This window comes from Oceanospirillum beijerinckii DSM 7166, assembly GCF_000422425.1.
GTDB lineage: Bacteria > Pseudomonadota > Gammaproteobacteria > Pseudomonadales > Halomonadaceae > Oceanospirillum > Oceanospirillum beijerinckii.
The window spans coordinates 115343-173013 of sequence record NZ_AULT01000008.1; the positions used below are offsets into that span (position 1 = coordinate 115343).

Annotated in this window: 50 protein-coding genes and 1 tRNA gene (2 of these 51 running past the window's edge); 31 read left to right on the forward strand and 20 right to left on the reverse strand. The window is 48.3% G+C overall.

Features of this window, described 5'->3' with window-relative positions:
• Positions 1 to 579, reverse strand: the 5' portion of a protein-coding gene (xseA, locus tag H579_RS0102980) for an exodeoxyribonuclease VII large subunit (RefSeq protein WP_051227258.1). The gene continues 906 nt to the left of window position 1, outside the view; the window shows 579 of its 1485 coding nt (coding positions 1-579); it begins with the start codon at positions 577 to 579; the stop codon falls past the left edge of the window.
• Positions 580 to 904: 325 nt separating this feature from the next.
• On the opposite strand from xseA, the gene guaB reads away from it, so the two are divergent.
• Together guaB and guaA are read left to right on the forward strand one after the other, a co-directional pair.
• The gene (guaB, locus tag H579_RS0102985) at positions 905 to 2374 is read left to right on the forward strand and encodes an IMP dehydrogenase (RefSeq protein WP_028299443.1); all 1470 of its coding nucleotides are present in this window, start codon (positions 905 to 907) and stop codon (positions 2372 to 2374) included.
• Positions 2375 to 2590: 216 nt separating this feature from the next.
• Entirely contained in the window at positions 2591 to 4168 is a 1578-nt protein-coding gene (gene guaA / locus H579_RS0102990; RefSeq protein ID WP_028299444.1) for a glutamine-hydrolyzing GMP synthase, read from the forward strand.
• 135 nt (positions 4169 to 4303) lie between these two features.
• Here the strand turns inward: guaA and H579_RS0102995 are convergent, their stop codons facing one another.
• The 3 genes from H579_RS0102995 to H579_RS29815 all read right to left on the reverse strand — a co-directional run bounded on the left by H579_RS0102995 (position 4304) and on the right by H579_RS29815 (position 7000).
• A complete protein-coding gene (locus H579_RS0102995; RefSeq protein ID WP_028299445.1) occupies positions 4304 to 5518 on the reverse strand; it encodes an MFS transporter in 1215 nt (404 codons plus the stop codon).
• 324 nt (positions 5519 to 5842) lie between these two features.
• Entirely contained in the window at positions 5843 to 6814 is a 972-nt protein-coding gene (locus tag H579_RS0103000; protein ID WP_028299446.1) for a LysR family transcriptional regulator, read from the reverse strand.
• Between the two features lie 57 nt (positions 6815 to 6871).
• A complete protein-coding gene (locus tag H579_RS29815; protein WP_281166999.1) occupies positions 6872 to 7000 on the reverse strand; it encodes a hypothetical protein in 129 nt (42 codons plus the stop codon).
• A 136-nt stretch (positions 7001 to 7136) separates the two neighbouring features.
• Between H579_RS29815 and H579_RS0103005 the strand changes: the two genes are divergently transcribed.
• Complete coding sequence (locus H579_RS0103005; RefSeq protein ID WP_028299447.1) at positions 7137 to 8387, forward strand: PepSY-associated TM helix domain-containing protein; 1251 nt, start codon at positions 7137 to 7139, stop codon at positions 8385 to 8387.
• Between the two features lie 49 nt (positions 8388 to 8436).
• On the opposite strand, the gene H579_RS0103010 is transcribed toward H579_RS0103005, so the two are convergent.
• Positions 8437 to 10350, reverse strand: a complete 1914-nt coding sequence (locus H579_RS0103010) for an alpha/beta fold hydrolase (protein WP_157834544.1) — start codon at positions 10348 to 10350, stop codon at positions 8437 to 8439.
• Positions 10351 to 10409: 59 nt separating this feature from the next.
• On the reverse strand, positions 10410 to 10655 hold the full coding sequence (locus H579_RS0103015) for a hypothetical protein (RefSeq protein WP_028299449.1): 246 nt from the start codon (positions 10653 to 10655) through the stop codon (positions 10410 to 10412).
• A gap of 272 nt (positions 10656 to 10927) precedes the next feature.
• Here H579_RS0103015 and H579_RS0103020 point away from each other — a divergent pair, with 272 nt between their 5' ends.
• The 9 genes from H579_RS0103020 (at position 10928) to H579_RS0103060 (ending at position 22254) form a co-directional block, all read left to right on the forward strand.
• Positions 10928 to 13000, forward strand: a complete 2073-nt coding sequence (locus H579_RS0103020) for a methyl-accepting chemotaxis protein (RefSeq protein ID WP_028299450.1) — start codon at positions 10928 to 10930, stop codon at positions 12998 to 13000.
• A 300-nt stretch (positions 13001 to 13300) separates the two neighbouring features.
• The gene (locus H579_RS24010; protein WP_084623868.1) at positions 13301 to 13801 is read left to right on the forward strand and encodes an SUF system Fe-S cluster assembly regulator; all 501 of its coding nucleotides are present in this window, start codon (positions 13301 to 13303) and stop codon (positions 13799 to 13801) included.
• Positions 13802 to 13909: 108 nt separating this feature from the next.
• Positions 13910 to 15352, forward strand: coding sequence for a Fe-S cluster assembly protein SufB (gene sufB, locus H579_RS0103030; RefSeq protein ID WP_028299451.1), 1443 nt, complete (start codon positions 13910 to 13912; stop codon positions 15350 to 15352).
• Between the two features lie 254 nt (positions 15353 to 15606).
• Positions 15607 to 16359 carry a Fe-S cluster assembly ATPase SufC gene (gene sufC, locus H579_RS0103035; RefSeq protein WP_028299452.1) on the forward strand — a complete coding sequence of 251 codons (753 nt, stop codon included), beginning with the start codon at positions 15607 to 15609 and terminating at the stop codon, positions 16357 to 16359.
• Complete coding sequence (gene sufD / locus H579_RS0103040) at positions 16356 to 17660, forward strand: Fe-S cluster assembly protein SufD (protein ID WP_028299453.1); 1305 nt, start codon at positions 16356 to 16358, stop codon at positions 17658 to 17660. The genes sufC and sufD overlap by 4 nt, the downstream gene beginning before the upstream one ends.
• Positions 17660 to 18919 (forward strand): cysteine desulfurase, encoded by a 1260-nt coding sequence (locus H579_RS0103045; protein ID WP_028299454.1) that lies wholly within the window; start codon positions 17660 to 17662, stop codon positions 18917 to 18919. The genes sufD and H579_RS0103045 overlap by 1 nt, the downstream gene beginning before the upstream one ends.
• A gap of 11 nt (positions 18920 to 18930) precedes the next feature.
• The gene (gene sufT / locus H579_RS0103050) at positions 18931 to 19476 is read left to right on the forward strand and encodes a putative Fe-S cluster assembly protein SufT (protein ID WP_028299455.1); all 546 of its coding nucleotides are present in this window, start codon (positions 18931 to 18933) and stop codon (positions 19474 to 19476) included.
• Positions 19477 to 19777: 301 nt separating this feature from the next.
• Positions 19778 to 20098, forward strand: a complete 321-nt coding sequence (locus H579_RS0103055; protein ID WP_028299456.1) for a Rieske (2Fe-2S) protein — start codon at positions 19778 to 19780, stop codon at positions 20096 to 20098.
• A gap of 200 nt (positions 20099 to 20298) precedes the next feature.
• Positions 20299 to 22254 (forward strand): methyl-accepting chemotaxis protein, encoded by a 1956-nt coding sequence (locus tag H579_RS0103060; RefSeq protein WP_157834545.1) that lies wholly within the window; start codon positions 20299 to 20301, stop codon positions 22252 to 22254.
• Between the two features lie 98 nt (positions 22255 to 22352).
• Here H579_RS0103060 and H579_RS0103065 read toward each other — a convergent pair whose 3' ends face one another.
• The 3 genes from H579_RS0103065 to H579_RS0103075 all read right to left on the reverse strand — a co-directional run bounded on the left by H579_RS0103065 (position 22353) and on the right by H579_RS0103075 (position 24556).
• Complete coding sequence (locus tag H579_RS0103065) at positions 22353 to 23585, reverse strand: EAL and HDOD domain-containing protein (protein WP_028299458.1); 1233 nt, start codon at positions 23583 to 23585, stop codon at positions 22353 to 22355.
• A gap of 134 nt (positions 23586 to 23719) precedes the next feature.
• Positions 23720 to 24067 carry a hypothetical protein gene (locus H579_RS24015; RefSeq protein WP_051227259.1) on the reverse strand — a complete coding sequence of 116 codons (348 nt, stop codon included), beginning with the start codon at positions 24065 to 24067 and terminating at the stop codon, positions 23720 to 23722.
• A 48-nt stretch (positions 24068 to 24115) separates the two neighbouring features.
• A complete protein-coding gene (locus H579_RS0103075; protein ID WP_028299459.1) occupies positions 24116 to 24556 on the reverse strand; it encodes a ferritin family protein in 441 nt (146 codons plus the stop codon).
• Positions 24557 to 24823: 267 nt separating this feature from the next.
• On the opposite strand from H579_RS0103075, the gene H579_RS0103080 reads away from it, so the two are divergent.
• Entirely contained in the window at positions 24824 to 25225 is a 402-nt protein-coding gene (locus tag H579_RS0103080; protein ID WP_028299460.1) for a hypothetical protein, read from the forward strand.
• A gap of 259 nt (positions 25226 to 25484) precedes the next feature.
• On the opposite strand, the gene H579_RS0103085 is transcribed toward H579_RS0103080, so the two are convergent.
• Entirely contained in the window at positions 25485 to 26561 is a 1077-nt protein-coding gene (locus tag H579_RS0103085; protein WP_028299461.1) for a DUF3549 family protein, read from the reverse strand.
• A gap of 515 nt (positions 26562 to 27076) precedes the next feature.
• Between H579_RS0103085 and yegS the strand changes: the two genes are divergently transcribed.
• Entirely contained in the window at positions 27077 to 28036 is a 960-nt protein-coding gene (yegS, locus tag H579_RS0103090; RefSeq protein WP_211224657.1) for a lipid kinase YegS, read from the forward strand.
• Positions 28037 to 28062: 26 nt separating this feature from the next.
• Here the strand turns inward: yegS and H579_RS0103095 are convergent, their stop codons facing one another.
• Complete coding sequence (locus H579_RS0103095; protein ID WP_028299463.1) at positions 28063 to 28341, reverse strand: late competence development ComFB family protein; 279 nt, start codon at positions 28339 to 28341, stop codon at positions 28063 to 28065.
• Between the two features lie 225 nt (positions 28342 to 28566).
• Entirely contained in the window at positions 28567 to 30555 is a 1989-nt protein-coding gene (locus H579_RS0103100) for a monovalent cation:proton antiporter family protein (RefSeq protein ID WP_028299464.1), read from the reverse strand.
• A 158-nt stretch (positions 30556 to 30713) separates the two neighbouring features.
• Here H579_RS0103100 and H579_RS0103105 point away from each other — a divergent pair, with 158 nt between their 5' ends.
• The 7 genes from H579_RS0103105 to H579_RS0103135 all read left to right on the forward strand — a co-directional run bounded on the left by H579_RS0103105 (position 30714) and on the right by H579_RS0103135 (position 37135).
• Positions 30714 to 31037, forward strand: coding sequence for a YqcC family protein (locus H579_RS0103105; RefSeq protein WP_028299465.1), 324 nt, complete (start codon positions 30714 to 30716; stop codon positions 31035 to 31037).
• Between the two features lie 80 nt (positions 31038 to 31117).
• Positions 31118 to 31546, forward strand: coding sequence for a secondary thiamine-phosphate synthase enzyme YjbQ (locus H579_RS0103110; protein WP_028299466.1), 429 nt, complete (start codon positions 31118 to 31120; stop codon positions 31544 to 31546).
• Between the two features lie 216 nt (positions 31547 to 31762).
• Positions 31763 to 32395 carry a TetR/AcrR family transcriptional regulator gene (locus H579_RS24020; RefSeq protein WP_051227261.1) on the forward strand — a complete coding sequence of 211 codons (633 nt, stop codon included), beginning with the start codon at positions 31763 to 31765 and terminating at the stop codon, positions 32393 to 32395.
• A 79-nt stretch (positions 32396 to 32474) separates the two neighbouring features.
• Positions 32475 to 33500 (forward strand): hypothetical protein, encoded by a 1026-nt coding sequence (locus tag H579_RS0103120; RefSeq protein WP_028299467.1) that lies wholly within the window; start codon positions 32475 to 32477, stop codon positions 33498 to 33500.
• A gap of 384 nt (positions 33501 to 33884) precedes the next feature.
• Positions 33885 to 35420 (forward strand): DUF3369 domain-containing protein, encoded by a 1536-nt coding sequence (locus H579_RS0103125; RefSeq protein ID WP_028299468.1) that lies wholly within the window; start codon positions 33885 to 33887, stop codon positions 35418 to 35420.
• A gap of 85 nt (positions 35421 to 35505) precedes the next feature.
• On the forward strand, positions 35506 to 36351 hold the full coding sequence (locus H579_RS24025; RefSeq protein ID WP_051227262.1) for a sensor histidine kinase: 846 nt from the start codon (positions 35506 to 35508) through the stop codon (positions 36349 to 36351).
• A 130-nt stretch (positions 36352 to 36481) separates the two neighbouring features.
• Complete coding sequence (locus tag H579_RS0103135) at positions 36482 to 37135, forward strand: hypothetical protein (RefSeq protein ID WP_028299469.1); 654 nt, start codon at positions 36482 to 36484, stop codon at positions 37133 to 37135.
• Positions 37136 to 37268: 133 nt separating this feature from the next.
• On the opposite strand, the gene H579_RS0103140 is transcribed toward H579_RS0103135, so the two are convergent.
• The 4 genes from H579_RS0103140 to H579_RS0103155 form a co-directional block, all read right to left on the reverse strand.
• The gene (locus tag H579_RS0103140) at positions 37269 to 39017 is read right to left on the reverse strand and encodes an HDOD domain-containing protein (protein WP_028299470.1); all 1749 of its coding nucleotides are present in this window, start codon (positions 39015 to 39017) and stop codon (positions 37269 to 37271) included.
• A gap of 287 nt (positions 39018 to 39304) precedes the next feature.
• Complete coding sequence (gene putP, locus H579_RS0103145; RefSeq protein ID WP_028299471.1) at positions 39305 to 40780, reverse strand: sodium/proline symporter PutP; 1476 nt, start codon at positions 40778 to 40780, stop codon at positions 39305 to 39307.
• A gap of 420 nt (positions 40781 to 41200) precedes the next feature.
• Positions 41201 to 41989 (reverse strand): AraC family transcriptional regulator, encoded by a 789-nt coding sequence (locus H579_RS0103150; protein WP_036565179.1) that lies wholly within the window; start codon positions 41987 to 41989, stop codon positions 41201 to 41203.
• Positions 41990 to 42152: 163 nt separating this feature from the next.
• Complete coding sequence (locus tag H579_RS0103155; protein WP_028299473.1) at positions 42153 to 42521, reverse strand: hypothetical protein; 369 nt, start codon at positions 42519 to 42521, stop codon at positions 42153 to 42155.
• 350 nt (positions 42522 to 42871) lie between these two features.
• Between H579_RS0103155 and H579_RS0103160 the strand changes: the two genes are divergently transcribed.
• The 3 genes from H579_RS0103160 to H579_RS0103170 all read left to right on the forward strand — a co-directional run bounded on the left by H579_RS0103160 (position 42872) and on the right by H579_RS0103170 (position 47735).
• A complete protein-coding gene (locus H579_RS0103160; RefSeq protein ID WP_028299474.1) occupies positions 42872 to 44794 on the forward strand; it encodes a PrkA family serine protein kinase in 1923 nt (640 codons plus the stop codon).
• Positions 44795 to 44898: 104 nt separating this feature from the next.
• Positions 44899 to 46179 (forward strand): YeaH/YhbH family protein, encoded by a 1281-nt coding sequence (locus H579_RS0103165; RefSeq protein WP_028299475.1) that lies wholly within the window; start codon positions 44899 to 44901, stop codon positions 46177 to 46179.
• Entirely contained in the window at positions 46176 to 47735 is a 1560-nt protein-coding gene (locus tag H579_RS0103170; protein ID WP_028299476.1) for a SpoVR family protein, read from the forward strand. The genes H579_RS0103165 and H579_RS0103170 overlap by 4 nt, the downstream gene beginning before the upstream one ends.
• A gap of 81 nt (positions 47736 to 47816) precedes the next feature.
• Here the strand turns inward: H579_RS0103170 and H579_RS28405 are convergent, their stop codons facing one another.
• The 3 genes from H579_RS28405 to H579_RS0103180 form a co-directional block, all read right to left on the reverse strand.
• A complete protein-coding gene (locus tag H579_RS28405; protein ID WP_084623874.1) occupies positions 47817 to 48107 on the reverse strand; it encodes a high-potential iron-sulfur protein in 291 nt (96 codons plus the stop codon).
• A 164-nt stretch (positions 48108 to 48271) separates the two neighbouring features.
• Positions 48272 to 48580 carry a c-type cytochrome gene (locus H579_RS0103175; protein ID WP_028299477.1) on the reverse strand — a complete coding sequence of 103 codons (309 nt, stop codon included), beginning with the start codon at positions 48578 to 48580 and terminating at the stop codon, positions 48272 to 48274.
• 205 nt (positions 48581 to 48785) lie between these two features.
• On the reverse strand, positions 48786 to 49688 hold the full coding sequence (locus H579_RS0103180; RefSeq protein ID WP_157834546.1) for a hypothetical protein: 903 nt from the start codon (positions 49686 to 49688) through the stop codon (positions 48786 to 48788).
• A 174-nt stretch (positions 49689 to 49862) separates the two neighbouring features.
• On the opposite strand from H579_RS0103180, the gene H579_RS0103190 reads away from it, so the two are divergent.
• A complete protein-coding gene (locus tag H579_RS0103190) occupies positions 49863 to 51260 on the forward strand; it encodes an MBL fold metallo-hydrolase RNA specificity domain-containing protein (RefSeq protein WP_028299479.1) in 1398 nt (465 codons plus the stop codon).
• Positions 51261 to 51328: 68 nt separating this feature from the next.
• On the forward strand, positions 51329 to 52153 hold the full coding sequence (locus H579_RS24030) for a DNA/RNA non-specific endonuclease (RefSeq protein WP_084623876.1): 825 nt from the start codon (positions 51329 to 51331) through the stop codon (positions 52151 to 52153).
• 181 nt (positions 52154 to 52334) lie between these two features.
• Here the strand turns inward: H579_RS24030 and H579_RS0103200 are convergent.
• Positions 52335 to 52421: transfer RNA gene (locus tag H579_RS0103200), tRNA-Leu, on the reverse strand.
• 180 nt (positions 52422 to 52601) lie between these two features.
• On the opposite strand from H579_RS0103200, the gene rnr reads away from it, so the two are divergent.
• The 5 genes from rnr to H579_RS0103225 all read left to right on the forward strand — a co-directional run.
• Positions 52602 to 55124, forward strand: a complete 2523-nt coding sequence (rnr, locus tag H579_RS24035) for a ribonuclease R (RefSeq protein ID WP_051227263.1) — start codon at positions 52602 to 52604, stop codon at positions 55122 to 55124.
• Positions 55125 to 55334: 210 nt separating this feature from the next.
• Complete coding sequence (rlmB, locus tag H579_RS0103210) at positions 55335 to 56066, forward strand: 23S rRNA (guanosine(2251)-2'-O)-methyltransferase RlmB (protein WP_028299480.1); 732 nt, start codon at positions 55335 to 55337, stop codon at positions 56064 to 56066.
• A 144-nt stretch (positions 56067 to 56210) separates the two neighbouring features.
• On the forward strand, positions 56211 to 56633 hold the full coding sequence (gene rpsF / locus H579_RS0103215) for a 30S ribosomal protein S6 (RefSeq protein ID WP_028299481.1): 423 nt from the start codon (positions 56211 to 56213) through the stop codon (positions 56631 to 56633).
• A gap of 28 nt (positions 56634 to 56661) precedes the next feature.
• On the forward strand, positions 56662 to 56889 hold the full coding sequence (gene rpsR, locus H579_RS0103220; RefSeq protein ID WP_028299482.1) for a 30S ribosomal protein S18: 228 nt from the start codon (positions 56662 to 56664) through the stop codon (positions 56887 to 56889).
• Between the two features lie 103 nt (positions 56890 to 56992).
• Positions 56993 to 57671, forward strand: partial view of a hypothetical protein gene (locus H579_RS0103225; RefSeq protein WP_028299483.1) — the 5' portion only. 98 nt of this gene lie beyond the right edge of the window; 679 of the gene's 777 nt are visible here — the first part of the coding sequence; the start codon lies at positions 56993 to 56995; its stop codon lies beyond the right edge, outside the window.

Here is a 57671-nt window from a genome sequence, read left to right on the forward strand (position 1 = left end):
GCGGGCGATAGAAGCTGGCGCTTCGGTGCCTTGCACCACTGCCGGGTAGATCACTACCTCGGCCAGTGGGAAACGGCGTTTTAGTACCGTGATCATATCTTTGACCGCAGCCCCTGTGGGCGAAGTGACCAGTCCGATCACATCCGGTATGGGTGGCAGTGCTTTTTTATAGCTGCGATCAAATAGGCCTTCTTCTTTTAAGCGATGCTTTAACGCTTCAAAGGCACGGATCAATGCCCCACGGCCCTGTTCCTCCATGGTCTCGGCAATCAGTTGATAATCACCTCGACCCTCGTACAGGCTGACTCGGGCATGCAGTTGCACTTTGTCGCCATTTTTCGGCTTAAAGGCCAGCATCTGGGCTCGGTTACGGAACATGGCACAACGCACCTGGCTTTGCTCATCCTTCAGGCTGAAATAGAGATGGCCGGAGCCCGGCGCACTTAAGTTGGATATTTCGCCTTGCACCACGATCAGCGGAAATTCACCTTCCAGTATCTGGCGTACCCGACGGTTCAGTTCCGTCACGGTAAACACCGGTTGGCCAATGTTGCTGACAGGGGAAGGTGAGGTGTGCATAAAGGTTCCGTTTAACTGTTTGATCACCGAAGATTTATCGCGCAGCTTATTGCCAGTCCATGATTCACAAGAAGGCGAAAAACACTGACTGCAAAAATGCTTAGTTTAACTCGGTTTAATAAGAGAAGTTTAACACTCTGGGGGGACTGATTCTGACGTTACTCCGCAGTTATTCCACAAGACAATAGCAAAAAGCAGAAAATACCGTTCATGAAATTGAAAACAGTAAAAGTTATGGTGCTTCAGGTTTACGGAAATTGAATCTTACGATAAAATAGCAGGTTAATCTTCTTTTTATCCTCACTGTTCAGCAGGCTCGCGGAATATGTTACGTATTGCTCAAGAAGCGCTTACTTTTGATGATGTTTTGCTGGTTCCAGGCTACTCCGAAGTTTTACCAAACGACGTTAGTCTGAAGACCCGAATTACCCGTGATATCACCCTGAATATCCCGCTGGTTTCCGCCGCGATGGATACCGTTACTGAAGCCCGTCTGGCGATTGCCATGGCTCAGGAAGGTGGTATTGGTATCATCCACAAAAACATGACCATCGCGCAGCAAGCTCAGCAGGTGCGTCAGGTTAAGAAACACGAAAGTGTTATCGTAAAAGATCCTGTTACCGTTACTCCAAACACCACCGTTCAGGAGTTGCTGGAACTGACCAATGAAACCCGTTTCTCTGGTATGCCTGTAGTCGAAGGCGACGAGCTGGTGGGTATCGTAACCAGCCGTGACTTCCGCTTTAAGCCAAATCTGGATGACGTTGTTGCTAACATCATGACACCAAAAGATAAACTGGTGACTGTGAAGCAAGGTGCGTCTCTGGATGAGATCAAAGCAAAGCTGCACCAGTACCGCATTGAAAAGATTCTGGTCGTGGACGATGAGTTCCACCTGCAAGGTCTGGTCACCGTTAAAGATATCGAAAAAGCCCGTACTTACCCGAACGCTTGTAAAGATGAAGACGGTCGTCTGCGTGTGGGTGCTGCGGTAGGTACTGGTCCAGAAACTCCTGATCGTGTGAATGCACTGGTTGAAGCCGGTGTTGACGTGATCGTTGTGGATACGGCTCACGGTCACTCTAAAGGTGTTATCGACCGTGTTCGTTGGGTGAAAGAAAACCACCCTCAGGTTCAGGTGATCGGCGGTAATATCGCCACAGCTGAAGCGGCGATAGCGCTGGCTGAAGCGGGTGCAGATGCCGTTAAAGTGGGTATTGGCCCAGGCTCTATCTGTACGACTCGTATCGTTGCGGGTGTGGGTGTACCTCAGATCTCTGCGGTGGCTAACGTATCTGATGCTCTGAAAAAATATGATATCCCTCTGATCGCAGACGGTGGTGTACGTTTCTCCGGTGACCTGGCTAAAGCGATTGTGGCGGGTGCCAGCGTGATCATGGTTGGTGGCCTGTTAGCCGGTACTGAAGAGGCTCCGGGTGAGATTGAGTTGTACCAGGGTCGTTCTTACAAGTCCTACCGTGGCATGGGTTCTCTGGGTGCGATGTCTCAGGCTCAGGGTTCCAGTGACCGTTACTTCCAGGACAAGAATGCGGGTGTAGAGAAACTGGTACCTGAAGGTATCGAAGGCCGCGTACCTTACAAAGGTCATATGAGTGCGATTGTTCACCAGCTGATGGGTGGCCTGCGTTCTTCCATGGGTTATACCGGTAGCGCGACAATCGAAGAGATGCGTACTGTACCTCAGTTTGTACAGATTACCGGTGCCGGTATGCGTGAATCTCACGTACACGACGTTCAGATCACTAAAGAAGCACCGAACTATCGGGTCGGCTGATTCGACTGAGCGCGTAAAAAAGTGGGGCATTTGTGCCCCACTTTTTGTTTAGCTCCAGTATTAAGTCACCGCTTTACTGCTTAGCTTAAAACTGTTGAGCAACACCGTTTCCTTTCGACAGTTGCTCGACTATGGTTTGAGCAATTGTTTGATAATTATTTTTGCAGGCTGTCCATTCCGGGCAGGCCGTCATTATTCTGATGGGTTGGTAAAACAATGAGCCAAGATATTCATGCTCAGAAAGTCCTGATTCTGGACTTTGGATCTCAGTACACTCAGCTGATTGCACGCCGTGTACGTGAGATTGGTGTTTACAGTGAGATTCGTGCCTTTGATATGAGCGAAGAAGAGATTCGCGAATATAACCCTAAAGGCATCATCCTGGCGGGTGGTCCTGAGTCGGTGACAGAAGAAGGTTCACCGCGCGCACCTGAGTGTGTCTTCAACATGGGGCTGCCAGTGCTGGGTATCTGCTACGGCATGCAGACCATGGCTGAGCAGATGGGCGGCAAGGTTGAAGGCTCCGATGTCCGTGAGTTTGGTTACGCTCAGGTGAAGATCGAAGCGGACAACACCCTGACCAAAGATATCAAAGATCATGTAGACACTGACGGCAAAGCACTGCTGGACGTCTGGATGAGCCACGGTGATAAAGTAGTGGCAATGCCGGAAGGCTTTGAGCTGATGGCATCTACCCCAAGCTGTGCTATCGCTGGTATGTTCAACGCCGAGAAGAACTTCTTCGGTGTACAGTTCCACCCAGAAGTGACCCATACCCTGCAAGGTGGTCGTCTGCTGGAGCACTTCCTGCTGGAAATCTGTGGTTGTGAAGCCCTGTGGACTGCAGCTAACATTATCGAAGACCAGATTGAGCGTGTTCGCGCTCAGGTGGGCGATCAGAAAGTCCTGCTGGGTCTGTCCGGTGGTGTGGATTCTTCCGTAGTAGCGGCACTGCTGCACAAGGCAATTGGCGATCAGCTGACCTGTGTATTTGTTGATAACGGCCTGCTGCGTAAGAACGAAGGCGATATGGTGATGGACATGTTCGCCAAGAACATGGGCGTTAAAGTGATCCGTGCCGACGTAGAAGAGCTGTTCCTGGGCAAACTGGCGGGTGTATCCGATCCAGAAGCCAAGCGTAAGGTGATCGGTAATACCTTTATCGAAGTGTTCGACGAAGAAGCGGCTAAGCTGAAAGACGTTAACTTCCTGGCTCAGGGCACCATCTACCCAGACGTGATTGAGTCTGCTGCGGCGAAAACCGGTAAAGCACACGTGATCAAGTCGCACCACAATGTGGGCGGTCTGCCAGAAGACATGAAGATGGAACTGGTTGAGCCGCTGCGTGAGCTGTTCAAAGATGAAGTCCGTAAGATTGGTCTGGAACTGGGTCTGCCATACGATATGGTTTACCGTCACCCATTCCCGGGACCGGGTCTGGGCGTACGTATTCTGGGCGAAGTGAAGAAAGAATACGCTGATATCCTGCGTGAAGCGGATGCGATCTTTATCGAAGAGCTGCACAACTTCGACTGGTACCATAAAACCAGCCAGGCATTTGTTGTCTTCCTGCCGGTTAAATCCGTAGGTGTAGTAGGCGACGGTCGTCGTTACGAGTGGGTTGTGTCTCTGCGTGCGGTAGAAACCATCGACTTTATGACCGCTCGCTGGGCTCACCTGCCATACGAGCTGCTGGAGAAGGTTTCCAACCGTATCATTAACGAGATCAGCGGTATCTCCCGTGTGGCTTACGATGTATCCAGCAAGCCACCAGCGACCATTGAGTGGGAGTGAGGCTGGCTATCAATAGCTCAAAAAGCCTTTAGCAAACGAATGAAATGCCAGCCAGTATTACTGCCTGGCATTTTTTATCTTTATTTTTAACTAGCCGTTTTGTCTGCGTTTACTATGTTTAGGGACGTTCCATTATTACGCGGTTGCCGCACTCAAACGTGGCACAGGTTCGTCATTGATTGGCAGATGAATCAATGCTGAGATAAAGGCGAGCACAACGGCTGACCACCATACAGGGGCGTACGATCCGTAGTAGTCGTAGATGGCACCGCCAAACCAAGCCCCCAAAAAACTGCCCACTTGGTGAGAGAAAAACACCAGTCCGTATAGGGTTGATAGGTAGCGAGCCCCAAAAATCTGGCGAACTAAACCAGATGTAATCGGGACGGTTCCTAACCAACAAAAACCGATGGCGGCACCGAAGATGCCAGCAGTTAGCTCTGTCGTTGGAGTCAGCACAAAGGCTGCGATTATGGCTGTACGTACAAAGTACAAAGCTGACATCACATAATGTTTGCTGTAGCGGTCAGCCATGGCGCCCCAGAAGTACGACCCGATGATATTAAAAATGCCCACATACGCTAGGGCCATCGCCGCCGTAGAGGCCGGTAGGCTCTTATCTAATACATAGCTTGGCAGGTGTGTAGCGATAAACATGACATGGAAACCGCACACAAAAAAGCCAAGATGAATCAACCAGTAAGATTTGTGCGAGAACGCTTCTCTGAGTGCTTCTTTTAGCGTTTGTAGGTCTTCCTGCATCGTATGCGGAGTAGAGGCCTCTTTCTTAGCGGTATTTATAAAGAAGGCAAACAGTATGATGAAGCTACATAGCACAGCAAAGATTTGCATCGCACTTTGCCAATCATAAATACTCAGCAATGTCTGCGCCCCTGGGATCATAGCAAACATACCAAATGAGCCTGCAGCTGTAGTTAAGCCAAAGGCTTTTGCCGCGTGTTGTGCGGGAACTACTTTCGCGACTGTGCCGAGTACAATCACGTAGCTGGTAGCACTTAAACCAAACCCAATCAGTACACCTAGTGATAGGTACATCATTGTGGGTTCTATCGCGATTGACGTTAGGTATAAACCTAAGGCGTAAGCAATCGCACCTAAAATGATGATGCGCTTTGGTCCCCAGCGGTCAGAGGCCATACCAACAAACGGTTGGAATGCTCCAAACAGTAGGTTTTGCAAAGCAATAGCAAAACTGAAGAACTCTCGCCCTGTATGAAAGTAGTCGGAAATAGGCGTCATGAAAATGCCAAAGGATTGCCTGATCCCGAGACTGGTAATCAAAATCCCTATACCTAGCCAAACTAGGAGTGGCAATCGGAAAGTAAACATAAGCTGCTCTTAATAATGCCTGTAATGATGAGGTTGCCTTTTTTCCCCTCGGTAGAGGGCAAACTCAGCGCCTTAGCAAAAGTAGATGGGAATAAGTGCATATGTGCTCTCAGCTACTAGATTGGCGGAGTGTAGGGAGTATTTGAGAGGGACTCAAATGATAAAAAGTGAAGGGATCTATGCATGATGTGCATAGATCACATTGGCCTAAAAAGGCTTGATAGCTACTGTTTTTGTGCTGTTTGGTGGAACCCTAAAATAGCCCGACAGTACTTATTAACGTTTTATTGCGGGGGGCTATGATTAAGGCGCATACATGAAAGATTAGTCAGGTGAAGCTGTGGTATCAGACTCTGCATCCAGTCCCATATCAATTACGCGTTTGGCGATGAGCTTCCCACACTCTTCTTTAACAATGCTTCTTAACCATTCCTGTGTGGGCGAGTGCTCACAACGAGGGTGCCAGATCATGGAATAATCAAACGGTGTAAAATGAAAGGGTAAGGGTTTTACGACCAGATCATAACGCTCAGAAACTAAGTAAGCTAAATCAGCTGGTACCGTGATAATAACCTGCATCGTGTCAACAATCGCCAACGCCGCTTCTAAATGATAAGCCCTCAAAATCATACGCCGTTTGGGCTTATCCTCTAGTGCTTGTTCAATAAGGGCCTTGACTCCATCACTTATGGCAATCATGGCATGAGGAAAATTCAAATAATCCTCTAGGCACATTGGCTGATTTGCTAACGGATGTTGTTTAGATAATAGGCAAGACACCCCCACACGACCCAATGTCTCGTACTGTAAAGGGGGGATAGAATAAATTGGGCGACAAATAGCCAAGTCGGCGCGACCATATGTGAGTTGCTCTTTCAAATGCTCATCTTGTAGCGGCAAAAGCTCAAATGCAGCATTAGGCGCTTCCTGATACATACGAGGCAAGGCAAAGGGTAAAATAGTCTGCATTGCATAATCAGTTGTTAAAATTGTAAAGGTTTGATCGCATGACTTGGGGTTAAAATCAATAGGAGACAAAAGCTGTTGCAGTGAGCCAAGCGGCTCGTCCAAAGCACTACTCATTGATAAAGCTTTTTCAGTGGGGACCAGGTGCTGTCCTTGACGTGTAAATAATGGGTCTGACAACAAGCTGCGTAATCGCCCCAGAACCCGACTCATTGCGGACTGGCTTAGATTCAAACGATCCGCTGCTCGGCTGACGCTGCGTTCCTCAACGAGTATTTGCAGTGCGACTAATAGGTTTAAATCCCGACGATAAATCTCTTCTACTTTCATACCCAGCCTTTAGCATTGTGACTGCTCCCCGCCCTATCGGGCAAGGCTTCCAACTTCTTATGCGGCTACCGGTGCGTGACCGGATTTACGCAAGCCTCCATTGGCAAGAGCCGACAATCCTTCGGTCCGCCCGTTCATAAACTGAGTACCTGCGCCGGGAGTATAGGGAGTATCAATTGGGTTCATCGTTCTATACCAAAGTTATCGAAGCTATAAATGAACAATAACTTTGATAATAAGGTTATGCAAAGTTTGACTCTGGTTTGATATTTGATATACACGCTCAATAAGAGTGGTTGTACTGAATGGAAAGGAGATTAATTTGGGGAAAAGATTTTTTCCTGCTGATTTACGTCGTAAGTTTTTACTGTTTCATCGCTGGTTCGGGGTGTTCCTCGCTATACCATTGCTCCTGTTGTTGCTGACAGGAAGCATTCTAGTCTTTAAGTCAGAACTGGATTATGTGTTGAATAAGGTTTTGACGAATATTGAAGCCTATGAAGGTGCAGAGGCCTTGCCTATCAATCAGTTAGAGCAAAAGATTGTCGAGGCTTATCCCGGCAGTCGTATCTCTTGGCTTGATCTTTCTGTTTCTCCTGATAAAGCTTCGATTTTTTGGCTTGCAGGTTCCGTGGATAAACAGGGTAATTATCAAGCGCCTGAACATAACCAGGTCTTTGTAAACCCGTATACCGGCGAAGTGCTGGGTGGCCGCACTTGGGGTTCCATTGATCAGCCGCTGGTCAATCTGATGCCTTTGGTGTATCGACTGCACTACTCACTATTGTTAGGGGCTACAGGCGCGCAGTGGTTAGGTTGGTTCGCTATTGTTTGGTTGTTGCATCTGATGCTCGGTTGGTTGTTAACCTGGCCTCAGGGGCGGCAGACTAGAGCAAAACACAAGTGGTTGAATTGGCTGGGATATTGGCATTTTAAGCCAGTGCAGCAAGCTCGTTCTCAAAGTGAGTTTAAAAAGCAGTTTGTCTGGCATCGCTGGTTAGGTTTGATACTGACACCTATGATATTGGTTTTTATTGTTTCGGGTATCGCCTTTAATCTGAAGGATATTTATCACCCGGTGTTAGATCTGTTTGCTGATCGACAGCAAGCTCATCTGGAGTTGTCTGTTTCTAATGAGGGCCGGGAAAGCCCTATGTCCTGGTCGCAGGCGGCGAAGGTAGGTAAACAGCATATGGCTGAATTGGCTGAGCAACAGAGTTTTGAAGTACTGTCTGCTCAAGGCATATCCTATTCCAGCTTTAAAGGCGTCTATATGTATCGGGCTTATACCTCGCTGGATATCAGTGCCGAGCATATCCGTACTTCTGTATGGTTTGATGCGGCCAGTGGCGAAAAGTTAGCCGAGTATCTAGCCAGTCAAAAAGCGGCCGGGGATAGCTTTACCAATCTGATTTCAGCTCTGCATATGGCAAAGCTGGGTTGGGCAGGGCAGGCATTTGTCTTACTGAGTAGCTTCGGTTTGATGCTATTGATTTATAGTGGTGCGAAGGTGGGCTGGATGAAATGGCGAGCCAGAAAGCATCAGGTTACTAACAGGACTCAAGCTAGCTGAGGCTACAGATAGCTTGAGTCTAACTGTGTTAGGCTGACAGGGAAGGCTGTTATTCAGGCGTGTTTTGATATGCTGGTGGCTCATCCTGCAAAAAGTCATTCACGGCTTCAAGGAATTCAGCCAGCAGCGTTTGGCTAACCACAAAAATATGGCCGATATTTTTCTCAATTGTCCGGTTCAATCCCCCCCGGTTCATCTGTTGGTTATCGGCTTTACGTCCCCAGCGTTCGCTGGTTTTACAGGATCCCACAGGAGCGATAGGGTCACGTTGTCCGCGATAGTCAAACAGGGCCAGGTCAGCATGATTCAATACGTCCATATTGACGGGTTGCCCATCGAGTTCCGGGCATGGGGATGGTAAGCAGTAATGACCTTCCCAGATCTCATTGTCCAAGAAGATTCGTTGAATCCATTCCTGATGGGCGCGGGCCGGGAAGCGTGTGCCGTTATGCAGCCAGTGTAAAAAGGGGGCTGCATCCTGAACGGCACCTGGATAGTGGGCACGACCATAAAAGCCTTCAGCAACCGTCTGACTGACACCGGGTTGAATCTCATGCATACCCAGTTCCAGGGTTTGGGGCGGTACATTAGAGTGACTAAAAAAGGTTTGCATAATGTTGGCGTCGTATTGCTGACGTATCACATCCCGCATCGGTTTATGGCCGCTGTTGTCATCATCAAACAGTACCGGTGTGGTCATTAAAACGACCTGACGGATACGGACATCTTTGCCAGTTAACCGGGCTTCTTCAATACGGCGGGCCAGATAAGGTATAAACAGCGTGCCGCCCATACAGTAGGCCATCACATTGATATCCTGTTCTGGATGACGCTGTAAAATCAGGTCCAGATAGGTGTCATGGACCTGCTTACCGTAAAACTCCAGGCCTAACTCGCTCTGGTCTGGACCAGGGTTGCCATAGTCCACCAGATAGAGGTCATAACCCTGTTGCAGCATACCTTCGATCACCGATTTTCCCGGTGCCAGATCAAAGATCTCACAGCGGTTGATCATAGGACTGGCAAGATAAAGGGTTTTACCATTCGCGGCGATGCCTTCTGGTCTCGGATAGTGGCGTAGCCTGACGGAATAAAGCTCTGAACCAGGCACGGTCTGCCATGGGCTGGCTCCCAGTGTTGCATGAGGCGAGTTGAGCGCATAGCGGCGTACATCAAAAGCATCCTGCTGAGCCAATGTGAGCAAGCGGGTTGCGCAGTCCTGCAGATATTGCTGATCACTTTCCCGCCATTGGCCATCGGGTTTAGCCTTACGATAAGGCTGACGTTCAGAGGCGCTAAAGACCTCCTGACTGATCACCTGTAGTAGTGAACGCAGTAGGTTCTTCATCGCGGCTAAGCGGGTTTGCCCTGTGCTGTGATATTGCCACTCCAGCCGTTGGAAACCCTGTAATTGGTTCAGTAGCCACAGCTGCCCTGCGAACTGTTCGCAAGCCCAGCGACAGGTGGCGGGGTTAAGCTGGAGTTCCGAAGCCGGTTGAGCGGTTTCGAGGGTTGCAGCATCTATCTTTGTCGTGCCATAGGCTGCTAAAGCTACCGAGGGTGGCGGTTGGGTCAGGCGGGTGACAAGATCTTTTAAGCGTCGGGCATAGCTGGCCTCAATACCCTGATTGTCCTGAGCGACCAGATCTGGATTCTGTCCCTGTTCTACGGCTTGTTCCGAGAGCTTGATCAACGGCTGCATCCAGGCGTTGAAAAGGTTTTCCGGTACACCAAAAGGGCGAAACAACTGGCCCTGAAATTGAGATAAGGCCACCATCTGTTTTAAGAAATGGCCGTTAAGATTACTGAGCCAGTGGTGGGTCTCTTTCAGGTGCGATGGGTTGTCAGCGCTGCTCACACCTAACGCGGTTTCCAGAAAATCGGCGCTAAAGCGGGGGAAGCCTGACATCAGGGGATACCCTGACATGTGCTGCGAGGGCAACGCGTTAAAGGGCGTGAACATGGTCTGCTCCTTGCCTTCTTCGACTGAAAGAGAAGGTTTGATAGTTAGATGAGCCTGGTTTAGCGCTTGAAGGATTTCGCAGCGGCTTCCAGTTTGTCGTGGTGCTGTTTATGGGGCACCTTATCTGTTAATAGCTGCTGGTATATCTGTTCCAGATGCTGCTTCTTGTCGCCATCGTCGCCGGACAGGGCGTTGATCTGATCATTAATGGCCCAGACACGAATTTTCTTCATCAGAAACAGGTGAAAGACAATTCCACTGATCGATACGATAAAGATAATTACCAGTTGCAACCATAAAGGCATAACACTTCTCTCCTGACTGAATTTACTGCAGGGCTATTTTATCCTAAGTCATACCATAACAGCATCGGCTAATACGATATTAATCGAAATCCTTTACTGTGGTATGTCCGGTGAGTGACTGCCGGTTCAGTGGTATCTGCATGCTTTCTCTCTATCTCTAGCTTTTCCCGTTACGTTTTGTCACACAATAGCGGAGTATTGATGCTTTGCTGAAATATTAATGCAACGACGATCGCCAATAATTGCTGGTATATACCAATGAGGATTTTATCGTGGGGCGTTCAATTAAAACCCAGCTGATTCTCTGGATCGGTTTTCTGATGCTGTTGGTGTTGGCGATTCAGCTGATGATTGGCTTGCATTACAGTGATCAGTCCCGTCAGTTAGTAGCGGAACAGGCCGGGGATCTGATTACTCAGGAAGTTCGGGAGAGCCTTCAGCAAAGGGCGGGCATGGAAGCCGGTAAAATTCATAAAATTTTAAACGAAGCGTATCAGGCCAGTCGGGAGTTGGCTGCTATTGCAGCGCAAATCAAACCTGAATTGGCTTGGGAAGATCCGGTTCTGCAACTGGAGCGGGAGCAGTTTATCGGAATCCTGCGGGGTGCATTGCACAGCCATCCTAACTTTCTGGCGGTTTACTCCGGTTGGGAAGCGGATGCCTTTGATGGTTTGGATGAGGACAATCTGCTGAACCGTTTGACGGGATCTGCGGAGGATGGCCGCTTTGTGCCTTTCTGGAGTCGCAGCGAAAAGGGGCATATGGAGATGGTTCCCATGAGTGCTCATATGAGTCGTGAGCATTTTGCGGATGGTACCCGGAAGGCAGAATTCTACCTGTGTCCCAAAGAGCAGATGCAGAGCTGTTTATTAGAACCACAAACCTATCAGGTGCAGGGTAAAGCGCAGCTGCTGTCTTCTATTGTGACGCCGGTGATGCACAAGGAGCTGTTCCTGGGCATGGTGGGGGTTGATCTGTCGTTAAGCTTTATTCAACAACAGGCGCAAGCGATCAGCCAAAGCCTTTATAACGGCCAGGCACGGGTACGTATTGTCAGCCGTAACAACGTTGTTTTGGGCGATAGCCATCAGACCGGGCAAGTCGGGCTTAAAGTGGCAGCACTGACGGCAGATAGTGAGATATTGCAGGTTCAGGTGCCGATTCAGCTGGAGGGTTTGGATAATGCCTGGCAGTTGGATATTCAGGTTCCCAAGGTATTAGTGCTCAGTAATCTGGCGCAGTTGCAAACCAGTCTGGCAGAGATTCAGCAGGAGTCTAGTTTGAGTCAGTTAATTTTAGGGCCAGCGTTGGCCCTGATCACCTTGTTAATCGCGGCCTGGGTGATTCACCGTCGCCTGTTGCCTTTGAATCAGATGCTGGTGATGTTGCAGGAGGTCGCTCAGGGTGGCGGTAATCTGACGCAACGTTTGTCCATCGAAAGTAAGGATGAGGTCGGTCAGGTGGCCGGGTACTTCAATCAGTTTGTCGGGCAGTTACAGACACTGGTTGGTAGTGTGCAACGATCGGGTGTGCGGGTGCAAAACTCCGCGCAGCAAGGTGCTTCGTTATCGGAACAGATGAATACACAACTTGCAGTGCAGCAGCAGGAGATCAGTCAGATATCAGCCTCTATTGAGCAGTTATCTCAATCTTCTCATCAGATTGCAGACAGCATGAAGCAGCTAACCGATAGCGCAGGTTTAGCCAGTGAACAGGTGGTTGAGGCGCAGCAGGTGATGTCCTTGGTGGGCATGCAACTGACTCATATGGCGGCGGGTATTCAAAGTGCCTGTGATGAATCTGAACAATTGTCCAAACACGGCGAAGAGATCCATCAGATTTTGGATATCATTCGTGCGATTGCCGAACAAACCAATCTGTTGGCATTAAATGCGGCCATCGAAGCAGCCCGCGCTGGTGAACAAGGCCGGGGTTTTGCGGTAGTAGCCGATGAGGTGCGTGGTCTGGCACAGAAAACGCAATCAGCCACCGGTGATATCGATCTGGTGATTGAGCAGCTATTAAAGAGTATTGAGCAGATCGTTGCCGCAAATCAGCACAGCGGTGAGCAAACTCAGGAAGTCGTCGTAAAAGCGGAGCAGACCCGCACAGCACTGGATCAGGTGGTGGGGCAAATTCAACAGATGGATGACCGCTGTCAGCAGGTGTTTGTTGCGGTGGATGAGCAACAACAAGCGTCTGATCATCTGGTGCATTCGGTAAACAATATCAATCAGGTGGCGACCGAGCTGTTGGATGGCGCTCAGGTGAGTAATCAGGAGAGCGTGAATCTGACTGATCTGGCCGCAGAGCTTAATCGCAAGACTTGCCGTTTTGTGGTGTAGGTTCTGGTGAGCTAACTCAAAGAACGCAAAAATCTAGCCGATATTTTCAGTGTTATGGCACTGAAAATATCGGCTTTTTAGTTTTGCAATTGCACAAAAAAGACCTAGCAAACCTATGGCTTTAAAACTGTACCTGAGAATGATTTGCAATTAACTCCTTTAAACAGGCGAGTAACCGCATCAAACATGTCGGTATTGTGCCAAAATCTGTAAAAACTAAGTAAAAAAGTCAGGTATAAGGGTTTTGTTCGAAGTTAAATGGGACTAAAATGGTCTTCTATAACGAACGCAGGTTGAACAATGCTGAAACTGAGTAAACTGACCGATTATGCGGCTGTCGTCATGGCCCATATAGCCAGAACACCTGATCAGCTGTTTACCGCCTCAGATATTGCCGATCAGGTGCAGATACCCAAGCCAACGGTCAGTAAGACCCTGAAAATGCTGCAAAAGAGTGGATTGTTAATCTCTCATCGTGGCGCACAGGGCGGATATGGTCTAGCTCGGGCACCGCAACAGATTACCGCCAGCGATATTATCGATGCCATTGAAGGCCCTTTCGGTATGACCGAATGCAGTCAGGAAGATACCTTGTGCGATCTGCAGGCAACCTGTGGCGTGTCGGATAACTGGCAGCGTGTCAGTTTAGTGATCCGGCAGATGTTAAGCAGTATTACTCTGGTGCAGTTGGCGCAAAAAGAACCGCTACAACTGAACTGGTTTTCCGGCCCTCCCGCAGACAATCCTGCGGTGGAAAGGAAACAGATGGAAATACCTCTGGTAGCGCTCTCTTCAGATTAAAGCTGAAGACGAAAAACTGAAGAAAAACAGGCGTTACCTGAAACGATCGGATTAGATTAGTAAGCAGACCATAACCGGGTAGCCTGGCTACCGGATGGGGAGAATGAAATGGCAAGTCAAGAGATGGAACAGCTGGTACGTCGTGAGTACAAGCAGGGTTTCGTAACTGATATTGAAACGGAAATGGTTCCACCCGGCCTGAATGAAGACGTGATTCGTTTTATTTCGGCTAAAAAAGACGAACCTCAGTGGATGCTGGACTGGCGCTTAGCGGCGTTTGAACAGTGGAAACAGATGGAGCACCCAGAGTGGGCACACGTCAATTTCCCTGAAGTTGATTTCCAGGCCATCTCCTATTATGCAGCGCCTAAATCCTCTGAAGATAAGCCTAAGAGTCTGGATGAAGTAGACCCTAAGCTGCTGGAAACCTACGAAAAGCTGGGTATTCCTCTGCATGAACGTGCGGCGTTGGCCGGTGTGGCGATGGATATGGTGTTTGACTCCGTATCGGTCACGACGACGTTTAAAGAGAAGCTGGGTGAAGCCGGGGTGATCTTCTGCTCCATCTCTGAAGCGATCCGTGAACATCCGGAACTGGTCAAAAAGTACCTGGGTTCCGTGGTTCCGGTAACCGATAACTTCTACGCGGCGCTGAACTGCGCGGTGTTCTCCGATGGCTCTTTTGTGTACGTGCCTAAGGGCGTGAAATGCCCGATGGAGCTATCCACTTACTTCCGTATCAACGCGGAAAACACCGGTCAGTTCGAACGTACCCTAATCGTTTGTGAGGAAGGTGCTCAGGTGTCTTACCTGGAGGGTTGTACCGCGCCAATGCGTGATGAAAACCAGCTGCATGCTGCGGTAGTAGAGCTGGTGGCACTGGAAAATGCCGATATCAAATACTCCACCGTTCAGAACTGGTACCCCGGTGATGAAGAGGGTAAAGGTGGCATCTATAACTTTGTGACCAAGCGTGGCGAGTGTCGTGGTGACAACTCCAAGATCAGTTGGACTCAGGTTGAGACCGGTTCTGCCGTGACCTGGAAATACCCAAGCTGTGTACTGAAGGGTAAAAACTCCGTTGGTGAATTCTACTCTGTAGCAGTGACGAACAATATGCAGCAGGCCGATACCGGCACCAAGATGATCCATGTGGGTGAGGGCACTCGTTCGACGATTATCTCTAAAGGTATCTCTGCCGGTCGTTCTGATCAGTCCTACCGTGGTCTGGTTAAAGTACTGCCGGGTGCAAAAGGTGCCCGTAACTTTACTCAGTGTGATTCCCTATTAATCGGTGATCAGTGTGGTGCGCACACCTTCCCATATCAGGAAATTGCCAACAGCACGGCACAGGTTGAGCACGAAGCGACCACCTCTAAGATTGGTGAAGATCAACTGTTCTACTGCCGTCAGCGTGGTATCTCCGAAGAAGATGCAGTGAACATGATCGTAAACGGCTTCTGTAAAGACGTATTTAAAGAACTGCCGATGGAGTTCGCAGTAGAGGCTGAAGCCCTGCTGAACGTTAGTCTGGAAGGTGCGGTAGGCTAACTCTCATCCTGTTTTAGTGAGACCGCCGCTGTGCTGATTTGCTGTATCCGGTGCGCGAAACCTCCTGTTTCGAACGCTCCGGAACTTCGCCATCCATGGCTTCGTTGATACAGCAAAACAGACATCGGCCCGGCAGTTTGATGTTTATGACACTAGGCAATAGAGCCTGTTGTAAACGCTAGGTAACGAATTCAGATTTGATGATAGGTGCGCAAGCCCATAGTGCCGCACCATCCGAGATAAAAGGTTAAACCATGTTAGAAGTTAAAGACCTGCGTGTTAGCGTTGAAGATAAAGAGATTCTGAAAGGCCTGAACCTGACCATTAATCCCGGTGAAGTTCACGCCATTATGGGCCCGAACGGTGCTGGTAAATCGACGCTGTCAGCGGTGATTGCAGGTCGTGATGGTTACGAAGTAACCGCCGGCAGCATCACTTTTGAAGGTGAAAATGTTCTGGAGATGGAAATTGAAGAGCGCGCCCGTGCCGGTATGCTGTTAGGTTTTCAGTATCCGGTTGAGATCCCAGGCGTGAAAAACGTTTACCTGCTGAAAGCAGCACTGAATGCTAAGCGTAAGCACCTGGGTCTGCCTGAGATCGAGGCCCCTGAGTTTATGAAGCTGGTGCGCGAAAAGCTGCAGTTTATGAAGATGGACAACAGCTTCCTGCACCGTTCAGTGAACGAAGGTTTCTCCGGTGGTGAGAAAAAGCGTAATGAGATTCTGCAGATGCTGACCCTGGAGCCTAAACTGGCGCTGCTGGATGAGATCGACTCGGGTCTGGATATCGACGCGCTGAAAGTTGTGTCCGAAGGCGTAAACAGTCTGCGTGATGCGGGTCGTTCCATTGTGATGGTGACTCACTATCAGCGTCTCTTGGACTACATCGTACCAGACCATATCCACGTACTTTCCGACGGTAAGATCATCAAATCCGGTGATAAGTCTCTGGCACTGGAACTGGAAAAACGTGGTTATGACTGGGTAATCGAGGAGGCTGCTCAATGAGCCTGAGTGAATACACTGATCAGTGGCTGTCTGCGGTAATGCCGCAGGTCAGCGAGGGTCCGGGTTGGTTAACGGATCTGCGCCAGGGTGCGGTTGAGCAGTTTGCGACGCAGGGTCTGCCTCACGCCCGTCTGGAAAACTGGAAATACACCGACGTTAAAGCACTGGCTAAACGTGATTTCAGCCTGCCGAAAAAGGTTGATGCCGCTGAACTGGTCGCAGAAAAGTCACTGGGTGTACAGGGTTTACGTTTGGTGTTTGTTGATGGTCTGTTCAGTCCTGAACTGTCTGATCTGGGCGACCTGCCCAAAGGCGTAAACGTACTGCCGCTGGCAGACAACGCCAATGCAGCGAAAACCGTACTGGGCCAGGTGGCTGCGGCCAACTTCAGTGGCTTTACTGCTCTGAATCTGGCCAGCTGGCAGGATGGTGTGCTGATCGATCTGGCCAACAATGCGGTACTGGAACAGCCGGTTTACCTGCAGTTTGTGTCGACGGCTCAGGAGAATGCGGTACTGATTCAGCCCCGCATCCTGATCAAAGCCGGTGTACACGCACAGGCGACGGTAATTGAGCATTACTCTGGTGCAGAAGAAGCCGCCAGTTTCAGCAATGTGGTGACCGAAGTGGATCTGGCCGATGGCGCCCGGATCACCCACTACAAACTGCAGCAGGAAAGCGCCAAGCAGTATCACGTGGCGAGTCTGCATGTGCAGCAGCAGCGTGACAGCCGTTTCACCTCACACAATATCTGTCTGGGCGGCAAGCTGGCCCGTCAGGATATTCAGGTGGAGTTGAATGCGGAAGGCGCTGAGGTGTATCTGGATGGTCTGTATCTGGGTAATGGCCGTCAGCATCTGGATAACCATACTCTGGTGAATCATAACGCGCCGCACACCAACAGTAACGAAGACTACAAGGGCATTCTGAACGATCGCTCCCGTGGCGTCTTTAATGGTCGTGCTGTGGTGCATAGAAACGCGCAGAAGATCGAGGCTCATCAATCCAACGCGAATCTGTTGCTGTCGGATAAAGCTGAGATCGATACCAAGCCTGAGCTGGAAATCTACGCCGATGATGTGAAGTGTTCCCACGGTAGCACCACAGGTCAGCTGGATGAAAGCGCTCTGTTTGCTCTGCGTTCCCGTGGTATTGATGAAGCCATGGCGCGCGGTCTGTTGACGCTGGCCTTTGCCAACGAAGTGATTGATCGAATTGAGATCCCGGAAGTACACGACCAGATCGAAGAAGCCGTTGCTGGCCGTTTACCTGAAAAGTTCAACCTGAAAGGGCTGGTGTAATGAACGCGATCGCTCCCAAACACGGTTACAGTGAAGCACAACTGGCGCAGGAGATGCTTGCCCTGCGTGAGCAATTCCCACTGCTGAACCGTACGGTACACGGCAAGCCTCTGGTTTATTTTGATAATGGTGCAACGGTACAAAAGCCGGAAGCCGTGATCGAAAGCATGAACCAGTACTATCGTGAGCTGAACTCCAATATTCACCGGGGCGTGCACTATCTGTCCGGTGAAGCGACGGATGCTTACGAACAGGCCCGCGAGAAGGTGCGTCAGTTTATTAACGCCCGCTCCAGCAAAGAAGTGATCTTTGTGCGTGGTACCACGGAAGCGATCAACTTAGTAGCCAACACCTTTGGTCGTCAGCTGTCAGAAGGCGATGAAGTGATTGTCTCCATGATGGAGCACCACGCCAATATCGTGCCCTGGCAACTGCTGCGTGACCAGCTGGGTATCATCCTGAAAGTGATCCCGGTGGATGAGGATGGTGAGCTGGATATGGCGGCACTGAACGCCATGATCAGTGATAAAACCAAACTGATCTCCGTAACCCATATCTCTAATGCCCTGGGTACCATTAACCCGGTGAAGCAGATCACTCAGCTGGCACACTTGCATGAGATTCCTGTGCTGCTGGATGGTGCGCAAGCCGTGCCGCACACAAAAGTGGATGTGCAGGATCTGGATTGTGATTTCTACGCCTTTTCCGGTCATAAAATGTACGGCCCGACCGGTGTCGGTATCCTGTATGGCAAAGAAGCCATGCTGGAAAAACTGCCACCCTGGCAGGGCGGTGGCGACATGATTGATCATGTTAGCTTTGAAGAAACCACCTTTGCGGATCTGCCCCATAAGTTTGAAGCGGGTACACCGGCCATTGCCGAAGGCATCGGTCTGGGCGTAGCCTGTGACTGGTTGACCAATGCAGGTCTGGATAAGATCGCCGCTTGGGAAGATATTCTGCTCAAGTACGCGACCGAGCAGATGAATGAGATTCCGGGTATGCGCATTATCGGTAATGCCGAGCAAAAAGCCGGGGTGATCTCGTTTGTTATGGACGGTGTTCACGCTCAGGATCTGGGTGTACTGATCGACCAGCTGGGTGTCGCCATTCGTACCGGTCACCACTGTGCCATGCCTGTGCTGCATCACTTTGGTGTCAATGCCACGGCCCGAGCTTCTTTTGGTTTATACAACACCAAAGAAGAGATCGATATCTTTATAGCGGCCATGAACCGCGCGCGGGATATGCTGCTGTAAGGGGCCGGTGAATGAAAAAAGACGATAGAATCATTCTGCAACGGGATGTGGAAGCGATCTCCATCCCGTTCGGTAAAACCGTCACCCTGCCGGAAGGCGGTGAGGTGATTGTGATGCAGGCGAAAGGCGGCAGTGTCAGTGTCGGTTTTGAAAGTCGTTTGTATCTGATCGAAAGCTATAATCTGGATGCCATTGGCGGTGAAGCGAAAGCACGCCCCAGTCTGCCAGAAACTGCTTCAGCGAAAGAGCTGGAAGAGTATGTCTGGGAGCAGCTGCGTACCTGTTATGACCCGGAAATTCCGGTCAATATCGTAGATCTGGGTCTGGTCTACGGTTGTCGTATCGACAAACTCCTGACCGGTGAAACCGTGGTCATCATCAAGATGACCCTGACCGCGCCGGGTTGTGGTATGGGCGATGTGATTGCCGAAGATGCCCGTCGTAAGATTCTGGGAGCGCCACAGGTATCCAAGGTTCTGACCGAAATCGTCTTCGATCCACCGTGGAGTCGGGATATGATGTCGGAAGATGCCAAGCTGGAAACCGGTATGTTCTGATTGCTGAATGGTGGTTTCAGATCTTGAATTAGCGCAATTTTAAATAGCTTCCATACCTTTCCCAGGTCTGGAAGCTATTTTTGTATGTTTCGATGCTAATGCCCGTATCGATAAGTTTCTTGATGTCAGAGTAGGTTGGATAAGCGAAGCGCTATCCGACATTTACTTCGGTATCTGATTATTGTCGGAAAACGACTTGCGGATTTTCCGACCTGCAACAACTTATCCTGTTTGGTATAACGTAGCGGGCATACATAACAGAATTTAAAATATTGATAACAACAGATTAGCTGAGAGAAATATGGCCTGGATTAAAGTTGATGCCGCAGCAGCGATTGCTGATGGCGAATACCAACTGGTAACCACCGAGGATGATGTTGAGCTATTAGTGGCTAACGTTGACGGTGAGTTCCACGCAATCGAAAACCTGTGCACTCACGATAACGGCTCGTTGGAAGGAGGCTGTATTGAAGATGGCGAGATTGTCTGCCCCCGTCATGGTGCTCGTTTCTGTCTGCGTAGTGGTGAAGTCACTGCGCCGCCAGCGTATGAAGATGTGGATGTGTATCCGGTACGTATTGTGGATGGTGTTGTTGAAGTGGCCGATGAGCCGGAGGATTAATCCTCCGCTCAGCGCCTGGCACTAAAAGCGGATGAAATCTATTTTTAACCTCGTCAGAGTGTTATGCAGAATGTGAATAGCCCGTCTAAACTCACTTAAACACGGCATATATAGTCACTGATAGCCGATGGTGAGGCCTGAGGGATCTGGTCTGAAGTTTTCCAATATGGATAGGTTCAGTGCAGTTTGATGAGGCCTCTATGAAAATTAAAACCAAGCTGGCTCTTATTCTGGCAGTGGCTATTGTCATGCCAACCCTGATTATTACCACCTTCTTTGTGATGGAGGCGCGCAGCAGTGCGCTACAGCATTTTGAGGAGGTGAGTCAGCGTGAGATCACTCAGATTGACCGCACCTTTACTCTTTTCTTTAACAACCTGAATTCTGGTATTAATTTTCTCGCTGCAGATCCTTCGGTCAAAAACTTGATTCCCGACGCTCCGGTTTTTTTAAACGGTGATGCCAATTTTGCCGGTTGGGATAAAGTGACTGGGCAGACCAAGGAGGTTTATCAGCTTTACACCCGCTTCGCAGAAAGTTATCCCGGTTTGTCCTACGTCTATAGCGGTCGCACCGATGGTTCTATGATTGAGTGGCCGGGCAGCGCTTATAAAGAGCCTTATGACCCCAGAGTAAGGCCCTGGTATCAACAGGCGATGGCTTCTCCCGGTAAAATTATTCATATCACCTATTATTGGGCCGGAGATGATGCGGTATTGGTGGCCGTCGCGAAAACAATTAAGAATAAGCAGGGGAAGATCATTGGTGTTCAGTCGATGGATGTCTCCGTCAAACAGCTCACAGAAACCGTAAGAAATATTAAGTTGGGTGAACGGGGCCATCTGCTATTGATCGAAGACAATGGCAATATTCTGGTGGACTCATTAAAACCCGATAACAATTTTAAAAAGATCTCAGAGGTTGATGCACCGGTATTTAAGACCTTAGGGCAGGAGCAGAAGGGGTTATTTAAGACCGAGCGTGATGGTGAAGCCTATCTGGGTAAGACGTTCCACTCCGAGGCACTGGGCTGGCGGTTTGTGGCCTTGGTGCCTGAAAGTGAAGTTTATCAATCAGCCAATCAGCAGGCCTGGATTACTTTTGTCGTGGCTGCGATTCTGACGGCGGCATTTGTGATTTTGGGTTCTTTCTTTGCACGTATTATGACTCGTCCGCTTGATCGGGTATCGGATGCGTTACAGCAGTTATCCGCAGGTCAGGGCGATTTAACCGCACGGCTCACGGTGCAATCCAATGATGAGGTGGGGCAGTTGTCTTCGGCCTTCAACGATTTTGTTGGTAAGCTGCATAACATTATCAGTGAAGTTGTCAAACTGAGCGAACAATTAAACAGTACATCGGCCCTAACCGCTAAGCGAGCGAGAGAATCCCATGAAGAAGTCGCCCAGCAGAGAGATCAGATCACTCTGGTCGCGACATCGGTGGAGGAGATGTCATCTGCTACAGAAGAGATCGCCAGAAATGCTGAGCAAACGGCCAGCGCATCCAGCGAATGCGTGGAAGCCAGCCGTCAAGGGCAGCTGGTGGTGAAACAGACCTGTGATGTGATTAATCAACTGGCGGATGAAGTCGGTGAAGCCGCAGGTGTGATTGATGTCTTAAGTGAACGTACGCAGCAGATTAACTCCATTCTGACGACCATTCAGGGTATTGCTGAACAGACGAATCTGTTGGCGTTGAATGCAGCGATTGAGGCTGCGAGAGCGGGTGAACATGGCCGTGGTTTTGCGGTCGTGGCCGATGAGGTGCGCAACCTGTCACACAAAACCTCACTGTCCACAGAAGAGATCCAACAGATGATTACCGAGTTGCAAAGTACTACGCAGCAAGCGGTCGGCATTATGCAGAAAAGCCGGGATATGGCGGATAGCACGGTGGAGCAGGCTGTTCAGGCCGATGAAAGCCTGGGCCAGATCACAGAATCGGTCAATCATATCCGCGATATGGCCGCTCAGATAGCTACGGCAACGGAGGAGCAAAGCTCAGTGACGGCAGGCATCACAGACAATACGGCAATGATCAATCAGATTGCAGCTCAGATGGCTGATGATGCGGATCAGCGTTTGGAGCGCTCTCAAAAGTTACATCAGCTATCACAAAATATGCACAGTCTGGTTGGGCGCTTTAAGATTTAGCCTGGCTTTATCCTAATATGACTTAATACTAACAGTCGGTTAGCTGAGAGCTTCAGGATTATGGCAAACACTTTATCAGTTATTGCAAATTTTTGAGGCTACTCGCTATCCCTAACAGCCTGCTCGGTATTATTGGCCCACTCCAATGCCTGTAGCATCAACTGAGGTGTCGTTTGGGAATCATACATCGGGTGGTTTTGCAGCAGTTCCCAATCGGCGCGTTCCCATAGGCGAATCAGGTTTAGTAGGCTGGCGGCAGGGCCTTTGTCTTCCAGTAGAGCCTGTTCCATTTCTGTAGAGAGAGACATCTCTGCGATCAGACTATCCAGCGGTTGATCCAGAGCCACATCCAGCAGGGATAAAAAGCCGAGGGTAAAGTAGCGATCCGCTGGAGCAAAGCCTTGCTGCTTGGCGATCAGCTCACAGGCTTTGGCGCGGGTTAGCAGCAGAGGTAAAACGGCATAGGCTTTATGACTGTTACGGGACCAGACCAGAATTGAGACCAGGGTACGCAGGGTTTCCATGCCCATATAAACAATGGCCTGATGCAGGCTGTCGATACGGTTAGGCAATCTGTAAACCGGTGAGTTAATAAACTTGATCAGTCGGTAAGACAGAGAGGGCTCCTGGGTAATCAGGTTTTCAATCTGATCAATACTGCTTCTATCATCCAGCAGCATAGTGAGCAGGCGCGTCATTACCAGACGGTTATTACTATGCTTGGTCTGCTCCAGGGTTTCCGGGCGAGATAGGAAGTATCCCTGGTATAAATCAAAACCCAGAACTTTAAGCTGATTAAATTGGGTCCAGTTTTCAATCTTTACCGCAATAGTTTTTACGGGGTATTGGCTCAGTTCTTCCAGTATCTGTTCCAGAACCTGTAACGACTGGTCTTTAACTTCTACGATAACGATATCCACATCCGCTAGCAGGCAGTGTCTGGGATCGGCAGCACAGTAATCATCCAGTGCTATCTGAAAGCCCTTTTGCCGAATTTTGCGTAATGATGCGATCAGGTGGTCGTCAATCTGTATGTTGGATGGTACCTGCAGTACAACTCGGTCTTTAATGCGGGTGACTGGCAGCAACTCACTATGTTTAATCCAGTGGCTGCTCAGATTAATATAAATTTGCTGATTAGGTGCAATCTTATCCACGCCATAATCCAGCAGCGCCAGAGCAGTAACCCGTGCGGTGGCTTCATGTGGATCCATAATTTCCGCATGATCGGCTTGGTGAGAGGCTCGATACAGCAGTTCATATGCCCGGACCTGTAAGTATTGATCACAGATAGCCTGGCGGGCGATACAGAACTGGTCTTTTACATCCATATAACTCTCTCATATCTAAAAAGATTGCGTGGCCGTTTACTCTATCACATCACGCTGTTTTGGCGGTTGTAAAATGTCTCCAAAAAACACATTTAACTTGCCAGCACAATTTTCTGTTTATCGTGGGTTATCAGTCAGTGGCTACCCACATAGATCAGCAGTAAGCAGATATAGGAAAAGAGTAGAGCCAGGCAGCGCATACAGCGCTTAAATAGTGTCTGTAATCGACGGCACTTCTGCACAATAATGGGATCGGGGTGGTTTTCGAAACGATTCAGGGCGATATAGTTAAACAGGCTGAGCTGTTTACTATCATTGGCCGGACCGGAAAAGAAGTGGTCGCCATCAATGCGTTCATACCAACCCGGGTCCTGCTGACGAATACGAAACAGCAAGGTCTTTAACGCCGACTTAAAACGCAGACTGTTGAGTAGCGTAAATAGGAAGATCGTGATCAGAATGCTGATGGCGAAGAGTGTCATGGCGCTTCCCCCGCGATTACGCTGAGGCAAGCGGGGCTTGCCTCAGAATTAAGTGCTTTTCTGGAACTGTTTAATCTGCTTGAGCTGATCGGTCAGGTGGTCATGCAGCTGATCCAGTTGCTGGCTGATACTTTCAGGATAGTCATAACTTTGACAGCGGGCTGTAAAAGCCAATAACTGACGTTCCTGTTCGGCTCGTTCCTGCAACAGAATATGCTGTTCATCCATTACCAGGCTTTTAATCTTACTCCAGATATGGTGAAAGTCTTCCCGCTCAGTATCGGCGGCCCGAGGACGAAGATTCAGCTGGTGGCGGGCATCCTGTTCCAGCTGTTCAACCAGCTGGCTTCTATGGTTCATTGCACCATTAAATTCCTGTGCGATCTCAGAATGGTGCAGGCGCTGCAAATTATCCTGATAGTCATCCAGTGATTCATGTAGTGCTTCAATTAAATCAGATAAAGCAGCTTGAGCTTCATTTAGCAGCATATCGGTTCCTCTGAAGTGCAGCTTTGTGACCACATTATGGCCTGAAAAATACGTGTCGGCTATGCCTGATTTAAATGTTGATTTTTTGGTACAACTTTTGCTTTTTCAGTAGCAGAGGTGAAATCTAATTGATTGCTAATGATCATCTACCTGTCATCTTACACCTCTATGCTATCTGGCCTTAAAGCCGAACATATGATGTCAGGTCGTTAAATTTCGAGCTTTTCCAGAGGGATAAGTTCAGCAGGTGAAACAGGAGGAGGTCAGATGTCTTTACAAGCGTCTATGAATAAATGCTCTGAGGATGTAGAAGAAAGGTCCATCTCAAAAGGGTACTCCAGTTATAGCCTATTTGTGCTGATGTTACCGGCATTCTTTATTTTTCCTTTGGCGCTGTTCTCGCTGCAGGAGTGGTGGCAGGTTTGGTCAGAGCAAAGTGCTACGGCCATGACGCTCAGTAACATCCAACCGGGCGTATGGCAGACAGGCCAAACGTTGGCAACCTATGGCTGGACCGCATTTGTGCAGGGGGTTTGCTGGTTGGCATTTGTGGTATTGGCGGGTTTAGGCTTCCTGTTAAAGCGTAGCCCGTTAATTGGTGGCGCGTATCTGGTGTTATTGATCAGCTTGATTTTACAGTGGCAGCTGCCACCGATTTTAGCCGGTTAATCCTATTGGCAACATTTTGGCTCTTGTGGCTGTGTTACAGCAAAATTGTTACTTTTTCAGATCTGCTGTGTTTGAAGGTAACTGTAGGGTTATAAAGGCAAAAGTAGTGCTTTGAACAAGTGTTTTGTCAATTCATCAAAAGTAAAGCCCGATAGATGGTGAGATCTACCGGGCTTTATTTTTGAGCGTTACTGAAACAGAGGATCAATATTGAACAGTTTTATCGGTATTGGAGTAAAAAACCGATAATTTATGTCGCTTAAGACACATTGGTGTTCATCAGCATACCAATGGCATTGCCTAATGCTTCGCTACGATCCGGATTACGGAACTGCGCGATAATCAGGGTACGCAGACCCGGTACAAAGATCAGGTCGCGTACGATTTTGATAAAGGCTTCTTCACCCGCTGGACTCGTTGCCAGCTTCTCCAGATACAGCTTCAGCAGTTCCGGGTCTTCCAGAGCTTCCCAGGCCCGGGCTGCAATAACTGTCAGTACTTCAATATTCTGCCCGTGAGGCCCTTCAAGTGCAGCTTTAATCAGCTGAGCACGCATCGCCGGAGCCTGACTATTACCTAGGGCCCGGATACTGGCTGATAGCGTCAGGCTATCACCTTCTGCATCATCGGCCAGAGGTAGGGCCCGTTGCAGAATAGCGCTGGTCAGCTTGTGGTCCAGGGATTCATTCTCCAGACAGCGGCACAGGGCGCTGTAAGGAATATCCGGGAACTGGTGAATATGTTGGGCCAGCGGTTGTGCGTTGTCCTGCTTTTCCAGACGGGTGGTAAAGTCAGCAATGCCCTGCAGACCGATATCTTCCCAATCATCATTATCACGTTGACCGGTAAAGTACTCTTCCGCCTGGTCATGGTACTGAGATGCTGGTTGGCCCAGCGCCAGTTTGGCTTTAGCATTGAAGACCGCCAGGCGTTCCTGATCAGGGGTAAAGGCCAGCGGGTTATCTTTCATCAGGTTTGGGGCCTGATCCGCTTCTTCGCCCATAGCTTCCTCTTTCGCCTGACCCTGAGCATTTTGACCTATGGTTTCCAGCAGACGCTTCAGGAAGTCGTCACGGGCCGCTTGAATAATAAAACCCTGTTCATCCAGAGGAAATTGCAGGAACCAGATAAAGTGCTTCTCCGGTGCCTGTGGATACCAGAACAGAATCCCCAGCTTAGCGTGATACATATATGGCTGGGCGTAAGGGATTTCACATTGCTCAAATTTGGAAAAAGTTTGTGGTGACACCACAGAAACTCTGCGTCCCATATCAAAGACGCGGATATTAGCGCCGGTTTTGTTTAAAAAGTCGGTCAGAGTGATGATGTCAGACATAAGTCTTCCTGTTGTTCCCATCAGGTAAATAAATAAGCGAGTGAGATTAGCGGTTTTATTGCTATTTCTCTAGTGCCTGTTTGGAGGATTATCGTCGTTTTTTTGTGATTGTTTATTTTTTGATCACTGATGCCGGAAAGCCATGAATGGGTTGTCTTGGATACTTGTCCAAATATTATCCACAATGCTTTGCAGTATAACTGTGTATAGTTAAAGTTGTTCACAATGTCAGATGGGCGCTAAACGCTCAAATATAATTGAGTTAAAAATAAGTAGCTAACAGTTGAAAAAATAAGCGATTTTATGTGTTTTTATATACAGTATTTGGTTGCTTTTGGCTATAGCCATTACTCGTGCTCTAGGTTTATCTAGAGAAGCCGATCTGGGAGTTCACAGATAAATCCCATTAAAGTCCCAGCTTATTCAAGAGTTATCCACAGGTTTTTCCTTTTCAAGTTTTACCATTATCACGTAGTCTTATACACAGTTGGCTGATGTGACTCTGAGGTGGAACCGTGGCTAAAATAGCTGTGTCCAGTGCAATCCGACATATCCGTATTATTCTGCATGGTAAAGAAGCGCAAAATATCGCGGTACGCGATGCGGTCAGGTTATTGCGCAGTGAGCGGTGCAAAATTGATGTGCGGGTCACCTGGGAAGAGGGCGATGCCCGCCGCCTGGCCCGTGAGGCTCGCCAATTGGGTGTGGACACCGTAGTGGCCGCTGGTGGCGATGGTACTTTAAATGAGGTCGTTAATGGTCTGATGGCGGCTGATAATCGACTGCGTATGCCTTCATTGGGGGTGATTCCTCTGGGAACGGCTAATGATTTTGCCCATGCTTGTCGTATTCCTCTTGCTCCACTGGAAGCCTTGTTGCTGATTGCTGAGTTACCTGCCGTACCTATCGATCTGGCTAAAGCAGACTCGCGCTATTTTATCAATATGGCAACGGGGGGGTTTGGTACTCAAATCACAACCTCAACCCCTGAAGAGTTGAAAAGGGCTTTAGGTGGCGTAGCCTATTTTTTAACCGGGATGACGCAATTTACCAGTATTTCGGCGGTGGAAGGGGAAGTCAAAGCGCCGGATTTTCACTGGCAGGGTGCGTTTATGGTGTTGGGCGTGGGGAATGGGCGACAGGCCGGTGGTGGTCATGAGTTATGCCCCGATGCCTGCCTGGATGATGGTTTGCTGGATCTGAGTATTCTGCCGCAGGATGACCAACGCTCACTGGCAGAAACCGTGCAGTATTTGATGTTGGATGGCGGTACGGCGTTGCAACATGCCATGGTGACCAAACGTGTGCCCTGGTTGGAGATCCGGGCCCGGCAGCTACTGAATATTAATCTGGATGGTGAGCCTATTTCGGGGCAATGCGTACGCTTTGAGGTGTGCCCTTCAGCCTTAGGTCTACATCTGCCACGACACTCTCCTGTATTGCAGAAAAATGTCGGTTTAGTCGACCGGCTCTGAACCCAGAAGGCCTTGGGGGCAATCGCTCAGGAGGCGTTATTGGATTGAGCAATCTTGCTGTTGATAAAGTGTATTGCTTCATCCAATGCTTCGTTGACCTGTTTACGCATCAGCATGTGATCTTCGCTGGACAGGAAAAAACCCATATCCACTTCAAACCGGATATATTGATTGGGCAGCCTGTTCAATGCAACACAGGCGATATCTTCCACGTAGCCTTGCTCATAGCCCGACATAAAGCCCTTTTCAGCCAGTGCTTCCAGAACCAGCTTCTCGTAATAGTTTTGTACGTTCTGAAATAACATTGTTGTCTCTCCAAAGGACGTTCGCGCTTAATACAGGATATTTGGCTCTACTGTGCTTATATTTTCATCAGTATCTAAAATGTAGGGCCAAGACCGTCATTTATCCAAAGTGTAAATCATAACCCTGAGTTTATCTCAGCCTCCCAGACAAAAAAAAGATTTTAATCGTTTGATCTATTGTGTCTGTCTGGTCAAGGGTTATCGACACGGCTCACGTCGCTGTCCCTAGCCTCCATAGAGGCGGGACTCTGCCTGTTCGATATGATCTGCCAAACCCTGCAGAGTAATGGTATCACCGCTTTTGAGGATGAATTCATCATCAGGGTGCTCAATCACATCATCTTTGCGTTGTACATTAACAATCTTGACCCGGCACTGAGACAGTCTGAGGTCATTAATTTGTTTGCCATTAGCGTAGCAATTATCACTGATATGAACGGGGTGCAGTCGGAGCAGAGGATTTCCTTCTCTATCCAATAGCTGGGAATGTCCACCGTGGAAATAGCCATGTAGTAGCTGATAGCGCTCTTCTCGGGCCTGTTGCACCATGCGGGCGATACGGCGGAAAGGGATATGCATCTGGGACATGACATGTGTCACCAGCATCAGGCTACCTTCCAATGCTTCGGGCACGACCTCGGTTGCACCTGCCTGTTTCAAGTCTTCCAGGCGACTGTCATCCTGAGTGCGCACCACGATAGGTACGCTGCTGCTTATTGAGCGTACGCTATGCACAATCTTTAGGGATTGTTCGTATTTGTTAACCGTGACCACAACCAGGCTGGCACGGCTTAAGCCTGCCGCATCAAGTATCTTCCGGCTGCTGCTATCGCCATAGAAAATATTTTCACCACCACCGGCCGCTTCCTGTACCCGGATCGGGTCATTATCCAGTGCCAGTATTGGCAGGTCTTCCTTGCGCATAAAGCGAGTAATTGTCTGTCCCACGCGGCCAAAACCACAAACGATAATATGATTCTTTAGCTCAGAGGTGGCTTCTGCCAGCTCATCAGAGGTATGAGGCATGGTCTCTTCATAGGGCTTGTCGGGGTAGAAGTGGAGACTAATATGGCCATTGAAACGAATCAGGAACGGGGTAACGGCAATACTGACCACAATAATTGCCACAATAAAACTGGATATAGCCGGGTCCAGCAGGCTATTAGCCATTGCCAGAGTTAGCAGTGCAAAGCCAAATTCACCGCCCTGCGCTAATACCAAACCGGTTCTTAATGCTGACGGCTTATCCTTACCCAGTAGATGAGCGAGAACACTGATCATCAGTGTTTTACTGATAATCAGGCCGATACTGGCCAGCAGCACCCAGTGTAGATTTGTAATCAGAGCTTCAGGGTCAAGCTGCATCCCGACGGTGACAAAAAACAGGCCTAACAGGATATCCCGGAAAGGGCGGATATCTGCTTCGATCTGATGTTTAAAGTGGCTCTCGCCCAGCATCATACCGGCGATAAAGGCCCCCAGAGCCATAGACAGACCAATGGCATGGGTGATCCAGGCCGCTGTCAGTACAACCAGCAGAACGGTCATCACAAACAGCTCTTCGGAGCGGGTTTTGCTGATCTCATGGAACATAAAAGGCATTAGCCATTTGCCGACGGCAAGCATGGCAGCAAACAGGGCGATGCCTTTCAATAGCATCAAACCAATTGCGAATGAAAAACTATTATCACTGGTCCCAGCCAAAGCTGGAATAACAATCAGAAAGACGACGGCTGCCAGATCCTGAAACAGCAGAATACCGATCGCTGAGTAACCATGTACGCTGTTGAGCTCGTTCCAGCGTGTCAGCTCTTGAGTCACAATAGCAGTGGAGGATAACCCCAGAGCCCCAGCAATAATCAACGAAGCTTCTGAACTTAAGCCAAAGGCAAAATGCAGAATCGACCAGAAAAACAGACTGCAAAGCACCACTTGAGCACTGCCCAGGCCAAACACGGTTTTACGCAAAGCACTCATCTTGGCCAGAGAGAATTCAAGGCCCAGTGAGAAAAGCAGGAAAACCAGACCGAATTCAGATAGGAAATGCAGGTCATCCGGGTTGGGGATCAGCTGAAAGACAAAGGGACCAATTAGCAAACCGACGATCAGATAGCCTAGCACAGGGGGCAAACGAAAACGGCGCAGCAGGGCTGTAGAGACTACTGAGCCACTTAAGATAATCATGACCTGGTTAAAATAGTTAGCACTTTCCAAATGAGGCATCCTTTTAAGTCATGGTCGCCGATTGTGTTACTGTTGTTGACCTTACTCTGGCATCAGCCACTGATCAGATGAGTGGCTGTCGGCGAAATTGAGTTCTTGCTGTATTAAGAATGATATCAGCATATTGGATTTATTTTTATGGGGGATTTGTGAGTCAGTCTATTCAGGTACAGCAATTATTGGAGCAGTTAATAATTGCGCTGCAACAGGAACGGTTGTGGCTATCGGAGCTACCCCCTGTGGAGGCATTTAATAGCACCGAACCATTTTGCATCGACACGATGAACTTTGTGCAGTGGCTGCAATTTGTTTTTATTGCGCGTATGCAGGCTCTTTTGGATGCCAAAGTAAACCTGCCAACTAATGCCAGTATTACACCTTTGGCAGAAGAGTATTTCCGGATGAATGGCATTAAAGCGCCTCAGGTAATGGAGGTGTTAGCCCGATTAGAGCAATGTTTAGCTCAGGGGTGATGAGAGATTAGATGGTGTATTAAGTGATCAATTGGTGACAACGTGAATATATTGAACTTAAAGCGGGAGATGTAAATGCTATGTGGTTTCAGAAACAGTTGCAGCTAAAGGCGAGAAAGCGGGGCTTTCATCTGGTTACAGATGAGGTTGAGCAACAGTTACCCGAGTTATGTCGTTATCGTTGCGGTTTACTACAGCTTTTCATTCAGCACACCTCGGCATCACTGACCCTCAATGAAAATGCAGATCCGACGGTGCGTCAGGATTTTGAAAGCCACTTTAATCAGTTTGTGCCGGAGAATGCCTCTTACTATCGTCATACTCTGGAAGGCAGTGATGATATGCCAGCCCATATCAAAAGCAGCTTATTAGGTGCTAGCGTGATGCTCCCGATTCAAAACGGTCGCTTAGCGCTGGGCACCTGGCAGGGAATTTATCTGGGAGAGCATAGAGAACACGGTGGTAGTCGTCGTGTATTGGCAACGATTCAGGGTGATATTGGGGAATAAGCAATGAAGAAGAGCCAGGGTTGTAGTTAATCAATCAATCCCAGAGACATATGGTCACTAAGACCTTGTATTTCTTAAGGCCTTAGTCGCAGTTATCCCTGAGAATAAATAGTGCTAACATTGAGCGCAGCTTTTAGGGCTGATAAAAATCAGACCAAATAATAACAACACAATTAAACGATTTTAGCCTGTGCAAAGCTGTACGGGAGGGTTGAGATGAACAAAAATAATAACTCATCGACCGCTGAACGAATATTGGATGTTGCCCAAGACCTGCTTCAGCGTAATGGTTACAACGGTTTCAGCTATCAGGATATAGCCGAGCGGGTCAAAATTCGTAAAGCCAGTATTCACTATCATTTCCCATCCAAAGGTGATCTGGTGATCCGCTTATGTGAGCGTTACGTTAATCAGTTTATTGAACGTTTGCATCAGCTGGACCAGAAATACGATTGCAGTTTGCGTCGCATTCAGGAGCTGACCCGCGTTTTCTCCCGTATTGTAAAAGACAAAGAAAAAATGTGTCCGGTAGCGATGTTATCCGCTGAGGTTGAGGCTCTGCCACAAGGAGCCCGTACACATCTGCAGCGTTTTGTTGATGAGACAGAAGGCTGGCTGGGGCAGACATTGGAAAATGGCCACAACAAGCGTGAGTTGGTGTGCCATGGTGGCGCAACGTCTCATTCCCGTGTATTGCTGGCGTCGTTACAGGGCGGTATGTTACTGGCTCGTGCTACTGGCGAGAAATCACACTTCCAGAAAATTGCCGATGACTTACTGGCTCAGCTGAGACCTGTAGCTATACCTGAGAGAATATTGACTAATCACACAGTGGCAAAAAGTGCCTGAATCTTACCGGGCAAACGATGTTCTGGGGTGGGCTTTCCGGTATGATGCTGTTTTTTGTCCGGGGAGTTGAGGTTTTCAGATGAGTCATCAGCCTGTAGAAATGAAAGTAGACTGGCAGGACCCTCAGGTACAGAACGCCGCTTTGGATCTGTATCAGTCTGGCCGCATATCCCGGAGTAATCAAACTGCCAGTCTGATTGCTTTGCTTGAGTTGCAGGGCTGTTTGGCCAGTGATGGTCAGGGAGGTTATTCATTGACTTCCCGTGGCCAGGGCACATTGCCTAAGCTGCTGGATGCATTCTACCCTGATTGGAGTGGTCGGGCTCAGGCCAGGCAGCAGATGACGCCGGAGCAAGAGGACGACTTCCTGCTGCGGTATGAGTTCTTGCAGAACAATACCCGCTTTGATCTGCCGGTGTGGATCAATCAGGAAAGTTATAACACTCTGTACGGTGGTGACCCTGAAGCAGAGGTGAACGCTGAACAGAAAACGCATCTGCCTGAGTTCCGCATCAGTCAGGATATTGAGCTGCGTATTCGTGGCAGTATGAATATGCAGCTCAATCGTAAGCTGAATAAGCCCATTCGCCTGGGCCCATTGCAGCAAATGCTGTCCCATGTGGCAATCCCCGAACGGGATGTACATGATATTACCGATGTTGATGGTGAGCAGCCGTATATGGTAATGACGGTTGAAAGTCTGGCGGTATTTAATGATATAGATCTGCCTGATCATCTGATGTTGATATGGACGCCGTTACATTACCCTGACCTGGCAATTCATCTGTTAAAACTGATCCCTCATTATGTGCCTCATATTCACTTTGGAGATGTTGAGCAGGCCAGTTTTAAGCTGGCGGAGTTGCTGGCGGATGAAACCGGTCGCCCGTTGCGTCGCTTTATGCCCAGTTTCTGGGCCGATTACATCGACTGGTATGCCAGAGACTGTGATGATTTGAACGGTTTTAAAGGTAGTCACTGGACTCAGCCTATCAGTTCTCATGAAATGGTGCGTAGTCTGATGTTACGTAAACTATGGCTACCGCAAACCGCTACTTTGCTGGACCCTCGTTTGCGTCAGGAACTGAATAGTTTGCTCAGTTAACGGCTTCCTGTGATTCAGCGGTCATTAAGTAGGAGTACTGGAAGTGGCGGCTGAATCTTCACCATGCTTATTGGCGGTAGCCTGTATTGTTCCTGGCTGTCTGATATGCTTGTTCTGAAATTAATGACCGTATACTAAGAATCTTAAAGGCCCTCTTGAACTCAGTAACGATTTGATCTCTCCCTCTCTCCCTCTCTCCCTCTTCCGGCACAAGACACTATGATGTAATTGTGTTTATCGGGCATGTCATTTATCTTGAAAGATAAAGGGAATTCACGATGTTGTGAGTTTCGGTCTATCTTTAATTGAAAAGGCAGCATAAATTTATGTTGTTACGTCGCGTTTTACCATTCGAGATGCAGGACTCATGTGGGAGGCAGGGAGATGAGTGACAGTTTTTTGTTTGCCAGTGAGGATGCAATAGGGAAGCAGCTTGATAGCCCCGTTGCCGAAAAGCCTTGGAAAGTGATGATCGTAGATGATGATCCGGCAGTGCATCAGGTGACTAAAATGGTGATGTCGGGCTTTAGTTTTGATGACCGTCCAGTGAAGTTCCTGAGTGCTTTCAGTGGCCGTGAAGCCAAGGATATGATTGCAGAAGAGGACGATGTGGCTCTGATTCTGCTGGATGTAGTGATGGAAGAAGACGACGCCGGCTTAGATGTGGCTCGTTATATCCGTCAGGAGCTGCACAACAATATTACTAGGATTGTATTACGTACAGGTCAACCAGGCCAGGCGCCGGAAGATGACGTCATCCGTAACTACGATATTAACGACTATAAAGATAAAACCGAATTAACAAAAACTAAGCTGGTAACACTGTTTTATTCAGCTTTGCGTTCCTACCGTGATATCTGCATGATCAATGAGAGTCGGGGTGGCCTGAATCGGGTCATTCAGGCAATCACAAGCGTTCATGATCCAGATTCCTTAAAACAGTTTGCTTCGGCTATTCTCGGGCAGATTCTTAATCTATTGGGTTTACCGCAAGATGCCGTATTCTGTCATTCACTGAGCACTTTTTCAGTCCAGAATGCCGGTAACTTTAAGGTGATGGCTGCTACGGGACAATTGCAGGAATTATTGGATAACGATGATTTTTCTGTAGTCGATCCACGTATTGCTTCAGCCTTTGGTGAAGCGCTCGATATGCGTCGCTGTCATTATGGTGATGATTATTTTATTGGCTTCTACCTTACCGCCAGGGGCAGTGAAAGCTTTCTGTATGTGAAAACAGAGCGGGAGATTCCGCTGGTGGATCGCCAGATGTTGGAAATGTATGCAGATAATGTGGCCAATACCTATGATAGTTTGCTGTTAACGGAAAAAGCCAAACTATCTCAGAAAAGCTTGTTACATCTGCTATCTGGAGCGATAGAAACGCACTCCGTCAGTGCCAGTGAACATGTGCGCAAGGTAGCTGATATAGCGGCTTTGATTGCGGGTGAGTATGGACTTAACGAATTTGAAGTTGAGTTGATTCGTATGGCAGCCCCTTTGCGGGATACAGGTAATGCAGCCCTGCCCGAATCGCTTATCCATCATCAGGGAGCGTACTCCAATGAAGAAAGAGAGCAGATGGAACAGCATTGTCAGTTGGGTTATGAGCTGCTGAGTCGCTCAGATGATCAGGTAATGCAATTGGCTGCGATAATTGCTCAACAGCATCATGAAGCCTGGGATGGTAGTGGTTACCCTCAACAGATTAGTGGTGAACAGATTCATATCGCTGGGCGTATTACAGCACTGGCTGATTGTTTGGCTGCGATGTGTCGCGACAGAGCTGATCGTTCTGCTTACTCTTTAAAAGATGCTTTGGCTTGGATTAAACAAAAATCAGGTCAAAAGTTTGACTCTCGTCTAGTGGGTGTTTTAGTGGTTAACGAGGCAAGAGTAGAAGAGATTCTGGCCAGCTAATAAACAGGCCTGTTCCCGCTTGCTTGTTCCCACCTGTTAGGAACGACGCAAGGAAAACAGAGGCGAAGAACTGCAGAGGTGTTCGATGACTGACCAAGAGGCACAGATCCACGCTCTACAGGAGGAGATTACCCGCTTACACGAGCAGTTAGTGGAACAGGAAGGTCTGGCTTCTATTGGCGCCTTGGTACCTGGAGTTACTCATGAGGTGAATACGCCTTTGGGGGTATGTGTTACCAGCTTAAGTTTTTTAATTGATGAGCTGAAAGAGGTCGATGAGCAGTTCCAGTCTGGTGAGCTGACAGAGCAATTATTGAGAGATTATTTTGACTCGTGCCATGAAGTAACGGGTTTACTGAGAAATAATCTTCAGCGGGCAGCCCGGTTAATCCATAGTTTTAAAGCCGTTGCGGCCAATCAGGCGCTGATAGAGATCAGAGAATTTAAGTTACATGAGCTGTTGGTTGATATCATTAATAGCCTGCGTCATGAAACCAAGCGTTATGTTGATAAGGTTGAATTGGTGTGTGATGCAGAACTGAAATTAACCAGCGATGCGGGTGCTTTGACTCAGGTATTTAACAACTTACTCATTAACAGTGTGCGTCATGGCTTTGCGGAAGAAAACAGTCTTGCCGAACAAGGGAAGATAAAGATTGTTTGTCAAAAACAGGATGGGCAGTTACAGATCATATATAGGGATAATGGCAAAGGTATACCCGAAGTGATTGCGGAACATGTTTTTGATCCCTATTTTACGACTCGAAGAGGTTCAGGAGGTACGGGCCTTGGCTTGGCTATTGCCAGAGAGTTGATGGAAAAGCGGTTGAGCGGCAGCATCGTTTTGCAGCCAGCTTCGTCTGGCGTGCAGTTTATTTTACATCTACCACTGTCGACAAACGATGAAAGTATCGACAAAAAGGGGAAATAACGAAAAACCTTTGATATCAGAAAGTTAAATTATGTCTCTACTTTAGACTTTCGGATTGTAAAACCAAAGTATTAGACAAACTAAAGTGGATATGGTTACCTAAGAACCGGTTTCGGCATAGGAGGCCATGATGACCGGTAAAATTTTCCAGTTATTTACACTTGAGCAGCAGGGCATCTGTCGTGAATGTCAGTCCCGTTTAGTGCCCGGAAGCTGTCCCCGTTGCCAAATAAGTTTTTTATTGCTCAGGCCATTTTTTCCTCTGTTATTGGCCATTCTGGTTTTATTGTTAATCACATGGTTTTTGGCGCAGACCTTTCTGTTAAGCAGTACAGCAGCTGCATTGACTGAAAAGAGTCAGAGTGCTTATTTACCGAAAGAATGCCGCTATCTCAGTCATCTTTATCTGGGGGCAGAGCAATATCAACCCGTATCAAGTGGGCGTATGGCTTGTATGAGCGGGGTGCGTTACTTTGGTGTACAGAGACAGCATGCTATTCGATACAGTGCTTTTGGTTCAGCTAATCAAGTGGATGAGATGCGTTTATCCCTGCTTCAGGGACACAATGACCCACAACAGGCGATCAATGAGTTAATTCGTTTTGGTAATAGTTTGTCGTTACCCATTACAGGTCGGGCGTTGCCTGTATCAATAGGCTTACAATTGAGGGAAGGTGAAACTGGGAGCTGGGACCTGGAGCACTTTACTTTATATATAGAGCGCCCCATGCCGACAAATGACTTCCAGGAAATTCAGCTAACCCTGAAAAGAAAGCTGATTTAGCTTTTCTAAAGGTAGTCATGGTCTTTTTTGGTACCAAGGCCTGTTTCTATTTTTATATGTAGATGTTTGGCCTCTTAATCTTTTCCATTATCGCCTACGTATTCATTCACTTTGCATAGGGCTTGCCTTTAGCCTATCTACTTCTTTTCTGTTGAGCTTCTTTTTGGCTGGCAAGCGTCCCCAGTCCATGATTGATGGCCTGTGACACGCTGCGGAAGGTGCTGTAATAGCTGTTGGTCATCACTTTATCACTGCCTAAGTTATCAGCATACAGAATACCGGTGGGCTTGCCACGCACAGAGACGGTTGCCAACATAAACTCCCGTGGATTTTCCAGCGCCTGCCATAGGGTATCCGGCAGTTCTTTAGCAAACTTATTTATCTTGTCCGGGCTAGCCCAAACAGCGGAAGGTTTATGCATCAACTTGCCCAGCAAGTGTTCTATGCTGGCATCAAGCTCCATTTTGGCAAATGGGCTGTTATCAGCAAAGCCTTTGGCGTAAACCCCCTTAACCGCCCCCTTCTGACTGCGGGATTTCATAAACAGAATGCAGCGAGTCAGGCCCAAATCAAAGTGCAGAACCTGACTGGCACCATCCATTAACTGGTGAATAGAAAATACCTGATGCTCTTTTACTGTTTGAAGATAGAAGAGTTTAAACAGAGTGGTTTGCACTTCTTCTAACGACTTTAGCTCTGATGGAGCAGCAGAAGTCTTGGTTTTTTCTACTGATCCAGATTTTTGGTCTGCCTTCACAGGTTGCAGCTTGGCATGTTCTGCCCGCACTGGCTTTAAGACCGCTTTTTGACGGGTATCGCTGGATAGATCTTTCTTTCGTTTCACGCTTGCCGACGCAGCTGTTTTTTCAGGTTGGGTCGTGTGATTTACAGAGCGTCTTGGTAGTGGTGGATGGAGTAGTTTAATAGCGGGCGTCCAAACACCTTTCAAAGTATGGGTTTTGGTAAAGCGCACAGCATCTTTATGTACTTGTACAATGACCTCTTCCAGGGGCTGGCGCAGATAAGCGGAAACAATTTTAAGCGTTCTCTGAGTCTGGATGCTATACCAGCTGACAGAGCTATTCAGTGCTAAAGAATGGGCCAATACAGCACCAAACCAAGGGGTTTGCATATAGATGCCCTGATCTTTTGGCGTTTCAGGGGCTACGCTATCAATCCAGGCACAGCGGCCTATCTGAGCCAGCATTTTGGGATCGGGAACCAGCAAACGAGTTAAGTTATCGGACGTGAACTTGCTCAGGCGCCAGTATGGTAGCAGTGACTGGGTTAACTCCTGGCAGGTGCAGCCCAGAATATCGTGCTCTACATGACTCCGGCTCTCACCCGTTTGTACTCTTAGTTCAATGGCGTGGTAGCTCTTGGGTGAGGCCAGCGATAAATACCAATAGACAGAGCTTAAGCGCAGAGTGATCCAGTAATTTGCTTCACCGCTGCCCGGAATTTTTTTCTCAGCCCAGGCGTGTGCCAGGCTAGCTGCATGCAAGCTGGTATGCAACGCTTGTAGAAAAGCATTATGGGCTATTTTGGAGGGATTAAATTGGATGTACTTCATATTTTTCAGTACCGGACGTAATTTGTCCATCCCCATTAGAGACATTGCATGGGGGAGGGAGGAGACGTCGTTGTCCGGGCTTGTGCTAAGTTTATTCGCGTGGGCCAGGATCTGAAAAGCCAGTACAGGGTCCTCCGCAATCACTTTTTCAAGATCTCTGAGGGCGCAGTCAGGTTTTTGCAATAGCCGGTTCAGGTGTTTGCCCGTTTTTGCCAGGGCGGGTAGTGACACCTGTAACAACTGTTTGCGCCAGTAGGAGAGTCCCTTTTGGCTCTGACTGTTTGAAGCTGCTTGAGAGGTGACCGCCATGAATACATCCAGTTAATCTAATTCTAGGTTGCTGATACGCTCTCAGCACTTTTCCAGAGTGTCTTTATAAAGACATTTTTGATTGTAACTCAGAATTGGCTCCTCTTTCAGTGCTCATCATGTGATTTTATGCGCACCAAATAACTTCAGGCATAAAAAAGCCACGGTATAAACCGTGGCTAAGCTGATGAGAGTATTTCGAGATGTTGAAAATGGGGCAACAACAGGTTGCCGGGCTTCTCTGCGACAAAGAGTGCTTTTAGAGAGTGAGCGACGCAGGGCGGCTTTTAACGATTCACCACCTGGTCAAATTCGTTCTGAATCTCCTGAGATGGTTCAGGGCTAGCCAGGCTTACCGCGTAGATGGCGATCCAGGCCAGGATAAAGCCTGGTACGATTTCATAGATATCGAAGATACCGCCGGACAGTTGCTTCCAAACCACGACAGTAATACCACCGACCAGAATACCGGCCAGAGCACCATTACGGGTCATGCGCTTCCAGAACAGCGCCAGTATCAGTGCCGGGCCAAAAGCCGCACCAAAACCTGCCCAGGCGTAAGATACCAGGCCAAGCACAGAGGAATCAGGGTCACGGGCCAGAAGCAAAGCGATTGCTGCAATGCCAACTACGGCCAGGCGGCCAACCATTACCAGCTCTTTTTCCGTAGCTTCTTTACGGAACAGGGCCTTGTAGAAGTCCTCTGTCAACGCCGAGGAAGATACCAATAGCTGGGAGTCTGCTGTAGACATCACCGCTGCCAGAATCGCTGCAAGCAGGATACCTGCCATCACTGGGTGGAATAGAGCATTAACAAGAACCATAAAGACGGTTTCTCCGTCGTTCAGGCCGCCATCCAGATAGCCAATGGCACCAAAGCCGACAAAAGTAGCGCCTAACAGAGTCAAAGCCGTCCAGCTGGTAGCGATACGACGAGCCGTTGGAATATCTTTTTCACTACGAATTGCGGCAAAGCGCGCCAGAATATGAGGCTGGCCAAAGTAACCCAGGCCCCAGGCCATCAGAGAGATAATGGCGATAGCCCCCAGGGGCTCACCGTCAACACCGTTAAACAGTGTCAGCAGTTCAGGATTTTTGGCTTCCATCGCAGCGAAGGTCGCGTCAACGCCACCCACTTCACCCATCAGGATAATAGGCACCAGTACCAGAGCTGCAGCCATCATCAGGCCTTGGACCAGGTCAGTCCAGGATACAGCAAGAAAACCACCAAAGAAGGTGTAAATGATCACCGCAGCGGTACCTGCCAGTACGGCTGTAAAGTAGTCCATGCCAAATACTGTCGCGAAAAGCTTGCCGCCAGCAACCAAGCCTGAGCTGGTGTAAAACAGGAAGAACATTAGAATAAAGAAAGCGGAGATCACACGCAGTAGGTGAGAGTTGTCACGGAAGCGTTGTTCAAAGAACTCCGGCAATGTCAGAGAGTCATTGGCAACTTGACTATAAACCCGTAGGCGTCCCGCGACAATCAGCCAGTTCAACCAGGTTCCTAATAATAAGCCAATAGCCAGCCAGGTCGCCTCCATACCTGCTGCCAGGGCATAACCAGGTAGGCCTAGCAGTAACCAGCCACTCATATCAGAGGCACCGGCAGACAATGCCGATGGCCAGGGCCCCAGGCTGCGGCCACCCAGAATATAATCAGACAGATCCTGAGTTTTGCGGTATGCGTAAATACCGATACCCAGCATTACAGCGATATAAACCACAAAGGTCATACCGACAATTGCGTTTGCTTCTACCATGTTTTTTACCTTTAAGTGCAGACTCTCTAGTTATTCTTGTGAGCATTTTTATGGCGATATTCTGAGTGTTTGGCTCAGATTTTACGCTGCTCTTACTTGGCGTTATGCCTATCAATAGGGCGAGCCCAATGGCTGCATGCCAGTTAAACAGAGGGGGTAACCCTGTCTGAAATATGCAAGGCACGAGAGTTGGCGGTTGTCGTACAAGGGAGGGCTATCAGATGCCCTTTTTTGCTCTGTATCCATCTGGAGCCATGCCAATCATTTACTCCTTGATCTGTGTAGCCTTGCCTATCCGGCAGTGGCAGAAGGGGACTGTATAAAGTTGTGTCGGGCAGGGTTTGCAAAAAGCTGGGCAATTTTTGCAAAAAACTCTGTAACTTAAGTTGATGTCGCTACTCTGTCATCATGAAGTAGTGACTAATGTTTGTGACGGATTTGGCTTGGCGTAGTTTGAAAATGCTTTTTAAAAGCATTTGTTAAGGCGCTTTGACTGGTGAATCCTACTTGTGCGGCAATATCGTTGATACTCATGGCTGAGCTGTGTAGTAAGATTTGAGCTTCTTTTAAGCGCTTCTGAATCAGATACTGATGAGGTGTCAGGCCTATGGCATTACGAAACTGAAGATGAAAGTGGCTTTCGCTCATGCAGGCGATATCCGCCAGTTGAGCTACCGAAATTTTCTCAGCCAGATTAGTGGCAATAAACTGATCGATACGTGCCATATTAAGGCTGACTCTATCTGCTTGTTTTAAACGAGCCTGAGGTAATGTCTGGAATTGACGGTTATGCAAGCGATGCATAAAGGCAAAGGTAAGAAAGTCAGCTGTTGTTGCATCATCGTCAAAGGTTTCAAGCTCTTTAATCATAAAAGAGAGAAACAATTTAAGGTTGTTATCAATATTAAAATAACCTGGTGTTTCAAACAGACGGTTCAGATCTATCATCTCCTTAGTGAGTAAAGGGTGCTGATGTGGGAGATCAATAATCAAGTGGTTATTACTGCCGATACCTTCGTAAAAATGCAGATGCTCTGTTGGTACCAGGCAGCCTTGTACCGCGCTGACCTGGCCGCTGCTACCCGAGATTTCGAACTCAGACGTACCTGTTAAACCGATTACAACCTGATGATAATTGTGATCGTGGCTCAGGCAACTGTTGGGCAAACAATCAACCCGGATAGCCGCATTGGCAGTGCAGGTGCTCATGATTGAACCTCTATCACATGTTATTGATGAAAAGATACTTGCTCTACCTTTTGTCAGGTAAGGGCTGAGGGGCGCATATTTTACTGTTTTAGTAAGACAGGTAAAGGGGGTAACTATTTCTCATTTCGATAAAAAAGATTGTTATCTGTAATCCAGTCTCACCTTAATCATTGGGTTCATCGGGGGAGTCTTGTTGTAGCTGGTGCAGAACTTTTTCCAGTGCTTGTACACCTGACTGGCTAAACATGCCATCAGGCTTACCCAAGTAGGTGGGGTGCCCGAGGTAATATTGTTCTTCTATCTCAACACATTGCTGCCGGAGAGACTCAAGTTCAGGGTCATGACGTATGGGAAGGTGAATAACACTACTCCACTGATCGTAATCCGCCTGCCCGGTTAATACGGCCTGTAGTAGCTTACGATAATCCTGACGGGTATGATGAAACTTAGGCGCGTGACGAAAACTGGCCAGCCATAAGCTGATCATAATGATCGCGACGCTTAGTGTCACAGTGACTAAAAATAATGCCATAACATTTCCCCTTTTGATGGACTGTACAGCGTCTTTATCGTCGCTCTCTATACCTCGTTTTCAACGCTTTTTCAGGAATCATACCTGATCGCTTTTAAGCTGCATTTATCCCCCTGGTTTTATAGGGCCTTATTTTATCAGGCCTTCGCGACGATATAGCTATATTGGGGCGAGATTATCATTTTGACAAATAAGCCAATGATCTGTTGCAGATAAATCTGAGTAGAAATTTAAAACCAGAGTTTGACAGCTGCGTAGTTCGACTATGCTGTAAGTGTGACCCGAGTTATTTGAGACCGCTGTTCAGATAAGCACCTCGGTTGTCACGGCTGTATTGTCAGGAGGCCGTTATGAGCATTTTTAGTCATGTACAAAACCGTTTTGACCGGGTTCAGCAGGAAGAGTATAGCCTGCAGGAGTATCTCGACATCTGCAAAAATGACCCAATGGCCTACGCCTCTGCTTCAGAACGTATGTTGATGGCGATAGGTGAACCAGAAGTTATTGATACTGCAAAAGACCCACGTTTAAGCCGGATCTTCTCTAATAAAGTGATCCGTCGTTATCCTGCTTTTTCTGAGTTTTATGGCATGGAAGAGGCTATAGAACAGATTGTGTCCTATTTTCGACATTCCGCCCAGGGACTGGAAGAAAGCAAACAGATACTGTATCTGCTTGGTCCGGTTGGTGGGGGTAAATCCTCTCTGGCGGAGCGCTTAAAAGCCCTGATGGAAAAAGTGCCTTTTTATGCCATTAAAGGATCGCCGGTATTTGAGTCGCCGTTGGGGCTGTTTGATCCCCATGAAGATGCCGAAATTCTGGAACAGGAGTTTGGCATACCTCAACGTTATATGGGCTCTATTATGTCGCCCTGGGCGGTGAAACGCCTGAGGGAATTTGGCGGTGATATCTCTAAATTCCGTGTGGTGAAACTCTATCCATCCCGTTTGGATCAGATCGCTGTAGCCAAAACAGAACCTGGGGACGATAACAACCAGGATATTAGTGCATTAGTGGGTAAAGTAGATATTCGCATGCTGGAGGAGTTTGCGCAAAATGATCCCGATGCCTATAGCTTCTCCGGTGGCTTATGTCGGGCGAATCAGGGCTTGATGGAGTTTGTAGAGATGTTTAAAGCGCCTATTAAGGTGCTGCACCCTCTGCTGACTGCCACCCAGGAAGGTAACTACAACAGTACCGAAGGTATGTCTGCGATTCCATTTTCAGGGGTGATTTTAGCTCACTCCAATGAATCGGAATGGAAAGCCTTTAAGAACAATAAGAGTAACGAAGCGTTCCTGGATAGGGTGTATATCGTTAAAGTGCCTTATTGTTTGCGGGTGTCTGAAGAAGTGCGCATTTATGAAAAGCTGCTGGAGCACAGCTCATTGAATAATGCCCACTGCGCACCGGATACACTGAAGATGCTGGCACAGTTCTCGACGCTGTCACGTATGAAAGAGCCGGAGAACTCCAGTATCTATTCCAAAATGCGGGTCTATGATGGTGAAAATCTGAAAGATACCGATCCTAAAGCCAAGTCCATTCAGGAATACCGCGACAGTGCGGGTGTTGATGAGGGAATGGAAGGTCTGTCTACCCGCTTTGCCTTTAAGATCCTGTCCAAAGTATTTAACTTTGATGCTACAGAAGTTGCGGCTAACCCCGTGCATCTTTTATATGTCCTGGAAAACCAGATAGAGCAGGAGCAGTACGCCGCTGATGTGCGTGAACGCTATCTGCGCTTTATTAAAGAGTGGCTGGCTCCTCGTTATGTGGACTTTATCGGTAAGGAGATTCAGACCGCTTATCTGGAGTCTTACAGTGAGTATGGTCAGAACATCTTTGATCGTTATGTCACGTATGCTGATTTCTGGATTCAGGATCAGGAGTTCCGTGACCCCGAAACTGGTGAGCTGTTTGACCGTCAGTCCCTGAATGAAGAGTTGGAGAAAATTGAGAAACCAGCGGGTATCAGTAATCCAAAAGATTTCCGTAATGAGGTCGTGAATTTCGTTTTACGGGCCAGGGCACAAAACAATGGTCAAAATCCAGCCTGGTATAGCTATGAAAAACTGAAAACCGTTATTGAACATAAAATGTTTGCCAATACTGAAGAGTTGCTGCCGGTTATCTCCTTTAACGCTAAAGCATCGTCTCAGGAGCAGAACAAGCATGAAGACTTTGTGGCTCGCATGAAACAACGGGGTTACACAGAGAAACAGGTGCGCTTGTTGTCGGAATGGTATCTGCGGGTGCGTAAATCCCAGTAAGGGCAACACCATTCACCATAATGCTATCAGGACGGTATGTTGGTTAAGCATACCGGCCCGGTGGCGAGTGGGAGTGTGTTTGTCGATGCAGAAGGAGATTCCGCATGAGCTTTGTAATAGACCGACGCCTGAGCGGCAAAAATAAGAGCGCGGTAAACCGACAGCGCTTTCTGCGTCGTTATCGCGAACATATTAAAAAAGCGGTAACCGATGCGGTTAACCGTCGCAGTATTACAGACCTTGAGCATGGGGAGAAAATCAATATCCCCACCAAGGATATCAATGAACCCGTTTTTCAGCAGGGCCAGGGCGGCAACAGAGAAATGGTCAGCCCTGGAAATAAAGAGTTTCAGCAAGGTGATCGCTTTCGCAGGCCTCAGGGCGGTGGAGGCGGTGGTGGTTCCGGTGAGGGTAATGCCAGTAACCAGGGTGAGGGTGAAGATGATTTCTCTTTCTCAATCACCAAGGATGAGTTCCTGGAGTTTATGTTTGATGGTCTGGAACTGCCTAATCTGATGCGTAAGCAGTTTAAGGATATGGAGGCCACTAAGCTGGTACGTGCCGGTATTGTAAAAGACGGTACGCCAGCAAAAATGAATATTGTCCGTTCCATGCGCAATGCACATGCCCGGCGTCGGGCGATGACGGGTAAAAGTCGTCGCCGTTTAAAAGAGTTATTGGCTGAGCTGGAAGAGGAGCAGAGCAAAGATGAGCTGTTGCGTAACCCTGTGCGCATCAGTGAACTGGAACAGGAAATTGAGCAACTAAGACATAAGATCGATAAGGTTCCTTTCCTGGATACTTATGATCTGAGATACAACAACTTTAGACAGGAACCTCAGCCCAGTAACCAGGCGGTGATGTTTTGTTTAATGGATGTATCCGGTTCCATGACACAAGCCCATAAAGATATGGCTAAGCGCTTTTTTATTCTGCTGTATCTGTTTTTGGAGCGTAACTACCAGAAAATTGAAGTGGTATTTATTCGTCACCATACCAGTGCCAAAGAGGTGGATGAGGAGGAGTTTTTCTACTCCCGAGAGACTGGTGGCACCATCGTTTCCAGTGCTATACGTTTAGCTCAGGAAGTGATTGAAAAACGCTTCCCGACCAATGAGTGGAATATCTATATCGCTCAGGCATCCGATGGCGATAACTGGGATGACGACTCCACCAATTGCAGTCAGATTCTGGTAAAGGAATTAATGCCACTGGTGCAGTACTTCGCCTATGTTGAGATTACCCCTCATGCCCATCAGGCATTGTGGGAGGAATACACAGGGGTACAGGCCCGCTACCCGGATAGCTTTGCTATGGAGCAGATTGTCAGTGAGGCAGATATCTACCCGGTATTCCGTGAACTGTTCAGGAGGAAAGAAGCATGACTGATAAAGAATCTAAGCTGCTTTCCACAGGCTCTGAGTGGAGTTTTGAGTTACTGGAAGATTACGACCGAGAGGTCGCGCGTATCGCCAAGCGCTTTAAGCTGGATACCTATCCTAACCAGATTGAAGTGATCACCTCAGAGCAGATGATGGATGCCTACTCTTCCGTAGGCATGCCTCTGGGTTATAACCACTGGTCGTTTGGTAAGCAGTTCCTGTCTGTTGAGCAGGGTTATAGGCGGGGGCAGATGGGGCTGGCCTATGAGCTGGTCATTAACTCAGATCCCTGTATCGCCTATCTGATGGAAGAGAATACGATGACCATGCAGGCGTTGGTGATCGCCCACGCCTGTTATGGTCATAACTCCTTCTTTAAAGGCAACTATCTGTTTAAAACCTGGACCGATGCCCGGGCGATTATTGATTACCTGTTATTTGCCAAAAAATACATTACCCAGTGTGAAGAGCGTCATGGTGTCGAAGAGGTTGAGTCGTTATTGGACGCTTGCCATGCACTGCAAAATTATGGTGTGGATCGCTATAAGCGTCCTGCGCCTATCTCGGCTGAAGAGGAGCAGCGGCGTCAGCAGGAGCGGGAAACGTATTTGCAGCAGCAGGTGAACCGGCTGTGGAGTACGATTCCTTTTAAAAAGGGAGATGATGGGGATGAAGGTGGCAAGCATTTCCGGTATCCCTCAGAACCACAGGAGAATATTCTTTATTTTGTCGAGAAGAATGCGCCTCTTTTGGAGCCCTGGCAGCGGGAAATCGTCAGGATTGTGCGTAAGGTTGCCCAGTACTTTTATCCACAGCGTCAAACCCAGGTGATGAACGAAGGTTGGGCTACTTTTTGGCACTACACTATTATGAACACCTTGTATGATGAGGGGTTGGTAACAGAGGGTTTTATTCTGGAGTTTCTGCAATCTCATACCAGTGTGGTCTATCAACCCCCTTATGATAGCCCGTATTACAATGGCATCAATCCTTATGCTTTAGGGTTTGCGATCTATACGGATCTGAAGCGTATGTGTGAGGAGCCGACAGAGGAGGATTATAAATGGTTTCCGGATATTGCTGGTAAGGATTGGTTGGAAACGCTGCACTTCGCGATGCAGAACTTTAAGGATGAAAGCTTTATCCTGCAATATCTGTCACCCAAAGTGATGCGTGATCTTAAGCTGTTCGCGATAGTGGATGATGACCGGGATTCAGAGTTGGAAGTCTCAGGTATTCACAATGAAGACGGTTATCGTCATGTACGTGAGGCGCTGGCTGCTCAGTACAACTTGGGTAATCGGGAGCCTAATATTCAAGTGGTGGAAGCCGATGTACGAGGAGATCGTTCATTAACATTGTATCACTACGCTTATAACCGCAGACCGCTGGATGATAATACAGAAGCCGTGTTGCGCTATCTTCAGCAGTTATGGGGATTCCCAGTGCACCTGCACACTATTATGGATGGAGAAACCAAAAAGAGTTATCACTGGCCTGTTTTGGATGGTCAGGAAAAATCCGATACAACGTCACCGGTATCAACCAGTATTATCTGATCTTTACTTATTCTTATAATTAGGTCTTAGGAAATATGGCAGCCTTAGGGAGATCTTGGGGCTGTCATCAGTAAGCCTGGCTTAACGAGCCTGCCAGCGATCACACCAACCCTGTGGGTTTACACTGTTTCTGGGAAATACAGGGCATCCAAAATCTATTCGATTGAATAACTTGCAACCGTGGCAGATTTGCCCCTGACGGTAATCGGGGTGTTTTACCCCTTTATAGGCGTTGCTGCGATAGGATCTGAGGCGGGCTTCATGGGAGCGCTCAGAGAGGATGGGGAATGCGGCGTAAACCCATTGGCTTGTAAAAGGGATCAGTGGCAGAGTACAAGTCCACAGCAGTACACGTCTTCTATTGTTATCCATAATCTTCCTTCTCAAGGTTTTGCTACAGGCTGTCTTTCCCGCCTGTTAGAGTCGTCTTCGCTTCCTCACTGGTAAACTGATAGATAAATAGTGTGCCATAACGACAAAAGGTCTGGCACCGGGTCAGACCTTTTGTTGCAAATCTAATATCTTAATAAAAAGATCTACAGGGAGCTGAAGTATGCCGCCAGATTTGCAATGTCCGCATCAGATAGGCCCGCTGCCTGAGGAGCCATCATGGCAGCCGTACCACCAGTGCGCTGACCGTTCTTGTAGGCTTTCAGAGCATTTTCCAGGTACTGAGCTTTTTGGCCTTTCAGGTTAGGGTACATAGGTACTGCGCTGATACCATTAGCACCGTGACAAGCCGCACATACTGCTGCTTTCGCTTTACCCGCAGCAGCGTCACCTGCCAGAGCAGAGCCGGATGCCATCATGGCTACTACACCTGCGATTGCAAAAACTTTTTTCATGGATTCACCTTACTTTATGATTTTGGTTTTTTATCTTATTCATCAAGCCGGTTGGATGCCGTAGCGTCCGAATTATCTAATTATAGGGATAATAAGCAAATTTGGTTTTTAATCACATTGGCTTAAATCATCTTTTTGCCAAGAATACTCTGTTTCTGTGAGAAAAAAAGCGGCAGTTAGTCGCACTTTAACTCTGAGGTATTGGTTATTGAGTTGTTTTACTCGATTCAACAGCTTGGCTAATGGGGGGGGAACTTTGTATCTGAACCTCTAATGTATCAGTTGGGGTCTCAAGTGTTTCAATAGATTCAGGTATTGCTTCCTGCGTCTGTGCTTGTCCCAGAGTATTTAGCTGATAATTTTTGATGCTTCCAGAGCTTAAGTCATGGCGCACTAGCGTATTGTTATCCAGATTATACTCTTCCAGAAAATAGACCGCTTTTATATTAATGCTATCGTAAGGAATTAAGCGGTAAGGATTTACGATCTGGCCGTTACTGTCTACCAGCAGCTGATCGGTCATGCTATCGCGATATTCTTTTCGTAGCTGGATAATACTGGTCAGGTTATTGGCTTCCTGCTGGTCGCTCAGATAGCGAATAGCAAGCGCGGCAGCAGGCTCATCGATAAACAGGGTTTGGAAGTTTTCAGCCAGGAAGGGACTTGACTCCGGACGGACACTAATATGGCTGACATTGGTCATATCGGGTGACACGCTGTAATGGAACTGGCCAAAATACATCTGGTAGCGATCACTGGCCGCTTCGAAGTTAATCAAGACTTCTTTGACTTCCGTACCTGGAAGGGTGCGTAGTACATAGCTGCTCTTCTGGGCATTATCAGCTGTTTCGGAAAACAGTGGGCGAAAAACTAATTCTTCCGGGCCGGTCACATAGGCTCGTACCAGTAGGGATTCTCCGTCGCCAATAGGGTTGAAAACCCGTTCGATAGTGGCGCTATTCTGGTTTAGTTGCTCGCTTAACAGCAGTCGAAAACTGTTGAGTGGGTCATGCTGGTTGTCGTTGGGTTTCTGCAAAAACAGCTCTTGGCCCATGACGGTCAAGGGCCATAGAAACAATAAAGCGATAAGGTAAATTATGCGTTGCATGGCGCGAGACTTTTGGATGAATTTGCTTATTGACTCTACCTATATTATCGACTCTAAGCCAGTAATTATTAACCTTGAAATAACTTTTCTAAAAGGATTTTGGCTTGCAGTGGGTTTAGGTGTGTAGAAAGATAGGTTCTACCGGGTTCGTGTCATTTGAGGGAGTATGTTGTGATGAAAATTCAGTTCTTTGGTGCTTCAGGAGAAGTGACCGGCTCCTGTCATCTTATTGAGGTTGGGCGTTATCGTATTCTGTTGGATTGCGGTCTGATACAAGGCGGCTACAAAGATGAGTTACGCAATGCTGAAGAGTTTGCCTTTGATCCTAAGCGTATAGATGCGGTGGTGTTGAGTCATTCTCATCTGGATCATTGCGGGCGGATTCCCTTGTTGGTTAAACGGGGGTTTAAAGGCTCGGTATATACTCAGAAAGTGTGTCGTGATATGTGTCGGGTGATGTTTAAGGATGCGGCCAATATCTATCAACATGATGCTGAAACTGCCAATCGCAAGCGAGCCAGAAAGCATCTGCCGCCTATCGAACCTCTGTATACTCAGGATGATGCTGATAAGGCACTGAAGCATTTTTATGGTTTGGATTACGGTGTTGAAGAAGAGATTGTTCCTGGTGTTCGTATTCGTTTGAACGATGCGGGGCATATCATAGGTTCCTCAATGGTTGAGTTGTGGTTAGAGGAGGGCAAGCATCGCAGAAAAGTCGTTTTCTCAGGTGATATCGGTCACGGTGAAGCGCCGATTTTGCGTCAGCCTAGTGTGATTCATCAGGCCGACGTTGTGTTGATGGAAAGTACCTATGGTGGCCGCAGCCATAAGCCCTGGCAGGAGAGTATGCAGGAGATGGGGGCGATTCTGATGCAGGCGGCACAATCAAAAGGCAATGTGTTAATTCCTTCGTTTGCGGTGGGGCGTACTCAGGAGTTGTTGTATCTGTTCCGCGAATATTTTGAACAATGGAATCTGGGGCATTGGCAGATCTTTCTTGATAGTCCTATGGCTATAGAGGCAACAGAGATCTATAGCCGTCATAGCGAGCTTTATAATCAAAAAGCGAAGGCTCTGGCCCTACAGGATAAGACGCTCGACGGTTTGCCTAATCTAAGACTGACTCGTTCACCTGAAGAGTCGATGGCTCTGAATCGTATCAGCTCCGGGGCGATTATTATTGCTGGCAGTGGGATGTGTGAAGGAGGGCGGATTCGCCATCATCTGAAAAATCATGCCTGGCGTCGAGATTGTCATATCCTGATTGTAGGTTTTCAGGCTAAAGGTACTCTGGGGCGTCAATTGGTCGATGGTGCCGAGCAGGTAAAAATCTGGAGTGAAAGTATCAGAGTGGCGGCCCAAGTGCATACTGTAGGTGGGTTCTCTGCTCATGCGGATCAGCAAGGGTTAGTGCAATGGTTAGGGCATTTTGAGCGTTCGCCTAGGGTGTTTCTGGTGCATGGAGAGAGCAGTGCCCAGCAGATGTTGCAGCAAGAGATTCAGGAGCGCTTAAGTATTCAGGCTGATATAGCTCAGCCAGCACAAGTGGTTGACTTGCTTGAACTATAAGGACGTGTTGTCATCGCTGTGATTTTTGTGCGACTACATGACTTAAATGGAGAGAGGTAACGGGCGCAATGCGGATTATTCTTTTGGTGCTGACGCTGATGTTGAGCTCCGGCTGGCTATGGCTGGAGCAGCATGCTCGTGATGGTTTGGTGTATCAGGGGATGCCCGACCGCCTCAATACAGGCTGGCAATACTGGTATAGGATACTGAGAAATGAAGGCTTTGTATTAGGCTACTCCGATTATCGCTTAAATCCTGTTTGGGTCAGTTATGAATTGAGGGCACTTAATCGTGAGCAGAAACAACAACGCTATTCGCGTCCCGGTCATTTTGAAAAGGATTGGCGTTCGATCTGGCCTGTGACTCATGATGATTATACCCGCACGGGTTATGATCGTGGTCATATGGCTCCAAACTATGCGATATCCCGCTTATACGGTCGAAAGGCTCAGCTGGATAGTTTTCTAATGACCAATATTACCCCGCAAAAACCGAATTTGAATCGCAAGCTCTGGCAGCGCCTGGAAGAAGCGGCGATTGATCATTTTTCTCATCAGTTTTATCGTGTTCAGGTAATCACGGGGCCGATTTTCTCTGATAACCCACACAGGCTTAAAAGTTTGATCCAGGTACCGGAGAGCTTCTATAAAGTATTTGTAGGAATTGATAAGCAGGATCAAGCCGTAAGCATGTTGGCTTTTGTTATGCCGCAGGATGTGAAAGGTAGTGAGCCTTTGACTAAGTTTGTCGTATCAGTGGATGAAGTGGAGCAAAGAACAGGTTACGATTTCTTCTCACAGTTGAATGATGTTCAGGAAACTAAGCTGGAAGCGACCATTGATGATAGGCCTTGGAATCTAAAGCAGGTAGCAAGGAAGCCTTCGCGCTACTAGATTGGCTTGCAGTGTTTTTTTGAGTGAACGAAGTGCGGTTCAGTCTAAAAGTGGTATGTAGAGTTAAGCATGTTACGAGTCTTAAACTAACAGATAAGCAGTGATATGAGAATGAAATCAAAAAATGATTCAGAGCTTGGTGTGATAAAAGCTGAGATGCTTGATTAAGCTAAGAAAGGATTGGTGCCCAGAAGAGGACTTGAACCTCCACGGCCATACGGCCACTAGCACCTGAAGCTAGCGTGTCTACCAATTCCACCACCTGGGCAGCTCAGCAATGGAGGCGTATTATACGGAGCACTTTTTACAATGCAACTGTTTTTTCAAAGAAAATTGCAAAAAGGGAAAAAATATTTTTCATGCCGTATAATCACGCTCAATCATGCGCCTTGGAAGTGAGATGATACCAAGGCTTTAGCAGTTAAATTGAATCTTTAAGGCGAATGTTATGAAACGCTGGTCAGTGAAGCAGGACCCTCATGCCGACCGTGAAGCCAATAAATATAACAACCCGGTACCGAGCCGTGAGTTTATTATGGGTTGGCTGAAGAACTACGGTCGCCCGCTGACCCATATGCAGTTATGTGAGCGCATGGGCTTGGTGGATGACAATGATATCGAAGCCCTGCGTCGTCGCCTAAAGGCGATGGAGCGTGATGGTCAGTTACTGAGCAATCGCAAGGGGGCTTATGGTCTGGTTAGCAAAATGCAGCTGGTCAAAGGCCGTATTGAAGCCCACCCGGATGGTTTTGGTTTTCTGATCCCGGAAGATGGCTCCGACGATCTGTTTTTAACCAATGCTCAGATGCGCAAGGTATTTCATGAGGATATTGCCCTGGCGCGAGTGGTTGGTGTTGACCGAAAGAACCGTCGTGAAGGTGCTTTGGTCGAAGTGCTGCAGCATAATACTCATCAGCTGGTAGGGCGCTATGTCGAGGAAAATGGCATTTTTTATGTGCGTCCGGACAACCCCAAGTTGCATCATGATGTCTTGATTCCCCCAGGCCAGTCGCTGGAAGCTAAACCGGGGCAGGTGGTGAGCGTTGAACTGACACAACAGCCAGCCCGTCGTATGCATGTACAGGGTAAGGTAGTTGAAATTCTGGGTGATGAGATGGCGCCGGGTATGGAGATCGATATTGCCATTCGCAAGCATAATATTCCCCATGAATTTCCACAGGATGTCCTGCAGCAGATTGAGCAGATGTCTGATCAGGTGGCAGAATCAGATAAAGAGAAACGTATTGATCTGCGCCATCTGCCATTTGTCACTATCGATGGTGAAGATGCCAAAGACTTTGATGATGCTGTTTACTGTGAGAAAAAAGCCTGGGGTAGCTGGAAGCTCTATGTCGCCATTGCCGATGTTTCTCACTATGTGGCGGTAAACTCCGCGCTGGATAAAGAAGCGCATCTGCGTGGTAATTCGGTTTACTTTCCGGGTCAGGTGGTACCTATGCTGCCTGAACTCCTGTCCAATGGCCTGTGTTCTCTGAATCCCCATGTGGATCGTTTGGTGATGGTGTGCGAGATGAGCATCAGTGCCAAAGGTCAGATCAGTCGTTACCGTTTCTGTGAGGCGGTGATTCGTTCTCATGCCCGACTCACCTATACCCAAGTGGGTGCGTTACTGGATTCGGTGGACCATCCAGATGCCGCTATTTTTAAGGCGCAATATCCTGAGTTAGTAAAGCCGATCGAAACCCTATACGGCCTATATAAAATTCTGCGTGCCGCTCGTAGCGTACGTGGTGCCATCGATTTTGAAACCGTCGAAACCCGTATCGAATTTGATGATCAGCGCAAGATTGAACGTATCGTACCTGTGGTGCGTAACGAAGCACATAAGCTGATCGAAGAGTGCATGCTGTGCGCCAATGTGGCCTCGGCGCGCTTTCTGGAAAAATACAAACTGCCGGGTGTGTTCCGTGTGCACCAAGGGCCAAAAGCCGAGCGCCTGGAAAAACTGAAAACCTATCTGGGCGAGTTGGGCCTGACCCTGGGCGGTGGCGATGAGCCGACCCCTATCGATTATCAGAATATCTTGCTGGAGATCGAAGGCCGACCAGATGCGGAAAGTATTCAGACCTTCCTGCTGCAGTCGCTGTCTCAGGCGGTCTATACACCAGATAATCAGGGCCACTTCGGTCTGCACTATAAAGCCTACACTCACTTTACCTCTCCGATTCGTCGTTACCCGGATCTGCTGACCCATAGAGCAATTCGCTCTATGTTGCGCAGTGAGCTGGAAAGCAATCATCTGTTAAGAGCGGATGATACCGAGGTCGAGCCTAAACAGCGCTGGTTACCTTACTCCATGGAGCAGATGCTGGAGTTGGGTGAGCACTGTTCTATGACTGAGCGTCGTGCTGATGATGCCACGTATGATGTATTGGCATGGTTGAAGTGTGAATATACCGCAGCTCATATCGGCGACAGTTTTGCCGGTACAGTGACAGGTGTAACGGGTTTTGGCTTGTTTGTGCGTTTGGATGAGATCTATGTGGATGGCCTCGTGCATGTGACGGGCCTGCCATCGGATTACTATCACTTTGATGCCGCGACTCAGCGTCTGAAAGGTGAGCGCAGCGGTCGTCGTTATAGCCTGGGCGATAAGTTGAATGTGATCGTGGCGCGAGTAGATCTGGATGAGCGCAAGATCGACTTTGAACTGGATCAGGCAGTCGACGTTAAGCCTGGTAAAAAGCGTAAACCAAGTAAACGTAAAATCTCCACTGAAGAACTATCTTTAGCAAAGAGTATTGCTGATGATGTGGCCAAGGAAGAGAAGGGTAAATCGCCTAAGAAAGGCAAAAAGGATGGTAAGCGCAAGAAGCTGAAGCCGGCAGAGAAAGGGCGTTCCGGGGCGGACGGCAATCATAGTAGAAAGAGTGCGAGTGCCAAAAAGAAAGTCGGTAAAAGACGGCCTGGCAAAAATGCTCGAGCTAAAACAAAGCAAGCCACAAGCTAATTGGGCCTTTGGGGGTTCAGCAAACGAATCAAAACGAGTTGAAATAACAGAAGCCTGTTCATAATGAGCAGGTTTTTGCTTTTACTTTTTTATAAATAGTTGGAAGACAGCGTGAAGCAACGTAACGATCAGGGCCGTCAGCGGCGAAAAAATCAAGGGCGCCAAAGTCATACTGAACGTCGGGCCGGTAAGCCGCAGCGGCAGTCATCAATCGAGGCTGTGTACGGTATCCACGCGGTGACGAGTTTGTTAAACCGTCAGCCTGAGCAGATTATCGAACTAAAGCTGGTCGAAAGTCGGGATGATGACAAGGTTCAGTATATTCAGCATCAGGCTGAAAAACTGGGTCTGCGTCTGACGCTGGTTGAGCGTGATGCCCTGGATGATCTGTTGGGGGATGTGGTGCACCAAGGTGTTGTCGCCGTGTGCAAGCCGCTGAAAACCTATACCGATGCCTGGCTGATGGAGCAGTTGGCTCATCAGGATAAGCCGCTGTTACTGGTCTTGGATGGTGTCACTGACCCCCATAACCTGGGCGCGTGCCTGCGTACTGCCGATGCGGCGGGTGCTCATGCAGTGATCGTGCCGAAAGATAAGTCGGCGACGTTGAACGCTACGGTGCGCAAAGTTGCTTGTGGTGCTGCAGAAGTGATACCGCTGGTGGCCGTTACTAATCTGTCCCGCACGCTGAATGAGCTGAAAGATGCCGGTGTTTGGGTGATTGGTACCGCCGGTGAAGCGGAACAGAGTTTGTATCAGGTGGATCTGTCTGGTCCGGTGGCCCTGGTGATGGGGGCCGAAGGTAAAGGTATGCGGCGCCTGACCCGTGAGCAGTGTGATCAGTTGGTGAACTTACCGATGGCTGGTGAAGTGAGTAGCCTGAATGTCTCTGTCGCGACAGGCGTCTGTCTTTACGAAGCGGTACGTCAGCGTCAGGGATGAAGTCGCGAAAAAGCAATTTTTTTTCTTGCTTCTATAGGTTGAGCTCTATAGAATCTCGCGGTTCTTTGAAGAACGATTCTTTCCACTCCTTGCTTTTCCGGGAATTTGCCCTTTGGAGAAGCTGTAAAACCGTAAGGAGCTATAATGCGTCATTACGAAGTTGTGTTCATGGTTCACCCGGACCAGAGCGAACAGGTTCCAGCTATGATCGAGCGTTACACCAGCCTAGTACAGGAAAATGGTGGTGCTGTTCATCGTCTGGAAGATTGGGGTCGTCGTCACCTGGCCTACCCAATTAACAAAATTCATAAAGCACACTATGTTCTGATGAACATTGAATCTACTAGTGAAGTAGTAGATGAGCTGACTGAAATCTTCCGTTACAACGATGCGATCATCCGTAATCTGGTTGTTCGTACTAAAGACGCTGTAACTGAAGCATCTCCAGTTAAAGCTGAAGCCTCTCGCGAAGATCGTCGTGACGAGCGTAAAGCAGAGCGTGCTCCAGAAGCTGTTGAGTCTGAAGACGTAGCTGATGATGAAGAAGCTGCTGATTCTGAAGATTAATCACTAAGAGACTTTTGGGAGTATATCCATGGCACGTTTTTTCCGTCGTCGCAAGTTCTGCCGTTTCACCGCTGAAGGTGTAGATCAGATCGATTATAAAGACATCGAAACTCTGAAAAGCTACATCACTGAAACTGGCAAGATCGTTCCTAGCCGTATCACTGGTACTAAAGCACGTTATCAGCGTCAGCTGGCTACCGCTATCAAGCGCGCCCGCTACCTGGCTCTGCTGCCGTACACTGACGGTCACCAGTAAGACTAAAACGATATAAGGCAGGTGCATGCGCTTTGTTGCGAAATATGCACTAACATCGCGAACTAACGCGATAATTGCTACGGCTATCAGTGCAGCAATACCGATGTTTTTTTGGGTTGCTGCCGCCGTAGTTGGCTTGATAACCCTGAGAAGGGGAAGCCGGGAAGGTAGTCAGGTGATGCTTTGGGGCTCACTGCCTGCTGTATTCTGGCTAAGCCAGGGTGATCCCATCCCGGTAGCAGTAATCCTTGGCGTAATGCTGATGGCACTGATACTGAGGGCAACAGTCGACTGGTCTAAGCCATTACTGGCTGGAGCTGTTCTTGGCGCTGCATTAAGTAGCATCTGGCCACCTCAATTGGTGGCTGAGATTGTTAATGTTTTGCATTCACTCGCAGTTGCGGCTGGAGAAGGAGATGCATCACTGAGCAATCAGCAGGAAGAGTTTCTGACCCTTGTCGTGATGGGCGCTATCTCTGCATTTTATACCGTTGCGGTATTTGGCAGTTTAGTATTGGCTCGCTGGTGGCAAGCTGTGGAGTTTAATCCCGGTGGCTTCCAAAAAGAGTTCCATCAGTTTCGACTTCCGCTGATACCTGCATTGGTATTGGGTGCTGTTGTTTTTTTGAGCGCAGAGATTGATATTGAAGCGTTGAAATGGGTACCTGCATTATCGGTACCACTGGTGTTTGCCTGTATCGCCTTAGTTCATGGTGTTGTAGCGATCAAACAATTGAGTTCGACCTGGTTAACAGTATTCTATGTTTTACTGTTTATCATGG

What these genes read in the sequence shown, in the direction of transcription:
- guaB (WP_028299443.1), top strand. Translation starts at nt 905, where the DNA reads ATGTTACGTATTGCTCAAGAAGCGCTTACTTTTGATGATGTTTTGCTG.
- guaA (WP_028299444.1), top strand. Translation starts at nt 2,591, where the DNA reads ATGAGCCAAGATATTCATGCTCAGAAAGTCCTGATTCTGGACTTTGGA.
- H579_RS0102995 (WP_028299445.1), bottom strand. Translation starts at nt 5,518, where the DNA reads ATGTTTACTTTCCGATTGCCACTCCTAGTTTGGCTAGGTATAGGGATT.
- H579_RS0103000 (WP_028299446.1), bottom strand. Translation starts at nt 6,814, where the DNA reads ATGAAAGTAGAAGAGATTTATCGTCGGGATTTAAACCTATTAGTCGCA.
- H579_RS29815 (WP_281166999.1), bottom strand. Translation starts at nt 7,000, where the DNA reads ATGAACCCAATTGATACTCCCTATACTCCCGGCGCAGGTACTCAGTTT.
- H579_RS0103010 (WP_157834544.1), bottom strand. Translation starts at nt 10,350, where the DNA reads ATGTTCACGCCCTTTAACGCGTTGCCCTCGCAGCACATGTCAGGGTAT.
- H579_RS0103015 (WP_028299449.1), bottom strand. Translation starts at nt 10,655, where the DNA reads ATGCCTTTATGGTTGCAACTGGTAATTATCTTTATCGTATCGATCAGT.
- H579_RS24010 (WP_084623868.1), top strand. Translation starts at nt 13,301, where the DNA reads ATGCTGAAACTGAGTAAACTGACCGATTATGCGGCTGTCGTCATGGCC.
- sufB (WP_028299451.1), top strand. Translation starts at nt 13,910, where the DNA reads ATGGCAAGTCAAGAGATGGAACAGCTGGTACGTCGTGAGTACAAGCAG.
- sufC (WP_028299452.1), top strand. Translation starts at nt 15,607, where the DNA reads ATGTTAGAAGTTAAAGACCTGCGTGTTAGCGTTGAAGATAAAGAGATT.
- sufD (WP_028299453.1), top strand. Translation starts at nt 16,356, where the DNA reads ATGAGCCTGAGTGAATACACTGATCAGTGGCTGTCTGCGGTAATGCCG.
- H579_RS0103045 (WP_028299454.1), top strand. Translation starts at nt 17,660, where the DNA reads ATGAACGCGATCGCTCCCAAACACGGTTACAGTGAAGCACAACTGGCG.
- sufT (WP_028299455.1), top strand. Translation starts at nt 18,931, where the DNA reads ATGAAAAAAGACGATAGAATCATTCTGCAACGGGATGTGGAAGCGATC.
- H579_RS0103055 (WP_028299456.1), top strand. Translation starts at nt 19,778, where the DNA reads ATGGCCTGGATTAAAGTTGATGCCGCAGCAGCGATTGCTGATGGCGAA.
- H579_RS0103060 (WP_157834545.1), top strand. Translation starts at nt 20,299, where the DNA reads ATGAAAATTAAAACCAAGCTGGCTCTTATTCTGGCAGTGGCTATTGTC.
- H579_RS0103065 (WP_028299458.1), bottom strand. Translation starts at nt 23,585, where the DNA reads ATGGATGTAAAAGACCAGTTCTGTATCGCCCGCCAGGCTATCTGTGAT.
- H579_RS24015 (WP_051227259.1), bottom strand. Translation starts at nt 24,067, where the DNA reads ATGACACTCTTCGCCATCAGCATTCTGATCACGATCTTCCTATTTACG.
- H579_RS0103075 (WP_028299459.1), bottom strand. Translation starts at nt 24,556, where the DNA reads ATGCTGCTAAATGAAGCTCAAGCTGCTTTATCTGATTTAATTGAAGCA.
- H579_RS0103080 (WP_028299460.1), top strand. Translation starts at nt 24,824, where the DNA reads ATGTCTTTACAAGCGTCTATGAATAAATGCTCTGAGGATGTAGAAGAA.
- H579_RS0103085 (WP_028299461.1), bottom strand. Translation starts at nt 26,561, where the DNA reads ATGTCTGACATCATCACTCTGACCGACTTTTTAAACAAAACCGGCGCT.
- H579_RS0103095 (WP_028299463.1), bottom strand. Translation starts at nt 28,341, where the DNA reads ATGTTATTTCAGAACGTACAAAACTATTACGAGAAGCTGGTTCTGGAA.
- H579_RS0103110 (WP_028299466.1), top strand. Translation starts at nt 31,118, where the DNA reads ATGTGGTTTCAGAAACAGTTGCAGCTAAAGGCGAGAAAGCGGGGCTTT.
- H579_RS24020 (WP_051227261.1), top strand. Translation starts at nt 31,763, where the DNA reads ATGAACAAAAATAATAACTCATCGACCGCTGAACGAATATTGGATGTT.
- H579_RS0103120 (WP_028299467.1), top strand. Translation starts at nt 32,475, where the DNA reads ATGAGTCATCAGCCTGTAGAAATGAAAGTAGACTGGCAGGACCCTCAG.
- H579_RS0103125 (WP_028299468.1), top strand. Translation starts at nt 33,885, where the DNA reads ATGAGTGACAGTTTTTTGTTTGCCAGTGAGGATGCAATAGGGAAGCAG.
- H579_RS24025 (WP_051227262.1), top strand. Translation starts at nt 35,506, where the DNA reads ATGACTGACCAAGAGGCACAGATCCACGCTCTACAGGAGGAGATTACC.
- H579_RS0103135 (WP_028299469.1), top strand. Translation starts at nt 36,482, where the DNA reads ATGACCGGTAAAATTTTCCAGTTATTTACACTTGAGCAGCAGGGCATC.
- H579_RS0103140 (WP_028299470.1), bottom strand. Translation starts at nt 39,017, where the DNA reads ATGGCGGTCACCTCTCAAGCAGCTTCAAACAGTCAGAGCCAAAAGGGA.
- putP (WP_028299471.1), bottom strand. Translation starts at nt 40,780, where the DNA reads ATGGTAGAAGCAAACGCAATTGTCGGTATGACCTTTGTGGTTTATATC.
- H579_RS0103150 (WP_036565179.1), bottom strand. Translation starts at nt 41,989, where the DNA reads ATGAGCACCTGCACTGCCAATGCGGCTATCCGGGTTGATTGTTTGCCC.
- H579_RS0103155 (WP_028299473.1), bottom strand. Translation starts at nt 42,521, where the DNA reads ATGGCATTATTTTTAGTCACTGTGACACTAAGCGTCGCGATCATTATG.
- H579_RS0103160 (WP_028299474.1), top strand. Translation starts at nt 42,872, where the DNA reads ATGAGCATTTTTAGTCATGTACAAAACCGTTTTGACCGGGTTCAGCAG.
- H579_RS0103165 (WP_028299475.1), top strand. Translation starts at nt 44,899, where the DNA reads ATGAGCTTTGTAATAGACCGACGCCTGAGCGGCAAAAATAAGAGCGCG.
- H579_RS0103170 (WP_028299476.1), top strand. Translation starts at nt 46,176, where the DNA reads ATGACTGATAAAGAATCTAAGCTGCTTTCCACAGGCTCTGAGTGGAGT.
- H579_RS28405 (WP_084623874.1), bottom strand. Translation starts at nt 48,107, where the DNA reads ATGGATAACAATAGAAGACGTGTACTGCTGTGGACTTGTACTCTGCCA.
- H579_RS0103175 (WP_028299477.1), bottom strand. Translation starts at nt 48,580, where the DNA reads ATGAAAAAAGTTTTTGCAATCGCAGGTGTAGTAGCCATGATGGCATCC.
- H579_RS0103180 (WP_157834546.1), bottom strand. Translation starts at nt 49,688, where the DNA reads ATGCAACGCATAATTTACCTTATCGCTTTATTGTTTCTATGGCCCTTG.
- H579_RS0103190 (WP_028299479.1), top strand. Translation starts at nt 49,863, where the DNA reads ATGAAAATTCAGTTCTTTGGTGCTTCAGGAGAAGTGACCGGCTCCTGT.
- H579_RS24030 (WP_084623876.1), top strand. Translation starts at nt 51,329, where the DNA reads ATGCGGATTATTCTTTTGGTGCTGACGCTGATGTTGAGCTCCGGCTGG.
- rnr (WP_051227263.1), top strand. Translation starts at nt 52,602, where the DNA reads ATGAAACGCTGGTCAGTGAAGCAGGACCCTCATGCCGACCGTGAAGCC.
- rpsF (WP_028299481.1), top strand. Translation starts at nt 56,211, where the DNA reads ATGCGTCATTACGAAGTTGTGTTCATGGTTCACCCGGACCAGAGCGAA.
- rpsR (WP_028299482.1), top strand. Translation starts at nt 56,662, where the DNA reads ATGGCACGTTTTTTCCGTCGTCGCAAGTTCTGCCGTTTCACCGCTGAA.